General features: G+C 43.1%; 49 protein-coding genes and 1 rRNA gene (1 of these 50 running past the window's edge). 18 read left to right on the forward strand and 32 right to left on the reverse strand.

Annotated features, from left to right (window positions below; translation table 11 throughout):
- The 6 genes from G458_RS0109820 to rpmH all read right to left on the reverse strand — a co-directional run.
- Positions 1-189 (reverse strand): 16S ribosomal RNA (locus G458_RS0109820); the annotation flags it as partial.
- 353 nt (positions 190-542) lie between these two features.
- Positions 543-1,052: a DUF2480 family protein gene (locus G458_RS0109830; protein WP_026951755.1), complete on the reverse strand. Its 510-nt coding sequence runs from the start codon at positions 1,050-1,052 to the stop codon at positions 543-545.
- The gene (gene tsaB / locus G458_RS0109835; RefSeq protein WP_026951756.1) at positions 1,049-1,738 is read right to left on the reverse strand and encodes a tRNA (adenosine(37)-N6)-threonylcarbamoyltransferase complex dimerization subunit type 1 TsaB; all 690 of its coding nucleotides are present in this window, start codon (positions 1,736-1,738) and stop codon (positions 1,049-1,051) included. Before tsaB ends, G458_RS0109830 begins: the two co-directional genes overlap by 4 nt.
- On the reverse strand, positions 1,739-3,400 hold the full coding sequence (locus tag G458_RS0109840) for a S41 family peptidase (protein ID WP_026951757.1): 1,662 nt from the start codon (positions 3,398-3,400) through the stop codon (positions 1,739-1,741).
- On the reverse strand, positions 3,390-3,776 hold the full coding sequence (gene rnpA, locus G458_RS0109845) for a ribonuclease P protein component (protein ID WP_026951758.1): 387 nt from the start codon (positions 3,774-3,776) through the stop codon (positions 3,390-3,392). Before rnpA ends, G458_RS0109840 begins: the two co-directional genes overlap by 11 nt.
- A 48-nt stretch (positions 3,777-3,824) precedes the next feature.
- Entirely contained in the window at positions 3,825-3,983 is a 159-nt protein-coding gene (rpmH, locus tag G458_RS0109850; protein WP_026951759.1) for a 50S ribosomal protein L34, read from the reverse strand.
- A 140-nt stretch (positions 3,984-4,123) separates the two neighbouring features.
- On the opposite strand from rpmH, the gene G458_RS20530 reads away from it, so the two are divergent.
- On the forward strand, positions 4,124-5,767 hold the full coding sequence (locus G458_RS20530; protein ID WP_051287179.1) for a M61 family metallopeptidase: 1,644 nt from the start codon (positions 4,124-4,126) through the stop codon (positions 5,765-5,767).
- A 38-nt stretch (positions 5,768-5,805) separates the two neighbouring features.
- Here the strand turns inward: G458_RS20530 and G458_RS0109865 are convergent, their stop codons facing one another.
- The 7 genes from G458_RS0109865 to rimO all read right to left on the reverse strand — a co-directional run bounded on the left by G458_RS0109865 (position 5,806) and on the right by rimO (position 15,384).
- Positions 5,806-6,534: a hypothetical protein gene (locus tag G458_RS0109865; RefSeq protein WP_026951760.1), complete on the reverse strand. Its 729-nt coding sequence runs from the start codon at positions 6,532-6,534 to the stop codon at positions 5,806-5,808.
- A gap of 60 nt (positions 6,535-6,594) precedes the next feature.
- A complete protein-coding gene (locus G458_RS0109870) occupies positions 6,595-8,640 on the reverse strand; it encodes a M16 family metallopeptidase (protein ID WP_026951761.1) in 2,046 nt (681 codons plus the stop codon).
- Between the two features lie 27 nt (positions 8,641-8,667).
- Positions 8,668-9,999, reverse strand: coding sequence for a M16 family metallopeptidase (locus tag G458_RS0109875; protein WP_035468012.1), 1,332 nt, complete (start codon positions 9,997-9,999; stop codon positions 8,668-8,670).
- A 191-nt stretch (positions 10,000-10,190) separates the two neighbouring features.
- The gene (locus G458_RS0109885; protein ID WP_026951763.1) at positions 10,191-11,186 is read right to left on the reverse strand and encodes an adenosine kinase; all 996 of its coding nucleotides are present in this window, start codon (positions 11,184-11,186) and stop codon (positions 10,191-10,193) included.
- Positions 11,187-11,396: 210 nt separating this feature from the next.
- Positions 11,397-12,560, reverse strand: coding sequence for a hypothetical protein (locus G458_RS0109890; RefSeq protein WP_026951764.1), 1,164 nt, complete (start codon positions 12,558-12,560; stop codon positions 11,397-11,399).
- 241 nt (positions 12,561-12,801) lie between these two features.
- Complete coding sequence (locus G458_RS0109895) at positions 12,802-14,052, reverse strand: toxin-antitoxin system YwqK family antitoxin (RefSeq protein WP_026951765.1); 1,251 nt, start codon at positions 14,050-14,052, stop codon at positions 12,802-12,804.
- A gap of 18 nt (positions 14,053-14,070) precedes the next feature.
- Positions 14,071-15,384, reverse strand: coding sequence for a 30S ribosomal protein S12 methylthiotransferase RimO (gene rimO / locus G458_RS0109900; RefSeq protein WP_026951766.1), 1,314 nt, complete (start codon positions 15,382-15,384; stop codon positions 14,071-14,073).
- A gap of 519 nt (positions 15,385-15,903) precedes the next feature.
- Between rimO and G458_RS0109905 the strand changes: the two genes are divergently transcribed.
- Both G458_RS0109905 and G458_RS0109915 read left to right on the forward strand, forming a co-directional pair.
- Complete coding sequence (locus G458_RS0109905) at positions 15,904-17,907, forward strand: alpha-ketoacid dehydrogenase subunit alpha/beta (RefSeq protein WP_026951767.1); 2,004 nt, start codon at positions 15,904-15,906, stop codon at positions 17,905-17,907.
- Positions 17,908-18,090: 183 nt separating this feature from the next.
- Positions 18,091-18,585 carry a GNAT family N-acetyltransferase gene (locus G458_RS0109915; RefSeq protein WP_026951768.1) on the forward strand — a complete coding sequence of 165 codons (495 nt, stop codon included), beginning with the start codon at positions 18,091-18,093 and terminating at the stop codon, positions 18,583-18,585.
- Between the two features lie 112 nt (positions 18,586-18,697).
- Here the strand turns inward: G458_RS0109915 and G458_RS0109920 are convergent, their stop codons facing one another.
- Positions 18,698-20,257 (reverse strand): sulfatase family protein, encoded by a 1,560-nt coding sequence (locus tag G458_RS0109920; protein ID WP_035468015.1) that lies wholly within the window; start codon positions 20,255-20,257, stop codon positions 18,698-18,700.
- A gap of 133 nt (positions 20,258-20,390) precedes the next feature.
- Between G458_RS0109920 and G458_RS0109925 the strand changes: the two genes are divergently transcribed.
- Complete coding sequence (locus G458_RS0109925; protein ID WP_035468017.1) at positions 20,391-21,860, forward strand: sulfatase; 1,470 nt, start codon at positions 20,391-20,393, stop codon at positions 21,858-21,860.
- On the opposite strand, the gene G458_RS20535 is transcribed toward G458_RS0109925, so the two are convergent.
- On the reverse strand, positions 21,852-22,631 hold the full coding sequence (locus G458_RS20535) for a pseudouridine synthase family protein (protein WP_051287181.1): 780 nt from the start codon (positions 22,629-22,631) through the stop codon (positions 21,852-21,854). The two genes, G458_RS0109925 and G458_RS20535, sit on opposite strands and share 9 nt — an antisense overlap.
- Positions 22,632-22,724: 93 nt before the next feature.
- Between G458_RS20535 and G458_RS0109940 the strand changes: the two genes are divergently transcribed.
- Entirely contained in the window at positions 22,725-23,297 is a 573-nt protein-coding gene (locus G458_RS0109940; RefSeq protein WP_026951771.1) for a hypothetical protein, read from the forward strand.
- A 219-nt stretch (positions 23,298-23,516) separates the two neighbouring features.
- On the opposite strand, the gene leuB is transcribed toward G458_RS0109940, so the two are convergent.
- From leuB to ilvD, 9 genes are all read right to left on the reverse strand, one after another.
- Positions 23,517-24,584, reverse strand: coding sequence for a 3-isopropylmalate dehydrogenase (gene leuB / locus G458_RS0109945; RefSeq protein ID WP_026951772.1), 1,068 nt, complete (start codon positions 24,582-24,584; stop codon positions 23,517-23,519).
- Positions 24,553-26,139 (reverse strand): alpha-isopropylmalate synthase regulatory domain-containing protein, encoded by a 1,587-nt coding sequence (locus G458_RS0109950; RefSeq protein WP_026951773.1) that lies wholly within the window; start codon positions 26,137-26,139, stop codon positions 24,553-24,555. The genes leuB and G458_RS0109950 overlap by 32 nt, the downstream gene beginning before the upstream one ends.
- Before the next feature lie 10 nt (positions 26,140-26,149).
- Positions 26,150-26,740, reverse strand: a complete 591-nt coding sequence (leuD, locus tag G458_RS0109955) for a 3-isopropylmalate dehydratase small subunit (protein WP_026951774.1) — start codon at positions 26,738-26,740, stop codon at positions 26,150-26,152.
- Between the two features lie 138 nt (positions 26,741-26,878).
- On the reverse strand, positions 26,879-28,285 hold the full coding sequence (leuC, locus tag G458_RS0109960) for a 3-isopropylmalate dehydratase large subunit (protein ID WP_026951775.1): 1,407 nt from the start codon (positions 28,283-28,285) through the stop codon (positions 26,879-26,881).
- Between the two features lie 2 nt (positions 28,286-28,287).
- Positions 28,288-29,796 (reverse strand): 2-isopropylmalate synthase, encoded by a 1,509-nt coding sequence (locus G458_RS0109965; protein WP_026951776.1) that lies wholly within the window; start codon positions 29,794-29,796, stop codon positions 28,288-28,290.
- A gap of 20 nt (positions 29,797-29,816) precedes the next feature.
- Positions 29,817-30,860: a ketol-acid reductoisomerase gene (gene ilvC / locus G458_RS0109970; RefSeq protein ID WP_026951777.1), complete on the reverse strand. Its 1,044-nt coding sequence runs from the start codon at positions 30,858-30,860 to the stop codon at positions 29,817-29,819.
- 31 nt (positions 30,861-30,891) lie between these two features.
- Positions 30,892-31,392 (reverse strand): acetolactate synthase small subunit, encoded by a 501-nt coding sequence (gene ilvN / locus G458_RS0109975; protein ID WP_026951778.1) that lies wholly within the window; start codon positions 31,390-31,392, stop codon positions 30,892-30,894.
- A 9-nt stretch (positions 31,393-31,401) separates the two neighbouring features.
- Positions 31,402-33,084, reverse strand: a complete 1,683-nt coding sequence (gene ilvB / locus G458_RS0109980) for a biosynthetic-type acetolactate synthase large subunit (RefSeq protein ID WP_026951779.1) — start codon at positions 33,082-33,084, stop codon at positions 31,402-31,404.
- 13 nt (positions 33,085-33,097) lie between these two features.
- A complete protein-coding gene (ilvD, locus tag G458_RS0109985) occupies positions 33,098-34,786 on the reverse strand; it encodes a dihydroxy-acid dehydratase (RefSeq protein ID WP_035468018.1) in 1,689 nt (562 codons plus the stop codon).
- A 512-nt stretch (positions 34,787-35,298) separates the two neighbouring features.
- On the opposite strand from ilvD, the gene ispE reads away from it, so the two are divergent.
- The 3 genes from ispE (at position 35,299) to G458_RS0110005 (ending at position 36,736) form a co-directional block, all read left to right on the forward strand.
- Positions 35,299-36,105 (forward strand): 4-(cytidine 5'-diphospho)-2-C-methyl-D-erythritol kinase, encoded by an 807-nt coding sequence (gene ispE / locus G458_RS0109995; RefSeq protein ID WP_026951781.1) that lies wholly within the window; start codon positions 35,299-35,301, stop codon positions 36,103-36,105.
- Positions 36,106-36,174: 69 nt separating this feature from the next.
- Positions 36,175-36,417 (forward strand): ribbon-helix-helix domain-containing protein, encoded by a 243-nt coding sequence (locus G458_RS0110000; RefSeq protein ID WP_026951782.1) that lies wholly within the window; start codon positions 36,175-36,177, stop codon positions 36,415-36,417.
- The gene (locus tag G458_RS0110005) at positions 36,404-36,736 is read left to right on the forward strand and encodes a type II toxin-antitoxin system PemK/MazF family toxin (protein ID WP_026951783.1); all 333 of its coding nucleotides are present in this window, start codon (positions 36,404-36,406) and stop codon (positions 36,734-36,736) included. The genes G458_RS0110000 and G458_RS0110005 overlap by 14 nt, the downstream gene beginning before the upstream one ends.
- Before the next feature lies 1 nt (position 36,737).
- Here the strand turns inward: G458_RS0110005 and G458_RS0110010 are convergent, their stop codons facing one another.
- The 3 genes from G458_RS0110010 to tgt are packed head-to-tail and all read right to left on the reverse strand — an operon-like array spanning position 36,738 to position 39,859.
- Positions 36,738-37,652, reverse strand: coding sequence for a DMT family transporter (locus tag G458_RS0110010; RefSeq protein ID WP_026951784.1), 915 nt, complete (start codon positions 37,650-37,652; stop codon positions 36,738-36,740).
- Positions 37,653-38,726: an LptF/LptG family permease gene (locus tag G458_RS0110015; protein ID WP_026951785.1), complete on the reverse strand. Its 1,074-nt coding sequence runs from the start codon at positions 38,724-38,726 to the stop codon at positions 37,653-37,655.
- 2 nt (positions 38,727-38,728) lie between these two features.
- On the reverse strand, positions 38,729-39,859 hold the full coding sequence (gene tgt, locus G458_RS0110020) for a tRNA guanosine(34) transglycosylase Tgt (protein WP_026951786.1): 1,131 nt from the start codon (positions 39,857-39,859) through the stop codon (positions 38,729-38,731).
- 122 nt (positions 39,860-39,981) lie between these two features.
- Between tgt and G458_RS0110025 the strand changes: the two genes are divergently transcribed.
- The 10 genes from G458_RS0110025 to G458_RS0110075 all read left to right on the forward strand — a co-directional run bounded on the left by G458_RS0110025 (position 39,982) and on the right by G458_RS0110075 (position 54,795).
- Entirely contained in the window at positions 39,982-41,121 is a 1,140-nt protein-coding gene (locus G458_RS0110025) for a glycosyltransferase (protein WP_026951787.1), read from the forward strand.
- Positions 41,112-41,723, forward strand: coding sequence for a sigma-70 family RNA polymerase sigma factor (locus tag G458_RS0110030; RefSeq protein WP_026951788.1), 612 nt, complete (start codon positions 41,112-41,114; stop codon positions 41,721-41,723). Before G458_RS0110025 ends, G458_RS0110030 begins: the two co-directional genes overlap by 10 nt.
- Positions 41,723-42,367, forward strand: a complete 645-nt coding sequence (gene rsmG, locus G458_RS0110035; RefSeq protein ID WP_026951789.1) for a 16S rRNA (guanine(527)-N(7))-methyltransferase RsmG — start codon at positions 41,723-41,725, stop codon at positions 42,365-42,367. Before G458_RS0110030 ends, rsmG begins: the two co-directional genes overlap by 1 nt.
- A 670-nt stretch (positions 42,368-43,037) precedes the next feature.
- The gene (locus G458_RS0110045; RefSeq protein WP_026951790.1) at positions 43,038-45,851 is read left to right on the forward strand and encodes an outer membrane beta-barrel family protein; all 2,814 of its coding nucleotides are present in this window, start codon (positions 43,038-43,040) and stop codon (positions 45,849-45,851) included.
- 27 nt (positions 45,852-45,878) lie between these two features.
- Positions 45,879-46,622, forward strand: coding sequence for a GLPGLI family protein (locus G458_RS0110050; protein ID WP_035468021.1), 744 nt, complete (start codon positions 45,879-45,881; stop codon positions 46,620-46,622).
- Positions 46,623-46,953: 331 nt separating this feature from the next.
- Entirely contained in the window at positions 46,954-51,246 is a 4,293-nt protein-coding gene (dnaE, locus tag G458_RS0110055) for a DNA polymerase III subunit alpha (RefSeq protein WP_026951792.1), read from the forward strand.
- A gap of 138 nt (positions 51,247-51,384) precedes the next feature.
- Entirely contained in the window at positions 51,385-51,705 is a 321-nt protein-coding gene (trxA, locus tag G458_RS0110060) for a thioredoxin (RefSeq protein WP_026951793.1), read from the forward strand.
- Between the two features lie 67 nt (positions 51,706-51,772).
- The gene (gene mnmH / locus G458_RS0110065) at positions 51,773-52,810 is read left to right on the forward strand and encodes a tRNA 2-selenouridine(34) synthase MnmH (protein ID WP_026951794.1); all 1,038 of its coding nucleotides are present in this window, start codon (positions 51,773-51,775) and stop codon (positions 52,808-52,810) included.
- Positions 52,800-53,843 carry a selenide, water dikinase SelD gene (gene selD, locus G458_RS0110070; protein ID WP_026951795.1) on the forward strand — a complete coding sequence of 348 codons (1,044 nt, stop codon included), beginning with the start codon at positions 52,800-52,802 and terminating at the stop codon, positions 53,841-53,843. The genes mnmH and selD overlap by 11 nt, the downstream gene beginning before the upstream one ends.
- A 46-nt stretch (positions 53,844-53,889) precedes the next feature.
- The gene (locus tag G458_RS0110075) at positions 53,890-54,795 is read left to right on the forward strand and encodes a TolB family protein (RefSeq protein ID WP_026951796.1); all 906 of its coding nucleotides are present in this window, start codon (positions 53,890-53,892) and stop codon (positions 54,793-54,795) included.
- 55 nt (positions 54,796-54,850) lie between these two features.
- Here G458_RS0110075 and G458_RS0110080 read toward each other — a convergent pair whose 3' ends face one another.
- From G458_RS0110080 to nqrC, 5 genes are all read right to left on the reverse strand, one after another.
- Positions 54,851-55,408, reverse strand: a complete 558-nt coding sequence (locus tag G458_RS0110080; RefSeq protein WP_026951797.1) for a DUF502 domain-containing protein — start codon at positions 55,406-55,408, stop codon at positions 54,851-54,853.
- Positions 55,409-55,475: 67 nt separating this feature from the next.
- On the reverse strand, positions 55,476-56,102 hold the full coding sequence (locus G458_RS0110085; protein WP_026951798.1) for a 3-keto-disaccharide hydrolase: 627 nt from the start codon (positions 56,100-56,102) through the stop codon (positions 55,476-55,478).
- Positions 56,103-56,217: 115 nt separating this feature from the next.
- Complete coding sequence (gene nqrE, locus G458_RS0110090; RefSeq protein WP_026951799.1) at positions 56,218-56,829, reverse strand: NADH:ubiquinone reductase (Na(+)-transporting) subunit E; 612 nt, start codon at positions 56,827-56,829, stop codon at positions 56,218-56,220.
- A 13-nt stretch (positions 56,830-56,842) separates the two neighbouring features.
- Positions 56,843-57,523, reverse strand: a complete 681-nt coding sequence (locus G458_RS0110095; RefSeq protein ID WP_026951800.1) for an NADH:ubiquinone reductase (Na(+)-transporting) subunit D — start codon at positions 57,521-57,523, stop codon at positions 56,843-56,845.
- Between the two features lie 28 nt (positions 57,524-57,551).
- Positions 57,552-57,671 carry the end of an NADH:ubiquinone reductase (Na(+)-transporting) subunit C gene (gene nqrC / locus G458_RS0110100; protein WP_026951801.1) on the reverse strand. The gene runs 630 nt beyond the window's last position, so only the last 120 of its 750 coding nucleotides appear in the window; its start codon lies beyond the right edge, outside the window; the stop codon is at positions 57,552-57,554.

Consider the following 57,671-nt stretch of genomic DNA (forward strand, 5'->3'; position numbering starts at 1 on the left):
ATCAATAGTGCCATGGGGTATTAATCCAGATTTCTCCGGGCTATCCCCCTGTAAAGGGTAGGTTGCATACGCGTTACGCACCCGTGCGCCGCTCTCATTGAAGTATTACTACCCCAACTGCCGCTCGACTTGCATGTATTAGGCCTGCCGCTAGCGTTCATCCTGAGCCAGGATCAAACTCTCCATTGTATATTGTCTATTTGTTAGTACACAGGATAAAACACCTAAGTGTTATACCCGCGCCTTCCTCAGGTTTTTATTTTGCCTTACAACACTTCAAAGAACTTGTCTCTTGACATTTCAAGAGATTGTGAGACCCTCGTCCCAAAAGCGAGTGCAAAGATCGTTTTTTGTTTCTTTTTTACAAAAATCAAGAGAATTTTTTTTTACTTTTTTTTCTCCTCTTTGCCTGCCGTTTTTCAAATTTCCCAGAGACGTCTTCTCGAATGGGAGTGCAAACATAGAAGTCTGATTCGGATTACACAAGTCTTTTCCATACAAAAATTTCAAACTTTTTTTCCGGAAAATCTTCTGATTAAAAATCAGGACTTTACCTTTTTAAAAAGTGGAACCGTACTGCACGGCTCTCCATACATTAGACTCTTCGACACTTGCTGGAGGATAGAAATCAATCTCCCATATGCAAAAAGCGGGATTGGAAATTTTGAACAACCCTTGATAACTACCGGTCGATTTCGGAATTCTTCCGGGTCGATTTTACTCAGGGTAACTTCAGCTATATGCTGCTCCAGGCTAAACAAGTCTCCCACTACATACCCTTTGGACACTCCTTCCAAATAAGTACAGACCAACATGAATGCCCAAGTCGGCACAATCGCATCTGCAGAACAAGTAACGGCAACCCATTTATCTTTGAAAACTGACCAATCAAATTCCTTCAATTCCTTCCGAAAATCCTTTTCCTTCAAAATCAGCTCCTGAAACAGGAAATCCTTAAGGTCAAAAACCACTCTTTCTTCTTGAGGGTAAAATTCCTCCATATTCAAAGAAATAATGGAACTTGAAGCAACTCGATTGACAATCTCGCTCATAGACTTAATAATGGATTCTTTTTAGAATGCAGGGCCTTAAACTCTTTCAGATAATTGGGGACGAAGTAGGCAATATCTTCAAACTCTTTATTCTTAAATTTCCCGAAAGCCAACTCTCCCATATGCAACGCTGAGAAATTTATCCCATCACGAATTTCCAGCTGGGGTACAGCAATAACCTGCCGAATTTTATCCACCGCATCTCCAAGGAAAACAACCTTTCCTTTTGTCAAATAGTTCTCAAAAGAGTTCTCTTCAAGGATTTCAAAATCCAGTTTTGAAACTGGCTGATGCTGCTGGTCAAAAACTTGATAATAGACCTCCATCCTTCTGGCGTCTAATACTGGAATAATATACTTCGCCGGAGTACTCCCAATAGCCGTTGCCATCGCCTGCAAGGTGTTGATGCCTATCAATGGCTTATCCAAGCCAAAGGCCAGACCTTTTGCAGTGGAAACTCCGATTCTTAAACCCGTATAGGATCCTGGACCTTCTGAAACTGCAATCGCATCCAAATCCTTCATTTGGATTCCTGCTTTTTCCAGAGCTACCTCGATCAATCCCATGATCTTTTCTGCATGCGCACCTGATTCATTCAATTCAGCAAGGGACAATAGCTCACCTTTGGAATGAACAGCAATGGAACAAATAGCCGTAGAGGTCTCTATGGAAAGGATCAAAGCCATTTATTTGGTGGATGCAGTAAGAGTTTGAGTGATTTTTCCAGGGTTCTTAAAATATGAAATAGCAAGCTCTACTGCGGGATCTTCATCTAATCCAGCTTCCACCATTCCCTCTTGGAAATAGTAACGGGAAACAATCTCCTCACTCAGGATTTTTCGAATCTCCGCTTGGTGCGTATCCAAATCTTTCTCTTTGCTATGATTTACTTTTGCTTTGATGGCTTCTAATTGCGCCTTGATTTCATCAAAGTACGGTTCCTTCGCTACATATTTTTCCAAATCCTTTACTGACTTTTCAGTGTAGGTCGTGTAATCATATTCTTTTCCTACCAGGAACTTTTTGAAATCCTCATAATCCTGATCCGAAATTTTAAAAGTCATCGGGTTGGAGATTGATTTATGCTTATAGAAATATTGGGTAGCAAAATCAAAAACATGATTTCCCGCGACAAGAGTATAGGAAATCGGAGCATACGTGATCTCGCCCACTAGTTCATCGGGTTCAATCCCTGCCCCATCCAGCACTAGTCTTCCATTAGAAGTTTTGAATGCTTTTCTAAGAGAATCTGGCACGGTAGTGACTTCCCCATTTTCACGGGTCTGGGCATAATCGATAGCCTGAATACATCTTCCGCTAGGGATATAATATTTTGCGGTTGTGATTTTTACCTGGGCATTATAGGTCAGAGGAATAGTCGTCTGGACCAAACCTTTTCCGAATGATTTTCGACCCAGCAAAACTGCCCGATCGTAATCCTGAAGAGCACCAGCGACAATCTCAGCTGCAGAAGCACTACGTTCATTAATTAATACCACCAAAGGAATGCTTTTATCAACAGGAGTTTTGGTGGTTTTGTAGGTATAATTCACATTTTGAAGCTTCCCTATGGTTTTTACTACTTCTTTTCCTTTTGGAATAAATAGGTTCACAATTTCAACAGCCTCACTCACCAAACCACCAGGATTATCCCTGACGTCCAAAATCACTTGTTGAGCCCCCTGCGATTTCAGCGCCAACAAGGCATTCCTTACCTCCACGGAGGCATTTGTGGTGAAGTCGCTAAGCTTGATGTAACCGGTTTTTTCATCAAGCTTACCATAGAAAGGTACATTCTTCAGAGAAATCTTTTTTCTGACCAGGTCAAATGACAAAGTATCCTTATCCCGCTTGACCACCACTTTAACAGAGGTATTTGCCGGCCCTTTGAGGAGTTCCGAAACTTGAGAGGTTGGTTTACCCACCACATTGACGCTGTCGATTTTCAAAATATAATCGGCAATCTTCAATCCTGCATTTTGGGCAGGAAACCCGGTGTAAGGCATGAGGATCATATTTCCTTCGCCTCTATTCCCTATTAATGCCCCAATACCTGCATATTCTCCGGTAGTCATCAATCTGAATTCATCGGAGTTTTCTTCAGGAATATATTCCGTGTAAGGATCCAGCTCCTCCAGCATGGCATTAATTCCAATGGTCACCAATTCATCCGGATCGATCTCGTCCACATAATAGGAGTCCAATTCCCTGATAAGTGTGGCAAAAATGTCAATGTTCTTTGCGAGAGCGAATAGCTTATCATTTTTCACCTGAAAGGCAAAAACCCCGGAAAACAGGATAATGATCAAGGGAATCCAAACAACAGGTTTTTTGAAATTATGAATCATGAGAAAGTGGATTTTCGGATATTTCTTTGGAGAGCTTTGAAAGAGTCTGGGCCATTTTGGCTTGAATTTCAGAGAATGGCATTTCAGGGTTGCCGACAAATATAAAGCCTAAAATTACTCCGTCTTGTGGAAGCAAATGCTTGTTGAGTCTATAGGACTCACGAACCCTTCTTTTGATCAAATTCCTCCCCGTTGCTCTTTTGATTTTCTTTTTGGAAACGGAAATAAGCACTTGGTTGGTTTGACCGGAAAGCTCAATTTTTCTTAAAAAAAGAACTTTGAATGGGTACAAAAAAAAAGAGGAACCTTCGTGAAAAAGTTCCTTGATTAGTTTTTCGGCATGAAGCCGTTCAGATTTTGTAAGCCGATAATTCATCGCAAGGACTGGACTCGTACGTGAACATACGAAAAACAGCGCTAAGAATTACTTCTTCAATGTCTTTTCGTCTGACACAGTAAGTTTGTGTCTTCCTTTGGCTCTTCTGGCTCTCAATACTCTTCTACCGTTAGCAGAAGACATTCTTTCTCTGAAGCCATGCTTGTTTTTTCTTTTTCTGCGAGAAGGCTGGAATGTTCTTTTCATGATCGAATATCTTTATCTATTTGCTCCCTGAACTGTCCGATTTAGGATTGACCCCAAAAAGGACTGCAAAGATAGACACCATTTCCTGAAATACAAATCGGTGTCCTACATTTGTTTGTTTTAATTCCCAGAGGAAAACCATGATACACTATAGCATTTCCTGTTCCTATCCTGCCTCACAATTCGTTAACATCCGCCTGGATCTGAAAATCCCCGATTCCAACATGATTTTGCTCCAGCTACCGGCCTGGAGAGCCGGTCGATATCAGCTTGCAAACTACGCACAAAACATCCGAAAAATTGAAGCTTTTGACCCTTCTGGCTTAAAACTAGAAATCAAAAAATTAACCAAGGACCTTTGGGAAATCCAAAATAGCGAGCAGGTTTCCGTCCATTATGAATATTGGGCTGGAAAAATGGATGCCGGAAACTCTTGGGTGGATGAGGAGCAGGTTTACCTGAATTTGGTCAATTGCTGCTTTGAGGTCGTAGGACATTCTGAAGAGAAAATTAAACTCACATTGGATTTGCCTCTATATCCTGACCAGATTACCACTCTTCCTAAAATCTCTTCCGGCTTCTGGCAGGCCCAAAACTTCCAACAGTTGGCAGATTCCACTGTCCTGGCCTCCAAAGAATTGAAACATTGGGCCTATTCTTGCCTGAAGACCCAATTCCATATTTGGATTCAGGGGGAAGTTTGCTTTGAAAAAGAGGTTTTCCTCGAAAATTTCAGACAGTTTACTGAGAAGCTCATCTCTGATTTTGGAGAGTTTCCAGAGGAGGAATATCATTTCATTTTCCAGCTCTTGCCATACTCACATTATCACGGAGTAGAACATCGCAGAGGAACAGTCATTACGTTCGGCCCTGCAGAATCCTTGAATCAGGACCCTGTAATGGAAGAATTGCTTGGGGTGAGTTGCCATGAGCTATACCACGCGTGGAATGTCTGCAGAATCCGTCCCAAAGAATTGCTTCCTTACAATTTTTCTCAAGAAACTTACACTCAGGCAGGATTGATCCTCGAGGGTGTCACTACCTATATGGGGGATCTTTATTTGCTAAAATCGGGAGTTTACGACCTATCCACCTACCTGAAGCATTTGGAAAAAGTCATCCAAAGAGAGCTTGATTCTTTTGGCTGGAGAAATCAATCCATTGCCGAATCCTCTTTTGACTTGTGGCTAGACGGATATGTACCGGGAATCCCTGATAAAAAGGTTAGCATTTACACCAGAGGAGCCATTTTGGCAATGGGACTGGACGCCATGCTGATCGAGTCGGGAAGCTCACTTCCGAAAGTCATGAAGAAAATGTGGGATCGGTTTGGGAAACCCATTTTGGGCTATGCCATTTCTGATTTTCAGGAAATCATTTTAGAGGAACTCCAAGATCAGAAATTGATCAACCGCTTTTTCAGCAGCTATGTAAATGGACATCTTGATTATTTCCCTGATTTCAAAAAACACCTGAAGTACTTAGGCTTGAATTGGAAAGAGGAATTTGAAGACAATCCTTTACTTCATGAGTTCGGAATCAGGATAAATGACCAGCAACAAATTCTACAGATTCATCCCGAATCACCTTCCTTTAAAAGCCTGATGAAAGGTGATATTATTTTGGAATCAAACCTGGAAAATCTCAAAGAAGCCTATTTGGAAATCAACCGACAGGGGAGAGCACTCCTTATCCACCTTGAGCATTCAGATGAGCTTTATTTCCCAAAAGTCAAACTTTCTTGTCCGAAAATCCTGGAATCCACAAAAATCTGGATAGGCTAAAAAAAACCTCCAGGGTTCCCTGGAGGCTATTCTCTGTTTTATTGAAAATCCGAATCGGAAAGATTCTGATTAAATTTCAAAGAAGTGATTTTTGTCTGAAGAGCTACCGGGAGCATGGGATTTTTGATGGTCATCATCATCGGATAAAAAACCCCATCTACTTCCTGATACTCAGAATAAGTGATATCCCCTGAGGCATCGCTGCTGGTTTTGTATTTCAACCCGGTCTCTACGGAATAATATTCTTTAGTCACCATTCCATTGGGAAGGGTAATCTGAATTCCTTCAACTTCAACACCATCCATCATTTCAGATCCCAAAGAACTCAATTGGTAGCCAAGCTCCTGATAATAGGCTTCCGGGAAGACATACGTCTGAGCCTTTAGCATGGCTGCCATCTCCTCTGGGAGCTCCTGCACCTGGCCCATAGCCATCACTTGGGCTTTCCCTCCTACAAACAAAGTCTTTTGCATGACATTACCCGAAACCGAAGTGGATTGCATCATACGCTGATTTTCAGCGTCAGAAATAGACTTGATCTCAATGGACTGACCTTGAAAATTCGCCAAGGCTGTCATGGATACATTTTTTATTTTTTCCAGCTTCTCCTTTCCACCTACGGCAGCAAGATACTTTTCAATGATTTCGCTTGGATCATTTTCAATTTGACGGTACTCCATTGGAGTGCTGAAAACGGGAGAAATTTGGACACTGACCCCAGAAGAAAAAGCTAAAGAGGTCGCAAGGATTAAAGATGTGATTTTCATATGAAATAGATTTGGGAAAAGTAAAGGTGCCAGACAGGTCGGCCTGGCACCAGAATGATTTTATTTTACGTCCTCATCGGAAACTGGAACATTTAATTCCATAGTGGTAACCTTAGCCTCCAATGGCATCGGGATCATCGGAGATTTGATGGTCCAAGTCATCGGGAGAAGGACTCCATCTTTTTGCTGATAGTCGGAGTAGTAGGTATCCCCAGAAGCCGGATTTTCATATTTGATTTTCAACCCGGAATCTTGTGCATAATAATTGATCAATTTTGCTCCACTAGGCGCCGCAATGATCACTTTGTAAGCTGGAGTTCCTTCTACATCCTTCAATCCATCAAGGGTAAGGGTATAGCCATTTTTCTCATATACCGCCTCTGGGAATAGGTAAGAATTAAGTTTAGCTTCGGCAAGCTGTTCCTCATTCATTTCGATAGTCTGGCCTTGTACCACAATACTGCCTTTGCCGTCAATCAAAGCTGTTTTTTGCATGACATTTCCGCCAAAGGAAGTCTTTTGTCCATAGCGGTCATTTTCGGAGTCGTACACAAAAGCAATGGACATTTTATTTCCCATCACATTGGCATCCATGGAGATTTTGGCGGTTTTGATCGCACTTACTTTGTCTTTACCTCCCAAAGCATTCAGGTAATTTTCCAATACCTGCTCCGCAGTCATGTCAGCTTCAGCTTCGAGTTGTTTGGCTGGGAAACCCATGTTGTCAAATTCGATCACTTCACCAAACTGAGCCAGTTTTTCTTTGATTTCGGCTCCATTACCCACAGTAGTGATGATGAATTTATCCGGCTCAATCAATCTTTTTGCAGTAGCATTGATGTCCTCAACAGTATAGCTGTTCAGCTTTTGCAGGTAAGTAGCATAATAATCCTTTGGCAATTTGTATCGCTCAATGTTCAAAGCAAAATTTGCCACTGTGCCAGGCTGCTCCAAGGATCTTCCAAAACTTCCGGAAAGTTCGGCTTTAGCTTTATCCAATTCTTCCTGAGTCACTCCGTTTTCGACCAGATTCTTGATCTCATAAATAAATTCATAGACTGCAGAGTCCGTCACCTCAGTTCTTACTGAGGCAGTCGCAGAAATGGATGCTACCAATTTATCTGCACCGATGGAGGAATAAGCTCCATAGGTATAGCCTTTGTCCTCTCTTAGATTCATGAACAATCGAGAAGCTGATCCCCCACCCAAAATTTGGTTTAACAATCGGCTGGAAATATAATCCTGGTCTCCGATTTTCATTTCAACTGGCTGAGTCACATTGATTACAGACTGCACAGAAGAACTTCTATCCACCAAAGCCACCGCTCGTTTGGCTGCTCTAGTAGGCATTGGATAGCTGAATTTCGGAACTTCACCCTTTTTCCACTTTCCAAAATATTGATTCACCACTTTCTCAGCTTCCGCCTTGGTCATATCTCCGACGATGGCCAAATAGGCAATATTTGGCTTGAAGTAGGTTTGATAGTATTTCTTAATGTCCTCAACAGTGATGTTGTTGATCGTTTCTTCAGTTTCGATTTCCCCATAAGGGTGGTTCTTGCCATACAGCACCGCAGCAGCCAATCGAGACGAAATCGCCTGAGGATTGTCTTTGCTTTGTGCCAAACCTGTCAAAGATTGCTTTTTCAGCTTATCTAATTCCTCCTGAGGAAAAGTTGGGTTGTAAAGCACATCTGCCATTAATTCAAGAATCTTGGATTGATGCTTTTTCAAAGAGGAAGCAAAAAGAGAAGTAGAAGAAGCACTCAAACTTCCGCCTATGAAATCGATCTCCTGATCCAACTGATCTTTGCTTCGGTTGGTAGTACCTCCACGCATCATTTCTCCCACAAAGCCGGTCATTCCTGCCTTATCTTTTTCAAGAATCGGATCCCGCTCCAGCACTAGGGTAAAGGATACCCGAGGCAACTTGGTGTTGTTGACTACAAACACTTTCAGTCCATTAGGAAGCGTGAAAGTTTCAGCTTCCTTGATTTTTATTTCCGGAGCAGGCCCAGAAGCTGGCAACTTGCTTCTGTCCACTTGTGCCATCAGGCCCAATGCGACGAAAAGCGTCAATACAAAAGATATTGCTAGTTTTTTCATTTTTTTTCGATCTAAAAGGTCAAACAATTATTCAGTTGCTGGCTTAGCAGATTTTGGCAAATAATAAAGTACCACTCGCCCTTTCAAATCCAGGTATTCCTTTGCCACTCGCTGTATGTCTGCCTTCGTCACCTTGGAATAATAATCCATCACTTGATTGATGTAGTTAGTATCGCCGTAGATCACTTTAGCTTCTGCCAAGTTTTCAGCAATCCCCGCTACCGTGGAATTCCCACTTACAATGGCGTTTTCCATCTGATTTTTGAGTTTGGTGAATTCCAGATCAGAAATTCCCTGCTCCTGAACCTGCTGAATTAGCTTATCCACCTCGGTTTCGAGATCCTTGGGATCCACTCCCATGTTGGTAATTCCATACATGATGAATATCCCACCATCTTCCAGTTCCAAAGGAATCGCAGCGACCACCAATGCCTTTTGTTGCTTGTCTACCAATTCTTTGGTCATCAAAGATGAGCTTCCACCAGTCAGGTATGTGGAAAGCATAGAAAGCGCGTAGGTATCCGGATGGTTTCTTGGAGGCAAATTGTAAGCCTGGATTACCGCAGGAATTTGAATGTTGTCGTAGATGACATCTCGGATCTCTGCAGTCTTTTTAGGCTCAGTAATGTTAGGACGGTAGATTTCTCGTTTTCCCATCGGGATTTCAGAGAAATATTTTCTTACCATCGCCTCAGTGGCAGCGTAATCAATATCCCCTGCGATCGTCAGAGTGGCATTGTTTGGCACATAAAAATCTTTGTAAAACTGCTGAAACTCCTCGATAGTCGCTGCATTGAGGTGATCCATGGAGCCGATTGGCGCCCAACGATATGGGTGCTCAGCGTAAGCTCTTACCAAGGTTTCAGGTAGGATTGTCCCATAAGGTTGGTTTTCGTAACGCTGACGTCTTTCTTCTTTGACAACCTCCCGTTGAGTTTCTACTCCGGTTTGGTCCACTTTAGAATGAAGCATACGCTCGCTTTCCATGTAAAGGGCCAGTTCTAGCTCGTTGGAAGGCAATAGCTCATAGTAATAAGTGATGTCGTTTGAAGTGTAGGCATTCAAAGTACCTCCACGGCTTTGGATGATATTCATGTATTGCCCACGGTCAATATTCACTGAACCCTCAAACATCAGGTGCTCAAAGAAATGGGCAAAACCGGTTCTTTCAGGATTTTCGTTTTTCGAACCGACGTGATACAAGACAGATGTGACCACGATTGGCGTGGTATTATCCTGATGCATGATCACATGAAGGCCATTATCCAGGGTAAATTCCCGGAAATCAATTTTGTTTTGGGCAAATGAGGAAAGTGAAATCACTCCCATCAAGAGACCCAGTAGGGTAGTTTTCTTCATAAGAAAAAGATTGGATGGATACTAAAGTTTAATAATCGGGTTAAGCATGAATTTGTTTTCTGTTCAAATATGAACACAGCTAGATTTTTTTGGATTTCAAGGGGACTAAAATATGTTTTTGAGAGCAATAAATTCTTAGGAGATCTGATTTTATCAAAAAAAAACCGGGCTTTTACCCGGTTTAATAAATATTAAGGATTCAATCTGGCCAAAATTTCCTTGGCCTCATGCCATTTCAGACGGGGTCCAAACTGGCTCACAATCTTAGAACTGGCCATTGAGGCTAGTTTTCCACTAGAGGCATAAGAATGGCCATTCGTAATTCCGTACAAGAACGTTCCGGCAAACATATCTCCGGCTCCATTGCTGTCGATGGCTGTGGTTTTATAGGGCTCGATGTCGATAAAGGTATCTCCATCAAAAATCATTGCTCCGTTTTTGCCAAGTGTGATCACGAAATGCTTGGCTGCTTTTTTCATCTCTTCACGTGCTTCAGCCAAGTTATCCTTACCTGTATAAAGCATGGCCTCTTCTTCATTTGCAAAAAGCAAATCCACACTAGGACCGATCACATCATCAAAATTTGGCTTAAAATACTTCACCATGGCAGGATCAGAAAATGTCAGGGCCACTTTTGTCCCAGCATCTTCGGCTACTTTTTTCGCATGAAGCATGGCTTCTTTTCCGTTCGGAGAAGTCACTAGGTAACCTTCAATGAAAAGAAATTTGGAGTCCTTGATAGCCGAGTCATGGATATCCTTGACCGAGAAATTTTGGGTAATTCCCAAAAAGGTATTCATGGTCCGCTCGGAATCTTCGGTCACCATTACTAGGCATTTTCCGGTGACACCGTTCTCCAATCGCTCTGGAACCAGTGCAATATCCACCCCGGAATCAATCAGATCCTTAAGGTAAAAGTGGCCTAATTCATCATTGGCAACCCGAAAACAGTAAAAAGACTTACCACCAAACTGACTTACCGCAACCACTGAATTTGCCGCAGAACCACCAGCCTGTTTTTTGGCTTCGGCATGATTGATAGCTTTCATCAGTGAGTTTTGCCGCTCCTCGTCTACCAGCGTCATCAGGCCTTTTTCTACACCATTGTCTCCAAAAAACTGGTCAGTTACTTTGAATTCAATATCTACCAAGGCATTTCCGATGCCGGTTACGTCGTATTTTTTCATTTATATAGAATTGTAAAATTGAATGATAGCAAAATTGGAAAATAAAAGTTGCAAAGTGGTAAAGTTTTAAGGTTGCAAAGTTGGGGTGAGAGTTGAATCATTTCTTCATTCGATGTTCAGTGTTCGATTTTCAAAATTATACCAAAACCTCAGTTGTGAGAATTGGGATTGAAGTGCCTTAACATGTCGTAAATCGAAATTCGTAAATCGTCAATCAAAGATTGGGTGTCTTTCGAATGGTTTTTCCCTATCAAACAAGTAACGATACGTATGGTGCGTCTTGTAGATTTCAGCTAAAAGCTGCTCGCAAACCCGCATCATCTTGGGATTAAAGTCCCCAATCCAGTTCATTTCGATTGTCTTGTATGGGAAGTCTGATTTGCCACTCATCTTGTCATAACTGATGATCATGGCACTTTCTACTCCTTTTCCCTGATGCTCTGGTACTACCCCAAAGACCAAACCTAGCATTTTATTGGGAGGAGAAAAGGTCTTGTACCAAAGGAATTTCAGCTTTCCGATCAGATCCATTTTTCCATTGACATGTTTGAAAATCTGGTTGATTTCGGGAATCTGTATAAAAAATCCTACTGGCTCATTTTTGTAAAAGGCAAAATAGATTAACCTAGGATCGATGATTGGCTTCATTTTGCCAAACATCAACTGGGCTTCTTTCAAAGCAATAGATTTGCCCATATGCCTTGCCCAGGCCTTGTTATACACGGTCATAAAATACTCTGGGGCCTTTTCCTGCAATTCCTTTCCCTTGATGTAACGAAAGGAATAATCAGGATTATCGATCACTGCATTGGCCCTTTTGATCATTTTTTCGTCAAAGCCTAGGTTTTGAACGGGCCGCATATAGGTGTATTGCCTGAAATAGAGCTGAAAGCCATATTCCTCGAAAAACTTCTGATAGTAGTCAAAGTTCCAAGGCATGTTGTAGTTCGGTTCAGAGAACCCATCCACCAACAGGCCCCACCACTTGTCACGCTCACCAAAATTGATCGGGCCGTCCATGGCCTCCATCCCTTCGCTTTGGAGCCAATCTTTGGCAGTATCGAAAAGTAAAAAGGCCGCTTCCTGATTATTGATGCATTCGAAAAAACCTACTCCGCCAGTTGGCTGCTTTTCCTTCATTTTGGGATTGATAAAAGCTGCAATCCTGCCAATGGTTTGACCTTTATCATCCTGAAGCAACCAGCGCTTCGCTTTGGCCCCATTTCGGAAAAGTTTATTGGTTTCAGGATGAAAAAGACCTTCAATATCCTTATTTAGGGGACGGATCCAGTTTTTTTCATTCTTGTAAAGCCTCACCGCCATTTCGATAAACTCTTTTTGATGGGCAGGAGTGGTGACTTCAATCAGCTTCATTCGGGAGATTTTAGTCGGCTAAATTAGTCTAAGCCTCTGAAAACCCCAAAAATAAGGAAAGAACAAGAAATATGGTTTCCATCTCTACCTGTCTGTAATCGTCCTGCTTCTCCCGAAGCTGGACTATTTACAAATCCTTGAGCTGCTTTCGGAAAAGCAGCTCAGCAGTTAGTAAACCCGCTAAGAACTCGAAAAACAACCTGACAATTTTACCAATGCGCTGACTTAACACAATTTCAAATTAATACACATAGTGGGTTGTATTATTAACTAGGCCTTGCACATGTGAAAACCTATTATTGTCTAGTGAATAATTTCTAAATTCATTCATGTGGGTTCCTGTTTTTGAATATCCTTTAGACTTGTAGGTCTCTTTCTTCATTTGATATTGGACCTGTTCCTTGACTTCACCACTATAAGTATAATAATACCAAGTCCCAACACGATCTGAGCCTTGCAATTTCCCAGAGGCGGAGACCCTGTCTGATTCAGGAAAATAGAAATACCAAAGTCCATTTACTTTTCCTTTGACAATTTTTCCTCTGGCTAAAATATTCCCTTCTGCATCATAGAAATACCTTTGTCCATTGCCTTTTTTAATTTTTCCTTTATTCTGTATTGGATTGGGGGTTTTAAAATCCCCAATCGAAAGCAACTTGCCTTCCTGATAATATTCTGCTTGTAAGAATTCTCCTTCCAAATTGGTCAATTGCCATTCACCTACTTTAAAGCCATTTTGGTAGGCTCCTTTTCTATAAAATCCAGGTAAAATTTCCAATTTTTCCGTCCACTCCCCAACAGGAATACCATCAGCATATTGCCCTTTGAGTTTTAAAGTAGAATCCGGTAAATAATAGGCAAAGGACCCATCTAATTCTCCATTTTTAAAGTTTCCTTCCCATTGCAAACCTCCGTCAGGATGATAGCCTAGGCCTTTTCCATCTGCCAATCCTTGACGAAAGGTCATTAAGGAAATTAGTCTCCCAGACTCAGAGTACTCCTTCCAATCCCCCTCTTTTTTTCCATTTAAGACTTGGCCTGTCAATCTTAGCTCCCCAGTTTCATAAAACTCCCCGAATTCCCCTTCAAATTCTCCATCTTTTTGGTAGGCAATTACCTTTGGTTTCCCATTTGGGAAATTTTCCAAAAAAGGCCCATTGGGAATACCGTTTTCAAAGTGAAGAATAAACAGAGGGAATTGTTGATTAAATCCCTTGTAAAAAATTTTGGGATCAGCTTTTTGCAGGCTGTTTCTTGGATCCGGATCGGGATTGATTTTAGAGTATACTTTCCATTCGCCAGTTTTCTCTCCTTCTGAAAGCAATCCGACTCCAATGACATTGGTGTTCCCAAAATAGAAGTACCCGGAATCCAAAGCTTGAGTAGGAGAAAATACTGAAAGCAGTATGAAGACAAAGGTAAACATCGGAAAAACTGTTTGTTTAGCCACAAAATACAAAAGCCTGGGTAGAATTAAAACCCAGGCTTTCATCAGTTTATCGTTTTTTCATCAGTCTTCGACAGTCGCATACAAATCAAACTCCGTTGCATCGGTGATTTTTGCCTGGACGAAATCCCCTACTCTGCAATAATGCTTGGAGGCATCGATAAGCACTTCATTGTCTACTTCTACTGAGTCAAATTCGGTTCGGCCCACAAAATGCCCTCCTTCTTTTTTATCAATCAGCACTTTATAAGTCTTGCCAATTTTCTCCTGATTGAGGTCGTAGCTGATTTGCTCCTGCACTTCCATCAGGTGATTGGCTCGATCCTGCTTTTCTTCCTGAGAAAGTTTGTCTTCCATGGAGAATGCGTGGGTATTTTCCTCATGGGAATAGGTAAACACGCCCAATCGCTCAAATTTCATTCGCTCCACAAAATCCACCATCTCCTGAAATTCTTTTTCTCCCTCACCTGGATGTCCGGCGATCAGCGTGGTACGAATCGCAATCTCTGGAATCATATCCCGGATGCTGTGGATTAGCTCCTCTTGCTTCTCCCGGGTAGTTCCTCTTCGCATGGCCTTCAGCACATCCGTGGAACCATGCTGCAATGGAATATCCAGGTACTTGCAAATATTAGGACGATCTTTCATCACTTGGATCACGTCCATCGGAAAGCCAGTCGGATAGGCATAATGTAAGCGAATCCAATCGATCCCTTCCACATCCGCCAATCGATCCATCAATTCTGCAAGATTTCTCTTTTTGTATAAATCCAACCCGTAATAAGTCGAATCCTGAGCAATCAGAAGTAATTCTTTGGTCCCGTTCGCAGCTTTGTGTTGGGCTTCCTTCACCAATTCTTCAATAGGCCTTGAAATATGACCTCCACGCATCAAAGGAATGGCACAAAAAGAACAAGGTCGGTCGCAACCCTCGGAAATCTTCATGTAAGCATAATGTGCAGAATGTGTCAACAAACGCTCTCCGACTAACTCATGCTTGTAGTCTGCCTTGAATTTTTTCAATATCGCAGGCAAATCTCTTGTCCCAAAAAAAGCATCTACCTGTGGGATTTCCTTTTCCAAATCGTCCTTGTAACGTTGAGAAAGACAACCAGTCACATATACTTTATCCACCAAGCCTTGCTCTTTGGCATCCACATATTGGAGGATAGTATCGATCGACTCCTGCTTGGCATTGTCGATGAATCCGCAGGTATTGATGATGACAATATTGTTGTCATCGGAGTTGGACTCGTGGCTGGCATTGATTCCATTTCCTTTCAGTTGAGTTAAAAGGACTTCCGAATCCACCAAGTTTTTGGAGCAACCCATGGTGATGATATTGACTTTGTCTTTCTTTAATGTTCTCGCTTTCACAGAATTCGCTTCAATTTGGGTGGGCAAAGGTAGGCAAAAAACCGCTTCACGGTATTATTATTGAAAAATTGGAAGATTAGAAGATTGAAAAATTGCTTGTTCCCCAACCCTTTCTGTCAAAATTGAGCATTTGGCTTCTTGTAATTTTCAAATATTCCAATTTTCAAATCTTTCCATTTCTCCCACTTAACACTTTGATAAAACAAGCTTAACGCTGCGCTTTACATTAGGAAATTTCCTTTCTCTAATTTCGTGTCGTACAGCAAATACTTTTCTAACTCCTTGCATTTATTTTTTGCCCCCGATGGGAATCGGGGCGCATTGCAAGGGAGGTACAACTTTGGATTTCGGATTTCGGATTTCGGATTTTTCCCTCTGCTAAATGCTCATTCAATTATCAATAACCAGGAATCTTTTCTGTATTGATCTGGGGCAATCAATTATTCATTTACTATCCAATTCTAAATTTCTTTGCCGATTTGAGGGCTTCTCTTACCTTAGATTCCCAAATCTAACCGTATGGAATTCACTGCCCCAAACGCCCAAAAATTAACTTTTGACAAAAAAAACCATTCAGACCAGATCCTCCTCGATTTGTATGAAAGTCTGATTTTACCTAGAAGAATTGAAGAGAAAATGCTCATTCTTTTGCGTCAGGGAAGAATTTCCAAATGGTTCAGCGGATGGGGACAGGAAGCTATTTCCATTGGAGCAGTGAATGCCTTGGCAACAGATGAATTTATCCTGCCTATGCACCGGAATTTGGGAATCTTCACGGGGCGAAATATGCCTTTGGAAAGACTGTTTGCCCAATTTCAGGGAAAAGCCTCCGGTTTCACCAAAGGACGTGATCGTTCTTTTCACTTTGGCAGTATCGAACATCATATCGTAGGAATGATTTCCCACCTTGGCCCTCAGCTAGCCATTGCAGACGGAATAGCTTTGGCTCATAAACTCTCCGGAGAAAAGAAAGTTGCTTTAGTTTTTTCCGGTGATGGAGCAAGTTCAGAGGGTGATTTTCACGAAGGACTCAATGTGGCAGCTGTATGGAAATTGCCGGTCATTTTTGTGGTTGAACATAATGGCTATGGACTTTCCACTCCGAGTGAGGAGCAGTTTGCCTTCAAATATTTCACCGAAAAAGGTCCCGGCTACGGCATGGAAGCGGTGCGAGTTCAGGGAAACAATGTTCTGGATGTCTATGACACCATTTTGAGATTAGCTGAAGATATCCGGGAAAACCCAAGACCCATTTTGGTCGAGGCGATTACTTTCCGGATGCGAGGCCATGAAGAAGCCTCAGGCACCAAATACGTCCCTAAAATACTGATGGAAGAATGGGGGCAACTTGATCCGGTGGACAATTACGAAGCCTATTTGGAGTCCATCGGATTACTCGATGCAGCCACCAAGGAAAAACTCAACAAAAAAGTCAAGAAAGCAATTAACGATGCCTTGGAAATTGCTTTTGCACAGGAAGCGATTACGCCGAATTTGGAGGAAGAATTGGCAGATGTCTATGCTCCTTTTTCTCAAAAAGTCATTGCTCCGGAAGGAACAAGTACAGAAAAGCGGTTTATCGACGCAATCAGTGATGGACTTCGTCAGTCCATGGAAAAATTCCCCAACCTGATCCTGATGGGTCAGGATATTGGAGATTATGGAGGTGTATTTAAAATCACGGATGGCTTTAAGGTGCAGTTCGGAGGAGATCGGGTGCGGAATACCCCCCTCTGCGAAAGCGCCATCATCGGAGCTGGACTTGGACTTTCGGTCAAAGGTTATAAAGCCATGGTGGAGATGCAGTTCGCAGATTTTGTGAGTGTAGGCTTCAACCAAATCGTGAACAACCTGGCCAAAATCCATTACCGTTGGGGGCAAAATGCAGACGTAGTCGTACGGATGCCGACTGGTGCGGGAACTGCCGCTGGACCTTTTCATTCCCAGTCCAATGAAGCTTGGTTTTTTCATACACCGGGACTGAAAATCGTCTATCCCTCCAATCCTCACGATGCCAAAGGATTACTCAATGCGGCTTTGGAAGATCCCAACCCTTACCTCTATTTTGAGCACAAACTCCTCTATCGATCCATCTCAGGGCCTGTTCCAGACAGCTATTACACCGTGGAAGTGGGAAAGGCCGCTTTGGCACAGGAAGGCACCCAAGTTTCCATCATCACCTATGGCATGGGAGTTCACTGGGCGATCAAGGCAGTCGAGGAACTTGCAATTTCAGCAGATGTCCTAGATCTCCGAACGCTTCTTCCTTGGGATCAGGAAGCAGTGGCAGCGACAGTCAAAAAGACTGGAAAGGTAATTTTCCTCCACGAGGACACCCTGACCGGAGGAATCGGCGCAGAGATCTGCGCATGGATTTCAGAGCATTGCTTCAGAAACCTGGATGCGCCTGTGATGCGGGAGGGAAGCTTGGACACGCCGGTACCTTTTGCACCCAATCTGGAAAAGCAGTTTTTGCCTGTAGAAAGGTTTAAAATGAAATTGAAGGAGTTGGTTGAATTTTAATATTGAAAAATTGAAAGATTGAAAAATTGGTTTGGGAGGCAAGGAAGTTAGGATGATTGAAGCTTGCGCCTTGGTCACCCTGAGCGGAGTCGAAGGGTTTGTTACATTTATCCAAAAAGCATCCGGCCAAAGACCTTTCAAGGATTAATTCCCGGTGAGTAATTCTAAAATCGTAAATCGTAAATGAAAATCAGACAGCTAGCCAAAGAAGAACTCACCAAAGTTCAATCCATCGCACACCGCACCTGGCCATCGACTTTTGCGAATATTTTAAGCCCTAAGCAGATCGAGTACATGCTCAATTGGATGTATGACTTAAAAATGTTGGAATCTCAGGCCGAAAATGGTCATACTTTTATTTTGGCTGAAGAAAATGGTAAAGAGCTCGGGTTTGCTGGATTTGAACTCAATTATTCGGAGGGGCCTAAGGCTAAGCTTCATAAAATCTACCTTTTGCCGGAAGCCCAGGGAAAAGGTGTTGGAAAAACTCTGATACTTGAAGTAGCCGATAGAGCCAGAAAGGCAAATCAGAAAAGTCTACTGCTCAACGTCAATAAATACAACCAGAAAGCTATTGATTTTTACCTCAGAATAGGATTTCAGGAGATATATAAAGAAGTCATCGATATTGGAAATGGCTATGTGATGGATGATGTGGTGATGGAATTTAACCTTTGAGGCTTCCCAAACCTCAAAGGTTAAATTTCGAAACATTAAGCTCACAGTTCCCACGGATGTCCACAAAGATTTTTTAAACTGTAATAATCTGTGCCATTTGTGAGAAAAGTACTCACTTCAGCTCCAGCTGTTCTACTTTGTTTTCCCCACTTCGAATCTCCTGATAAATCTTTTTCAATTCCTCCAGTTTTTCGGGGTTTTCAGCCGCTAAATTTTTCTCTTGACCTGGATCTTCTTGAAGATTAAACAGCAAGTAATCCTTGGAATTGCCCAGTTCGATATTTACTTGGGTTTGAACTTCAGGACCGGGATAAGGAGGGATTATCACCCAATCTCCTGCCCGTAATGCAGTTCTGGAAGTAGCTTCCAAGACAAAGACTTCCCGTCCCTTTTGGCTTTCCCCTAAAAAAGTTTCCAGAAGGTTTTGACTATCCGGCCCCTGTTCCCCACTTCCCACCAAAGCCGCTAAGGAACTCAACAAATCTATTTGGGTAACCATCGCATCAGAAACCCCCGGTTGAATTTTCCCTTTCCAATAGGTAATCGTCGGAACTCGTGTTCCCGCTTCAAATAGCGAATATTTCCCACCTCGAAAAGGTCCAGCCGGGGTATGATCCCCCAATTTTTCCACCGCATCGTCATAGTACCCATCATTCAAAACCGGCCCATTGTCACTAGAAAGAATAATCAAAGTATTTTCCAAAAGCCCCTCTTCTTCCAAAGTTTTATAAAGCTCTCCAATTACCCAGTCTGCCTCCAAAATTGCATCTCCTCTCGGCCCCATTCCCGATTTTCCTTCAAATCTTGGATGAGGTGTACGCGGTACGTGAGGCTGCTGCATTGGAAAAAAGAGGAAGAAGGGATTTTCAGACTTGGCCTGCTCCTGGATATACTTTTTCCCTTTTTCCAAAAAGTGATCAGCCATGTCAATGTCACTCCATTTGGCACTTTGCCCGCCTTTCATAAAACCGATTCTCGGAATCCCGTTCACGATACTGTTATTATGTCCGTGATGCCACTTCATGCTGAGCAATTCTGGATTATCCAAACCCGTAGGTTCTCCTTCGAAATTTTTCTCATAATCCACCAGAATGGGGTCATTGGGGTCTAAATTGACAACCCTCCCATTTTCAATGTAAACAGTTGGTACCCTGTCTTGAGTTGCCGCTAAAATATGTGCATGATCAAAACCAACCTGATTAGGTCCTGGGCTGATCTCCTGATTCCAATCCACCTGGCCTGTGCCCAAACCCAGGTGCCACTTTCCAATCACTGCCGTTTGATATCCCTGCTCTTTTAGCATTTTGGGCAAAGTCATCTGGGCTGTATCGATGATCAAGGGAGCTGTTCCGGGAAGAATCTTCGCATTGCTGTTTCTCCAGGGATAGGTTCCAGTCAACAAAGCGTAGCGGCTGGGAGTGCAAGTGGCTGAAGAGGCATAGGCATTGGTAAACCGAATACCTTCATTCGCCAAACGATCCATATTGGGAGTCTGTAAAGTCCCCGACTGATAGGCGCTGACATCTCCATATCCCAAGTCATCCAGATAAATCAGGACAATATTGGGTTTCTTTTCAGCTAGCTCCTCAGAATTGGATTTGGAATCGCAGCTTAAAACAACCAAACTGATAAAAACAGTAAAGCAAACTATTTGAAAATCAGAAATCTTCATTTTGAATAGAATTTTATAAGTCTTTTAAAGTTCACTCAAAAAGTTTTGAAGATTGGAATTTTTGAAAAAAATAATTCAATTGAATATTGTCGTTATCCTATGTCTAAGTTTTTAAATTGTTTCAAAATCTATCATGAGACATTATCTGCTCCTATCCATCCTTTCCCTGTTTTTCAGCTTTTCTGCCAAAGCTCAGACCTTCCAGCAACCTAATGTGGTGTTTTTTTTAGTGGACGATCTCGGATGGACTGACTTAGGTGCTTTTGGAAGTAAGTTTTATGAAACTCCCAATCTGGACAGGTTAGCAAGATCAGGTATCAAATTCACTCAGGCTTACACGGCATCTCCGGTTTGCTCTCCTACTCGGGCAAGCATCATGACGGGAAAATATCCTTCCAAAATGTACAATACCGACTGGTTTGGGGCCCCTCAGCCTGATGAAATTGAGGGACATTGGACTAAAAACAAGCCTTTAAAGCCTGCACATTACGAACCCAATTTGGCCTTGGAAGAAATCACCTTGGGTGAAGCGTTCAAGCAAGCTGGATATGTGACCTTTTTCGCAGGCAAATGGCATTTGGGGGAGAAAGAAAGCCATTGGCCTGAGCATCAGGGATTCGACATCAATAAAGGCGGAAACAGCAAAGGAGCTCCTTCCACGGGCAACAAGTATTTTTCCCCTTATGAAAACCCTCGTCTTGAAAATGGTCCAGATGGAGAATATCTACCCGAGCGCTTGGCGATGGAAACATCCAATTTCATCCAAGAAAACCGTAAAAAGCCATTTTTCGCCATGCTTTCTTTCTATTCGGTCCACACTCCCTTGATGACTACCAAGGAACTGGAAGGAAAGTACCTTGCCAAACGAGCCTCAATGGGCCTAGAAGATAAATTTGAACCTGAGCATGCCAATCAAAACCGAATCACCCAAGCTCATGCAATCTATGCCGGAATGGTGGAAGCTATGGATCAGGCAGTGGGGAAAGTCCTGGACGAGCTGGAAAAACAAGGTTTGATGGAGAATACCATTATCCTCTTCTTCTCAGACAATGGAGGTCTTTCTACGGCTGAGGGAAGTCCGACTTCCAACCTGCCCTTGAGAGCCGGAAAAGGCTGGCTTTATGAAGGTGGAATCCGAGTCCCAATGATTATGTCCTGGAAAGGTCAAATACCCGAAGGAAAAGAAATCTCCACCCCGGTGATTTCCAATGACTTTTTGCCAACCCTTTTAGACCTAATCGGAAACCAAAACATCTTGGAGACAATTTCCAATTTGGATGGAAAAAGCCTGAAAAACTGGATTCTTAATCCGGAATCAGCCAAAGACCGGGAACCACTTTTCTGGCATTATCCTCATTATGGAAACCAAGGAGGAAATCCGGGTTCGGTAATTCGAGAAGGTGACTGGAAACTGATTTATTTCTATGAATCCGGGAAAAGTGAACTCTATAATCTCAAGAATGACTTGGGTGAGAGACAAAATCTGGCTAGCTCAGAGCCCGAACTTGTTCAAGCCCTTCGCAATAAATTATTTAACTGGCTGGTGAATTCCAAAGCTGCATTTCCTAGACCAAACCATCAGGCAAGCAATCCCTCAAAGTAATTCCGAATCCACGAAGGTTTCCCAAAGGACTAGGCCATGGGCAGGAGCTGTAGGTACTTGCTTTTGTTTGGCTCCTGGATATGCCAACCGCTCTTGGATCTCTTCAGGAGAAAAATACCACAAAGCAGACACCATTTTCCGAACTTGGTTGTATAAAAATCCAGTTCCGGAGACTTCAAAACAGTACACCTCCTTAGGGAAAAACTCACCTGGGAATTCTTCAGTCAGATACACCTTGGCGTCTAAAATCTCCCGGACGAAGTCAGTCTTATTCGGAGTGACTTTACAAAAATCTCGAAAATCATGTTTCCCGATAAAAATGGATGCGTTTTCCTGCATTTTCTCCAGACTATGAATTTTATGAACCTGAGTCATAAATGCAGAGGCAAAAGGATGAATGCCGGTCTCCTCTACGAAGAAATAGCGATAGGTCTTTTTGGAAACAGCTTGGATAAGATTTAAATCCCGAGGTACTTCCTGGACAGAATTAAGCTTAATCTCCCCGGATAGGTTTAGGTTTAGGCCGGGAAGTAGGGCCTCCAGATCTGTCTTTTCTCTTAAAAAAAGCTGCACAAAACCCTGTCGGCAATTCACTCCCGAATCAGTTCTACTGGAGCCGATCAACCGAAAATCTTCATGGCCTAGTACAAAGCGGAACACCCGTTCTAATTTCCCTTCAATTGTCGGTTGTCCTTTTTGTTTAGCCCACCCTTTATAGCGGGCACCATAATAAGAAATAGAAAAGAGATAAGCGAAAGGTCTGGAAAGCATGGCCAAATTTAGGAGTATTATGGAAAACCAGAGTGAAGCTTTGAATCCCCTTGAGAGATATGTAAATTCATCAAACCCCAAAATTCAACCCCTATGAAAGCTTTTTTAAGTATCTGCCTGATCTTGCTTACTGTCCAGAGTTGGGCTCAAACTCCTCCCGGTAAAGAAATTCAAATCAAAATGGCCGTATTGGCAGCACCGGAAGATCAGAGAGCCAATGCAACGGTCTACGCTTTTGACGGGACTTTACTCCGAAAAGGAAGCAACCAAACCGTATGCCTAGGAGACGATCCCAGTCGTGAGGGATTGAGTGTTTCCTGTTATCATATCAGTGCGCAGCCGTTTATGGAAAGAGGTTGGGCACTGAGAAAAGATGGAAAAAATGCCCAGCAGGTATTTGACATCCGGGAAGCTGAAGCTAAATCCGGCAAACTCAAGTTGCCTGATTCGGGAAGTTTACTCAATGCATTAGTGGCTGATGAAAAAGACATCAATTGGACCACTGGAGAGGTGAAAAATTCCTATACCCGCTCGGTGATTTACATTCCTTGGGCAACAGCTGAAAGTACAGGGCTCCCACTAAAGCCGGCCGGTCCCGGATTGCCTTGGATTATGGATCCAGGAACTCATCGAGCGCATATCATGATTAATCCGGCGAGGGATTAGTTAAAAGAGAATAGTTATTGAGTTATTTATGGAATATTAGGAATCGCCCTTGGACACAATGAGGTGGGAATAGTTTGCCAAAATCAACAGTAGACCTCATTCTTTCCAATCTGTGAAAATCTGCGTCTTTTTCTGTGATAATCTGCGGGAACCGGTAAAAATTCTAATAAAAAAACCACCCCATTCCTGAGGTGGTTTCTTCGTTTATAGTGGGAAAAATTATCCCAAAAGCTTCTCAGCCAGCCAATCTCCTACTTCGGAGGTTTTGTAGGCTTTTCCCCCATCGGCAATATCTTCAGTGACATAGCCTTCTGCAAGAGAAAGGTTCACTACATCGGAAATTGCCTGTGCTTCAGCTTTCAGGCCAAAGGCATAGTCAAACATCATTGCTGCAGAAAGAACCGTTGCCAATGGATTAGCAATGTCTTTTCCAGCAGCCTGTGGGTAGGATCCATGGATCGGTTCGAATAGCTTTACATTGGAACCCAAAGAAGCTGAAGGCATTAATCCCATAGAACCTGAGATTACTGAAGCCTCGTCTGTCAATATGTCGCCAAAAAGGTTTTCAGTGATCAAGACGTCATAAGCTTTTGGCCATTGAATCAGTCGCATGGCAACCGCATCTACGAATTCATATTCCACTTTCACATCAGGATATTCCGAAGCCAATTCCTGAACAGTTTCTCTCCACAATCTGGAAGTTGCCATTACGTTGGCTTTATCTACACAAGTGAGTAATTTCCTTCTTCCCTGAGCGGCTTCAAATCCCATTCTTGCCAAGCGTACGATTTCTTCCTTGCTATACACATTGGTATCGAAAGCTTTGGTTCCCTGCTCATTTCGACCTCTTGGTTCGCCGAAATATACCCCACCGGTCAGTTCCCGGAAGAAGACAAAGTCCACTCCGTCCACTCGGTCCAGTTTCAAAGGAGATTTGTGTACCAAAGAAGGGAAAGTGAATGTCGGTCTTACGTTGGCGAAAAGACCCAACTTTTGTCTCATTCTCAGAAGACCTTGCTCTGGGCGTACTTTTGCCTTAGGGTCATTGTCATACTTTGGATCACCAATAGCTCCAAACAATACGGCATCAGAGTTGGCACAAATCTCATGGGTCGCATCTGGATAAGGGTCTCCCGTCGCATCAATGGCACAAGCTCCTACTAGTCCCTCTTTGTAAGAGATTTTATGGCCGAATTTTTGGCCGATCGCATTGACAACTTTGACCGCTTGGGCCACTACTTCTGGGCCGATGCCGTCACCCGGCAATAGCGCGATATTCATTTCCATATTTGGTGGATTCTTCTTGTTCTGGATTATAATTCATGGATTCGATGATGTTGAGCATTTTTTCGGTAGCCATCATCGCCGCTACCGTTTGGTCTGGGTCCAGACCTTTGGTTTTGAAAATCTTTCCATATTCCCAGGTAATCACCGTCTCCACAAAGGCGTCGGTTTTTCCTCCCGGAGGAATGGAAACATGATAATCAGTTAACCGGGGAAGCTCTCTCCCCATTGTTTTATAGATTTTTTTCAGGGCCTTCATGAAGGAATCGTACTGTCCATCCCCTGTTGCACTTTCGTCATAAAACTTCCCGTGGATTTTCATCCTCAGCTGTACGGTAGGCTTTAATCCTTTGGAATGGGTCATATGATACCCTTCGATGCTGATATGCTTGGAGATGGAGTTGTTTTGCAGAACATCGGAAATGATGTAAGGCAAATCTTCCGTAGTCACGCGCTCTTTTTTATCGCCCAGTTCGATGATTCTCTGAGTCACTTTAGCAAGCTCTTCTTTCTCCAAAGAAATCCCGAGTTCTTCCAGGTTTTTGAGAATATTGGCTTTTCCGGAGGTTTTCCCCAAAGCATATTTCCGTTGACGTCCGAATCGCTCCGGCATCAAGTCGTTGAAATAAAGATTTTTCTTGTTGTCCCCATCGGCATGGATTCCTGCAGTCTGGGTAAAGACATTTTCTCCTACCACTGGTTTATTGGCAGGGATATGCTGACCTGAAAACTGCTCCACCAGCTTGGAAACGCGGAAAATTTTCTGCTCCTGAATGCCAATTTCCAACTCGGTAAAATCTTTGATCACTGCCACCACAGATTCAAGAGGTGCATTTCCTGCTCTCTCTCCCAAACCATTCACAGTAGTATGGATCCCTGAGGCCCCGTGCAAAACTGCCTCCATCACATTGGCGACAGAAAGGTCGTAATCGTTATGGGCATGAAAATCGAAATGAACTTCTGGGTAAATCCCAATAATCTCGTCGAAATAAGCTCTTACCTCTTCCGGATTCAGCAGTCCCAAGGTGTCGGGAAGCATAATTCTTTTGATAGGCTGCTTGGACAAAAATTCAATCAGGCTGAGCGTATACTCCTTGGAATTACGCATTCCATTGGACCAATCTTCCAAGTACACATTGACCTCTACACCTTTTTCCTTGGCGTAGGAAATGCTTCTCTGAATATCAGAGAAATGCTGTTCCGGGGTCTTTTTGAGCTGATGTACCAAGTGGTTCAGAGACCCTTTGGTCAGAAGATTCAGGACTTTTGCCCCAGCCTCCAAAATCCAGTCCACAGACACCGGAGTATCCACAAAACCCAAAACTTCCACTCGATCTAAATAACCTTTTTGCTTGGCCCACTGAGTAATTTTCTGAACACCTTCCAATTCTCCTTCGGAAACTCTTGCAGAAGCCACTTCAATCCGATCTACTTTTAGTTCTTCCAGCAGCAATTTGGCGATCTGGAGCTTTTCCGAAGGCAAAAAGGAGACTCCTGAGGTCTGTTCTCCATCCCTCAGGGTTGTATCCATTAGTTCTATTCTTCTTTTAGCCTCCATGAGCGCTGTTTTATCTGGATGCCGCAAATGCATCGATTTCAGAAGACATATTCAATAGGTAATCGATGTCATCGAAACCATTGGTCATGTTGTCTTTTTTGTATTCGTTGATTTCAAAGGATTCAGACTCTCCGGTAGCCAGCAACGTGATTTTTTGTTGAGGAAGGTTGACTTCTATTTCCGTTTTAGGATCAGCTGCTATCGCGGAGAAAAGCTTGTCTGCAAACTCCGGGGTAACTGTCACCGGAAGGACTCCGATATTCAGACAGTTATTTTTGAAGATATCCGCGAAAAAGCTGGAAACCACGCATCTGAAACCGTAATCATAGATCGCCCAAACCGCATGCTCCCGGCTGGATCCTGAACCGAAATTCTTACCTGCAACCAGGATTTTTCCGGAATAAGTAGTGTCATTAAGGACAAAATCCTTTTTGGGATTGCCTTCGACGTCATATCTCCAGTCTCGGAAAAGATTGTCCCCAAAGCCTTCTCTTTCTGTAGCCTTTAGAAATCGGGCTGGGATGATTTGGTCGGTGTCCACATTTTCTGTAGGTAATGGAACAGCTGTATCGCGGAGGACAGTGAATTTATCGTATGCCATGGTTTTTCAGATTGAAAGATTGAAAGATTGGAAAATTGAAAGATTAGCAAACTCCGACACCTAATTAAGATTTTGTTGGTTTTTGAATTGCTAAGAAATATTCAATCATCCCATTTCAGCCTTCTGATTTCAGATTTCTTAATTGTTAAATACTTCTCTAGGATCGGTAATACGGCCAGTCACAGCCACCGCAGCCACGGTCAAAGGAGATGCAAGCATAGTCCGGGCCCCAGGTCCTTGGCGACCTTCGAAGTTTCTATTGGAAGTCGAAACCGCATATTTCCCTGCCGGAATCTTATCATCATTCATGGCTAAGCAGGCAGAACATCCCGGTTGACGAAGTTCGAACCCGGCTTCTTCCAAGATTTTTACCAAGCCCTCTTCGTGTGCTTGTTTTTCAACTTCTCTGGATCCCGGTACAATCCAAGCAGTAATGTTGTCGGCTTTCTTTTTACCTTTTACAAAATGGGCTACGGATCGAATATCTTCAATCCGCCCATTGGTGCAAGATCCCACAAAGACATAATCCACCACTTTACCTTTCACGGGTTCGCCCGGTGCGAAGCCCATGTAATCCAAAGACTTGAGGAAAGAGGTTTTGTTCGACCCTTCCATACCCTCGGTGGTAGGAATGTTGTCCACCACTTTGATCCCCATACCAGGATTGGTTCCATAGGTAATCATCGGTTCGATATCCGCTGCATCGTAGTGGTATTCCTTATCGAAGACAGCTCCATCATCGGTTTTCAAGGTTTTCCAATAAGCAACAGCTTTATCCCACTCCTCCCCTGCAGGAGCATATTGCTTTCCTTTGAGGTAGTTGAAGGTGGTCTCATCTGGTGCGATCAAACCTCCGCGAGCACCCATTTCGATGGACATGTTGCAGATGGTCATTCTGGCTTCCATGGAGAGGTTTCGAATTGCTGAGCCTGCATATTCCACAAAATAGCCTGTAGCACCGGCTGCGGATATTTTGGAGATGATATACAAAATGATATCCTTAGAAGTCACACCTCTGCCTAATTCACCTTCCACAGAAATCCTCATCTTCTTGGGCTTGGACTGCATGATACACTGGGTGGCCAGTACCATTTCCACCTCAGAAGTACCAATTCCGAAGGCAATCGCTCCAAAAGCACCGTGAGTGGAAGTATGTGAATCTCCGCAGACAATAGTCATTCCCGGCTGGGTTACTCCTAATTCAGGTCCGATCACATGGACTATCCCATGGTGAGCGGTACCCAGGTCATGCAATTCAATGTTGTATTTCTTGCAGTTTTCCCGAAGCTTTTCTACCTGCATGCGGGAAAGCTTGTCCTTGATGGTTTGGTCCTGATCCACGGTAGGCACATTGTGATCAGGAGTCGCGATAGTTCGATGTGGGTATTTCACCCCAATTCCTCTTTTCTCAAGATTAAGAAAAGCGACGGGGGAAGTCACTTCATGGATAAAATGCTTATCGATGAAGAATACATCAGGACCCGCAGGTACGCTACGCACCACGTGTGAATCCCAGATTTTATCAAATAATGTTGTCTTTTCCATAATTAAGCAGTCGCGTATTCTTTGACTGGAATTTTGTTCAATGCATCCACAAAAGCCTGAGCAGAGGCAAGAACGATGTCTTGGTTAGAGGAAAAACCATAGTAAGGTTTTTCTGATTTGATCAATCTCATGTGAACTTTGGCCACATCATCACTTCCGTGCGTGATCGCCTGAATCAGGAATTCTTCCAGATCCACCTGAGGTTTCACTATTTTTTCAATGGCTTTCAAAACCGCATCTACCGGCCCAACCCCAGAAGAGGATGCCACATGGCTTTCATTGCCTATTTTTAGTCTTACCTCGGCACTGATGGCTCCATTGGAAGAGTAACTGATGCTTTCCAATTCAATGAAATTGGATTCATCCATGTATTTACCCACCAATTCCAGCAGGTCTTTTCTTCCAATATCACGTTTGGAGTCTGCCAATAGCAAAAAGGCCTCGTAAACTTCTCTCAGCTCCTCTCCTTCTAATTCCACTCCTAAAGCATCCAAGTGGTGCTTCAAGGCAGCTCTTCCGGAACGAGCAGTCAATACAATGGAAGACTCTTCCACACCAACTTCCTTAGGATCGATGATTTCGTAGTTTTCCCGATGCTTTAGCACCCCGTCTTGGTGAATACCTGAAGAGTGCGCAAATGCATTTCTTCCTACGATTGCCTTGTTAGGCTGAACCGGCATATTCATAAGCTTGGAAACCAAACGGCTGGTTTGGTAAATTCTTGGGGTAACGATATCGGTATAAACCGGAATAGATTTATGACACTTGATGGCCATCACTACTTCCTCCATGGAAGTGTTTCCAGCTCGCTCACCGATCCCATTGATAGTCACTTCTACCTGTCTGGCACCATTCTGAACACCGGCAACGGTATTCGCGGTGGCCATACCCAGATCGTTATGACAATGAGTTGCGATAATGGCTTTGTCAATGTTGGGAACATTGTTTTTTAAATTGGCGATGATCACTCCGTATTGCTCAGGAAGGCAATAGCCGGTAGTATCCGGAATATTGACTACCGTAGCTCCGGCTTTGATCACTTCCTCAATGATTTTGCAGAGAAAATCCGGCTCAGACCGGCCCGCATCTTCTGCATAAAATTCCACATCATCGACAAACTGCTTTGCAAATTTCACTGCAGCAACGCCCCTGCGGATGATATCCTCAGGAGTGCTGCGCAGCTTGAATTGAATATGGTATGGGGAAACCCCGATTCCTGTATGAATCCGGCCCTTTTTGGCATACTTGAGGGCCGCGGCTGCTACTTCGATATCTTTCTCTACTGCTCGGGACAGTGCGCAAATGATTGGATTGGAAACTGCCTTGGAAATTTCCTGCACAGAATTAAAGTCTCCTGGACTGGAAATCGGAAATCCAGCTTCGATGATATCCACACCGAGAGCCTCCAAAGCTTGCGCTACAATTATTTTCTCCTGGGTATTCAGCTGACACCCGGGCACTTGCTCCCCGTCTCGCAGGGTTGTATCAAAAATCCACAGCTTGTCACTCATTTTCTTAGGGGTTTGGGTTTTTAATTATTCTCAGGTCTCAACTGACGGACGACCGCTCCGGCCTGCCACATTTCAGACTCTCTCAATTCTTTTAATTCCGCCTCAAGCTTCTCTCTGTAGTCCGCCTTGGAGTTGGAATCAATTGATTTCTGAGCTTCCTTACCAGTCTTTACAGAGTCATAAAGGGCTTCGAAAACAGGCTTGGTAGCATCACGGAAAGGCTTCCACCAATCCAATGCACCTCGCTGAGCAGTGGTAGAACAGTTGGCATACATCCAGTCCATTCCATTCTCTGCCACCAAAGGCATCAAGGATTGTGTCAATTCTTCAACAGTCTCATTGAAAGCTTCGGATGGTGTATGTCCATTTGCTCTCAAGACCTCGTATTGTGCGGCAAAAATTCCCTGAATAGCGCCCATCAAAGTACCTCTCTCACCTGTAAGGTCAGAAGTCACTTCACGGTAGAAGTCCGTTTCAAACAAATAGCCTGATCCTACTCCGATACCCAAGGCCACTACACGGTCCTTAGCTTTGCCAGTAGCATCCTGATAAATAGCGTAAGAAGAGTTAAGTCCTCTTCCTTCAACAAACATTCTTCTCAAAGAGGTCCCTGATCCTTTAGGAGCCACCAAGATCACGTCCACATCAGCCGGAGGAATGATTCCGGTTTTCTCTTTGTAAGTCACCCCAAAACCATGAGAGAAGTACAATGCTTTGCCTGGAGTCAGGTGTTTTTTGACTGTAGGCCAAAGGGCAATCTGTCCAGCATCAGAAAGAAGGAATTGAATGATAGTTCCTTTTTGACAGGCTTCTTCAATTTCGAACAGGGTCTCACCTGGTACCCAGCCATCTGCGATCGCTTTGTCCCAGGTTTTGGAGCCGCTTCTTTGGCCCACAATTACGTTGAAGCCATTGTCCTTCAGATTTAGCGCCTGACCTGGACCTTGTACACCGTAGCCGATGACTGCGATTACTTCATCTTTCAGAACTTCTCTGGCTTTTTCCAAAGGGAATTCTTCTCTTGTCACTACGTTTTCCTCAACGTTTCCAAATTTCAATTTCATAAGTTTATAATTTGATTTTTATAGGTTTGATTTATTTGACATAGGAATCAATGGTCAGCATTCGCTTGGCGACTGCAACCCTTCCCGACCTTGCAAATTCCAAAAGGCCGTATCCTTTTAGGATTTCCAATAACTCTTGGGTCTTTTCCTTATGACCTGTAAGCTCAAGCACCACAAAATCAGGTTCTGCGGCGATGATTTTTGCGTTATGCTCTCGGATCACTTTTTCCAATCCTGAGTCCAACCGTGTAACCGGGATTTTATACAAGGCCAGTTCCTGATACACTACACCCGTGTCTTCATGATAGAAAGCCTTGATCACATCAATAATTTTTTCGATTTGATTGACGAGCTGGATCACCGTATCCTCGTTGACCGTGACCTCAATAGTCACCCGATGAATGCCTTGCAAGCGGCTTTCAGAAGCTGTAAGTGCATCGATATTGATACCTCTACGGGTAAAAATGATAGTGATGCGGTTGAGAATTCCGATGAAATTCTCCGTGATGACGAAAATAGTATATCGTTTCATAGGTCAGGATTAGCTAAGTCTTACCTCTTCTACCGAACAGCCGGTAGCAATCATTGGGAATACATTGTCTTCTTTTTCCACCACCACTTCCAAGAAGAATGGACCATCATGAATCATCATGTCTTCGACCGCTTCCTGAAGATCTCCCCGCTCTGATACTTTTTGGGATTTGATTCCATAAGCTTCGGCAAGCTTGACAAAATCAGGATTATCCAATTCGGTGAAGGAATAGCGTTTGTCAAAAAATAATTGCTGCCACTGCCTCACCATGCCTAAATAATTATTGTTCAGTAATACAATCTTTACAGGTGCTTTGGTCTGCATGATTGTGCCCAGTTCCTGGATAGTCATTTGAATCCCTCCGTCACCGGCAATGCAAATCACCTGTCTGGAATAATCAAACATCTGAGCTCCGAGGGCTGCCGGCAAGGCAAAACCCATCGTACCTAGTCCCCCGGAAGTAATCTGGGTTCTGGGCTTTTTGTAATTGAAATATCGCCATGCAATCATCTGGTGCTGACCTACATCGGTCACCAAAACTGCATCATCAGCCTTGTATTGATTGATTTGGTGTACCACCTCACCCATGGTCAATCCCACTTTGGTCGGAGTAATATCATGCTGTACGACCGATGATCTTTCCATCTCTTCGAGATCTCTGAATTTCCCCATCCATTCCGGATAGGATTTATTTTCGATCGCTTCTGTCAGCATAGAAAGGCTTTCCCGACAATCCCCTATCACCGCCACATGAGCTCTTACATTTTTGTTTACTTCTGCAGGATCCAATTCCAAATGGATAACCTTTGCCTGCTTGGCGTAGCGCTTCAAGTCTCCAGTTACTCGGTCGTCAAATCTCATCCCCACTGCGATCAGTACGTCGCACTGATTAGTCAACAGGTTGGGTGCATAATTTCCGTGCATTCCCAGCTTCCCTACATAATTTGGATGCTCTTGAGGCAATGCTCCTGAGCCCAATAGGGTGCAGGCTGCTGGAATCCCTGATTTGTCCAAGAAAAACTTCAACTCTGCTTCAGCCTTTCCCAAAACCACACCCTGTCCAAAAACCACGTAAGGTCTTTCAGCAGAATTGATCAATTCGGCAGCTTCTTGGATGGCTGTTTTTTCAATCGGAATGTGAGTCTTATAGGATCTGAATCCCAGGCATGGCACATAGTTAAAAGCACCAAAATCCACTTGGGCATTTTTAGTAATATCAATCAAAACTGGACCCGGACGACCGGATCTGGCGATATAAAAACCCTTGGCAATTGCCGGTGCAATATCCTCCACTTTTTGAACTTGAATATTCCATTTGGTGCCCGGCATAGACATCCCCACGACATCTGTCTCCTGAAAGGCATCCGTTCCCAAAAGATGGGCAGCCACCTGTCCAGTAATACATACCAATGGTGTACTGTCGATCAGGGCATCTGCTAGACCGGTAATTAGATTGGTTGCTCCCGGCCCGGAAGTAGCAAGACAGACACCGACTTTGCCAGAGACTCGCGCATAGCCCTGAGCAGCGTGGATCGCTCCCTGCTCGTGGCGGGTAAGCACATGCTTGATCTGCTCATGATAGTCATATAGCGCGTCATACACTGGCATAATGGCTCCTCCGGGGTACCCGAAGATCAGCTCAGCCTGCTCTGCGATCAGCGAGCGGACAACAATGTCGGCTCCTCTCATCATATCCTTCATAGGCTTAAAATTTATCTGTAACGCAACCTTCAGAAGCGGTCGCAACTAATTTGTTGTACTTTTTGAGGGTTCCCTGAAGACCCTCAATAGGCTTGGGTGACCAAGCTTTTTTTCTCTCCGCAAACTCTTCCTCCGAAACGTTTACTGATAGATTCAACTTGTCGGCATCAATGGTAATAATGTCCCCATCCTTCACCAATCCGATCGGTCCTCCACACCAAGCTTCTGGGGTCACATGACCTACCACAAACCCGTGCGTCCCCCCTGAAAATCTTCCATCCGTGATCAAGGCAACATCAGAACCCAATCCTGCTCCGATAATCATCGAAGTTGGCTTCAGCATTTCTGGCATTCCGGGAGCTCCCTTAGGACCCACGTTTCGGATCACCACCACATCCCCTGATTGTACTTTGTGATCTCGGATAGCATCATTTGCTTCTTGTTCAGAATCAAAAACTTTCGCAGGCCCAGTGAATGCTGTTCCTTCTTTTCCGGTAATTTTAGATACCCCACCTTCAGGAGCCAGATTTCCTTTCAGAATGCATAAGTGCCCTGTTTTCTTGATTGGGTCCTCCAATGGATGGATGCAATTCACTACCGAAGGGACAATTGGATCAATATTCTCCAGATTTTCTTCGAGAGTCTTACCTGTCACAGTCATACAGTCCCCATGTAGGATTCCTTTGTTTAAAAGGTATTTCATTACTGCTGGCAAGCCTCCCTGCTCATGCAAATCCTCCATTAGAAACTTTCCGGAAGGCTTGAAATCTCCAAGCATTGGAGTCACATCATTTAATGCCTTGAAATCATCCAAGGAAAAATCGACTCCTGCCGTTCTGGCAATTGCCAATAGGTGCAAAACTGCATTGGTACTGCCTCCGAGAATAATTGCCACCCGAACAGCATTTTCTATACTTTTCCGGGTTACGATGTCCTTAGGCTTGATGTCTTTTTCCAAAAGGATTCGCATATACTTATTGACTTCCTGGCATTCTCTCAGCTTTTCAGCAGAATTAGCAGGGTAGGTAGCTGAGTAAGGCAAGGACATCCCCATAGCTTCTATTGCCGAAGACATGGTGTTTGCAGTATACATTCCTCCACAGGCTCCTTTGCCCGGACAGGCATTGCGAATGATCCCGTCATAATCCTCATCCGATATGGTGCCTTGGACTCTTTTTCCGAAAGCTTCGAATGCAGAAACAATATTTAATTTTTCCCCTTTATAAAGTCCGGAGGCAATAGTCCCACCATATACCATGATGGCAGGTCTATTGATTCTGAGCATCCCGATGACAGCACCAGGCATATTTTTATCACAACCGGCCACGGCAATACATCCATCAAATGAATGTCCGAGGATAAAAGACTCTATAGAATCCGCAATGATTTCTCTGGACACCAAAGAGTAGCGCATCCCCAAAGTCCCCATGGAAGTGCCGTCAGATATCCCGATGGTATTAAAAACTAAACCGGTCAGATCATATTCCTGAGAGGAAGCTTTGATCAGACCGGCAAAGTCGTTCAGATGCATATTGCAGGGATTACTTTCATAGCCACAACTGGCTACCCCTACAAAAGGCTGTTTCATTTTTTTGTCTGACATACCCGTAGCATACAACATTGCCATGCCGGCCGGATGCTCGGGATTGTCACTGATTTCCCAGCTGTACTTTTTAAGTTTATTCAGGGTCATAGGTTTGAAAATAAAAAAGTGCCTCGGGTCAGTGAGGCACTTTAGATTTTATATACTGTTTTTCAATGGTCTAGTGCCTCACTTCGAAAACCCGATGAGAATAATAAAGCTTAGCAGGACGACCAATGGATACATTTTATTTTCAGATAGATACTGCACTTGCAGCGAATCGTAGGACAATATTAAAACCCAAATTTCAGACTTACAATATTTAATTTGTCTTTAGGATTTAAAAACAGATTTATTCATTCGACAAAATATTTTTTTACAAAATTAAATTCTTCCTTTTAGCAAATAGCAGAATTGAATATTCAGATTTAACAAGAATTTATGAGCCGTTCAAAATAATGTATTGAATTCAAGTTAATTTAAAATTTTGTAAAAATTATTTCCTTTTATTTAACAAAAAAATCCTTATGCTATCATTTTTCAAATAAATCAGAGAAGGATTAGAGAATTTGAAATCTCTCTCTTTCCAAGAATTCATTTATTTTGCCTCACATTTTACACTCATGATCAGCTTTCCAAACGCCAAAATAAACCTCGGCCTTCAGATCCTTTCCAAGCGCAAGGATGGCTACCACGAAATCCGTTCTTGCATGGTTCCGATTCCTTTGTGTGATGCTTTGGAAATGGTCCTGGAGAAAAAATCCTCCTGGACTACTTCTGGCCTGGCAGTTCCGGGAGATCCCAAAGACAATTTGATTCTCAAAGCCGAAAAACTGATCAAAAAAGACTTTTCTGGACTTCCTAATCTCCACATCCACCTCCATAAAAATATTCCTATGGGTGCAGGTCTAGGGGGAGGTTCTGCCGATGGAGCTTTCGCATTAGTGTTGATGAATAATCTTTTTGACCTGCATCTAGACGACTATTTCTTGGAGGAATATGCGGCTCAACTGGGAAGTGATTGTCCTTTTTTCATCAAAAACATCCCCCAGATTGCAGAAGGAAGAGGAGAAATATTGCAACCCGTGGATTTGTCTCTCCAAGGATCCTACTTGGTATTGGTCAATCCGGGCATCCATGTTGGCACAAAAGAGGCCTATGCCGGAGTAACTCCGAAAGCCGCTCCGGTTGAATTGGAGGAAGTCCTTTTAGACCGAAGCAGATGGAAAGAAGAATTGATCAATGATTTTGAACCAAGCATTTTCTCTAATTACCCAGAGATAGAGGCTATCAAATTGAAAATGTATTCTTCGGGAGCTTTCTATTCAGCGATGTCTGGTTCGGGATCAACCGTCTTTGGGTTATTTGATCAAAAGCCGGAAAGCCTGACTTTTTGGGAAAATTATTTTGTATTTGAAGCCAAATTATAAAAACATCAAAATCAATAGCTTATAAATTTATTTACTGTTTATATTTGTATTTCATAAATACAAAATAACATGAGTATTTTTACAAGCTCCCTTCCTGACGAACTACTTTCCCGGCTATCGGACTACTCCAAAAAATTGGGGCTTCCAAAAAATAAATTGCTGGAAAATGCCCTCAACATTTATCTGGACCATCTTAAAAGGTCAGAGTATATTAGTTCCTATCGAAATTCTAAGGAGGATAAAGACATCCTTTCTATGGCAGAAGAAGGTATGGAATCTTACCTAAATCAGCTTGAAGATGAAACAAGGTGAGATTTGGATTGCTGACTTGAACCCTGTTAAAGGGTCTGAGCAAGCTGGAAGAAGACCTGTGGTGATTTTAAGCGGAAATTTGATGAACCAATACCTACCTGTTGTAATCACTGCCCCACTTACATCCAAAATCAAAAATTATCAGGGAAATCCCATCCTAAATCCTACTTCCAAAAATGGTTTAAAAGTCCAATCAGAACTTATGGTTTTCCATGTTCGATCAATGGCAAAAGACCGATTAATCGAAAAATTGGGAGTAGTGGAGAATACTGAATTAAACCGGGCTCTTGAAACGCTTCAAGATCTAACTACCTTGTAACTCAACCTAAGGTCCGGACCGCTTTCCTGCGCTTGTTCCAGTAATTCAAAACCGGATAAATCAACACAGAAATCAAAATAATCAGGGTTCCCAAGTAAAATTGAGGCGTCATTTTTTCCTTTTCACCAAAAACCATCACCGCCAGGAGAATCCCGTACACCGGTTCCAAATTGATTGTCAAATTGATGGAAAACACCGGCAATCTTTTCATCAATTCTACGGAAGCTGAAAAGGCATAAACCGTACAAACACCACCCAAGAGGAAAAGCCAAAACCAATCCAGTCCTTTCCAAGCCCATTGGATGGATTCACCTTCGCTTAAGAATTGTGCATTGACAGGAAGAAAAAGCAAGGCAAAAAGACAGGCCGAAGCCATTTCCACCAGTGTAATCTGGTATGGAGTGTGTTTTTGAGTCAAGCGCCCATTGAGCACTGAAAATAAGGCTCCCAATAACGCAGAAATCAAGGCCATCGACAGCCCAAGCCAATATCCTCCTTCAAACTGAAAAATCACCAACAGACCAGAAATCACCAGCAAACCCAAGGCAACCTCATACCACTTTACTTTGGTACGATTGACTATGGGATCAATGAAAGCCGTCCAGAGGGAAGTGGTGGCCATTCCTGCCAGGCAAACTGAAGCTGTGGAGACCCGGGCAGACCAAAAAAAGAAAATCCAGTGCAAAGAAATCAACACCCCGACTCCCGCAATTTTAAGTAAGTCTGGAATTGCAAGGACCAAGTCCTTTTTTCGAAAATACGCAACCAGAGCTACTCCTATTGTCGCGATCAAGGTTCGATAAAAAACCAACTCCAAAGAGGGAAGACTGATTAGAAGACCCAAAATCGCCGTAAAACCCCAAATCAATACAATGAAGTGGAGATGCAGATAATCTTTGAATGTGCTGGTACTCATTTACCGCGGAACAGTTTTGTACAACACTAATCCCGTGAAGGCAAAAATCAAATTGGGAAGCCAAACTGCCAGTAAAGGATAAGAAGATCCGGACTCAGCAAAAGTCCTGGAAAGAATAAACAACAGGATGTAAACAAAGGCTAACAAAAATCCCATGGCGATCTGAAATCCCGAACCTCCTCTTGTTTTCCTTGCGGACATGATCACACCGATAAAGGTCAAAATAATCGCAGCAAAGGGAGACATAAACCTAACATAGCGCTCAATTCGATAATAAGCGACATTATCCGCACCCCTGTCTTCCAAAATCTTGATCTGCCTTGCCAATTCTGGCAACTTGAGCGTTTCATGGTGGTTTTCGGGTAAATCAAAATCAGAGGGAGAAATGGAAAGCATCGTATCCAGTTCTGTTCCTACAGAATAATCTTCCCCATCTTCCCTGAGCACCCTCAACTTCCAGTTTTCTAGCCTCCAGACATTTTTTGCCGTGTCCCAAAGAATTCTCTCAGAGGATAATTTGGCGATCAATTCTCCGTCACGGATTTCCTCCAAAGTAAAATAGTAACCGGTATTGCTGGTTCGGTAAAATCTGCTGAGATATGCCAAGGCATTAGGCCCGACTTGAATATGGATATTGGGATCCGTCGCAGACTGTCCTTTGTCCAAATATTTTATTTTGAACTCAGTCACTCCCGCCGTGGCTACGGGAAGCACCCAGCCATTCAGTAGAAAACTTATGGATCCGATTAAAACTGCCGCAAAAAGAAAGGGTCTTAATAGCCTGACAAAACTCACCCCAGAACTCAAAATGGCAATAATCTCAGTTCTCCCTGCCATTTTGGAAGTAATGAAGATGACTGCAATGAATACAGTTATGGGTGTAAGAAGGTTATTGAGGTACAAGCCATAATTCCCCATGTACCGAACAATGTCCCCAGTCGGAACTTGATTCCGGATATAAGTGTCATTTTTTTCCGTAAAGTCCAATACCAAAACGATAAGAATAAGCATGACCACTACAAAGAAGTAGGTCTTCAAAAACTCTTTTATGATCAGCTTATCGAGAATCTTCATGCTTACAGTCTAGTGCTTACTTTTTTCACCATTTGGTCTTTCCAAACGGCAAAATCACCTGCGAGGATATGCTCTCTGGCCTGCCCTACCAACCAAAGATAAAATGACAGGTTATGGATACTGGCTATTTGCGAAGCTAAAATCTCCTTGGAAATGGTCAAATGTCTTAGGTAGGCTTTCGTATAAAAAGTGCTGGCATAATTGCCAATCGCCGGATCAATCGGGGAAAAATCTTCCTTCCATTTTTCATTGCGGATGTTGATGATTCCATCTGAAGTAAAAAGCATCCCATTTCGGGCATTTCTGGTCGGCATGACGCAGTCAAACATATCTACGCCTAAAGCAATGCACTCTAAAATATTGGCTGGAGTCCCTACTCCCATAAGGTATCTCGGCTTGTCCGAAGGAAGGATTTCCGTTACCAGTTCAGTCATTTCATACATCATCTCAGCTGGCTCACCTACCGAAAGTCCGCCAATCGCATTCCCTTCCCGATTTCGGGAGGCGATAAATTCGGCACTTTGTCTTCGAAGATCTTTGTAAACTGATCCTTGAACAATCGGGAAAAGCGTCTGCGAATAACCGTACTTTCCCTCAGTGGCGTCAAATCGATCAATGCATCGATCCAGCCAGCGATGAGTCATCTCCATCGACCTTCTGGCATAGCCATATTCACATGGATAGGGAGTACATTCATCAAAAGCCATGATGATATCTGCTCCAATAGTTCTTTGAATGTCCATCACTCCTTCCGGAGAAAACACATGTTTTGAACCGTCGATATGGGACTTAAAGGTCACTCCTTCCTCATTGATCTTTCGGGTGCCGGCCAGTGAAAATACCTGATATCCTCCCGAATCAGTCAAAATAGGTCTATCCCATCCATTAAATCGATGAAGACCTCCCGCCTTTTCCAAAACCTCCAACCCTGGTCTCAAATACAGGTGATACGTGTTTCCCAAGATTATCTGGGCTTGAATATCCTCTTTTAATTCCCGCTGATGAACTGCTTTCACGGTTCCTGCCGTACCCACAGGCATAAATATCGGAGTTTGAATTTTCCCGTGGTCGGTTTCCAAAGTTCCGACCCGGGCTTTTGACTGACTATCCTTTTTCTCTAGAGTAAACTTCATGTCTTGCGCTGAGGGCTGTAGAATAGAATCTACAGGTTGACTTTAATGGCTTGCAAAAATATCCACTTATTCCTAAATGACTTGCTCAAATTGATTTTATATTTGCCCAGCAAAATCGACCTATGGGCCTATTTTTACTTTGGTTATTATTCGGAATCGGCATTCTCGTTCAGGGGGTTTACCTCATTGTAATATTTGGAAGAACTGCCTGGTTAAAATCTTCTTTTAAGTCAAAATCCACTGAACAAAACCCAGAGGGTGTCACGGTGTTGGTGGCTGCTCACAATGAGTTTCAGAACCTTAAGATCCTGATCCCTAAGCTTTTTGAGCAAGACTACCCCAAGTACGATGTAATGGTCGTCAACGACCGGAGCACCGACCGAACCAAAAGGCTTTTGGAGGAAATGATGGCAAAATATCCACGCCTCAGATCTGTGACGGTAAAATATACTCCAGGTCATGTCACCTCTAAAAAGTTTGCCCTGACTTTGGGGATCAAGGTTGCCAAAAACGATGTGATCTTGCTGACTGATGGAGATTGTATCCCATCTTCCGACCAATGGATCCGAAAAATGACCGCTCCAATTCGGGAAGAAGGGAAAACTTTTGCCCTTGGATTTTCAGGATATCAGGAGAAACCAGGAATGCTGAATCGGTGGATTCAGTTCGAAACGCTATTGACAGCCTTATTCTATTTTTCATTTGGTCTTTGGAGAGCTCCGTTTATGGGCGTAGGCAGAAACCTTTGCTACCGCAAAAGCTTTTTTATGGACGTGAAAGCTTTCAAAGGATTTTGGCATTTGGAAGGCGGCGATGACGATCTGTTTGTAAACACCTATGCTACGGGTAATAATACCGGAATAGTCATCGATCCGGAAGCACGAACCACTTCTATCCCTAAGGAAACCTGGAAGGAATACTTGGTTCAGAAAAAGCGGCATTTGCATGCCGGAAAATATTATCGGGGTGAAGACAAGCAAAAAATCGCCTTGTATTCCCTATCCCATGCTTTGTTTTGGATTGGGGGGACTGGATTACTGTTTTATTTCGGTTTAGGAAGGCAATGGGAACATTTTTTGGTTGTTTTGGGTATTATTCTTCTAAGGTCTACTTTGGTATGGAGCATTTTCCGCTCAGCATCCGTTAAGACCCAAGGAGCTCCGACTTCCTCAAATGCACCACTGAATGACTTGTTCTATTTGGTTTATTTCTGGGTTCTGGGGACCGTATCGCATCAGGCAAAAGACATCAAATGGAAATAAACGAAAGAGGATTCTCTAACAAAGCGCTCGAAGATTTTGATTTGATCGACAAGGCTGTCGAAGAAAAGGATCAAACAGCTTATGCTACGCTGATGAAGCGGTATAAGAAAGCGGTTTATTTCATGATTTTAAAAATGATCCGCGATGCAGACGATGCGGAGGATCTGACTATGGAGGCCTTTGCCAAAGCCTTTAGAAACCTTCATAGATTCAAAAAAGACTATACTTTTTCTACCTGGCTATTCCGGATTGCCACTAACAATACCATTGATTTCATTCGCAAGAAAAAGCTCAAAACCATGAGTTTGAATACCACGCTTTCGGATGACAGTGGCAACTCGGTCACCATTGACATTGAAGACGACGACAACAATCCCCAGGATGAGTTCATCAAGTCTCAGCGAATTGAGATGGTACGGATTTTTGTGGACAAGCTGCCCCCGAAATACAGAAAGCTCGTGCAGCTTCGCTACTTCGATGAGCTTTCCTATGAAGAAATAGCCCAAGCGCTCGAGAAACCACTGGGAACTGTGAAAGCCCAACTTCACCGATCCCGAGAACTCCTATATGAAATTGCCGCAGGCAAAGAAAAACACATCTGATGAATCCAGGCACTGAGCTGTTGCTTTCTTATTTTCCTGACCTATCCGAAAAGCAAGTCGAACAATTCGGCCGTTTGCAGGAACTTTATGAGGATTGGAATTCCAAGATCAATGTGATCAGTCGGAAGGATATGGAGCAATTTTATGTGCATCATGTTTTGCATTCCCTGGGTATTGCCAAAGTCATGCGCTTCCAGCCTGGCACCAAAGTATTGGATATTGGTACAGGAGGAGGATTTCCAGGAATCCCGATGGCGATTTTATTTCCGGATACGCATTTTCATTTGGTAGATTCCATTGGAAAAAAAATCACAGTCGTAAAGGAAGTTGCCAAAGCTCTTAAGCTTAGCAATGTGGAAGCCCAGCAAGCCCGCGCCGAAAGCCTGGTTCGCAAATATGACTTCGTGATCAGCCGTGCGGTGACCAGAATGATTAATTTTTATCCTTGGGTAAAAGGAAAAATCAAAAAAGAAGACTTCAACGAATTCCCCAATGGCATCCTTTACCTGAAAGGTGGAGAGGTGGACGAGGAAATGGAAGAAACCGGCAAGTCCTACGTCACCTACCACTTAAGTGACTATTTCAAGGAAGAATTTTTTGAGACCAAAAAGGTGGTCTATATGCCTTGGGAGGATAAAAGATGAGACTTTGTCTTTTTTAATTCTCATTTAAACCCCCAGGAAACAGTTCAAATACGCTGTTCATTTGATGGTGATTTGTTTTTAGTGGTTCAAAATACTTGCGACTTCCGACATGGTGAGTTGAAAATATTCACTCCCTTTCTTTTTTTCAGCCCGTTTCGCGACTTGTTTTTCCTTTTCCACTCTCCAAACCAAAGTTTTCATCCCTTTCAAAGTTGCATTATTTCCCCTGCTCTCCATTAAAATTTTTCATTAAACATTTTTTAACAAAATCTATCGTTTTATTATTGAAATATAATTACTAAACTTCCGGTATAAAATTCGTCAACAAGTTAAGAATTAGTAAGTGGCTGATTTTTATCGAATGACACTACTTTGATCAAAAGAATTTTTGATTTGATCAGAATCGGGATTTTGCTAGTTGGAAAGAGGTAAATGGGAACTTCTTTTTGATAGTGATAGCCTAGGGTTAATTGGTAATTATGGTTTATAAAGTGATTTAAAATAAAGTACTCTCTTTTTCAACCTACCGGATTTCGTAAAAAGCCCATTCTTTCCCTGAGTATCCTCTTATGCTTTGAATTTTACCCACGATGATGAACAGGGAATGAATTCGGAACAAGTTATTAGATTTTAGTATTTAATTTTATAGTTAAAAATGTAACGCTGAAAAATGAAACACCTCCTATTATTTCTTTTTTTGCTTGCCTTCACTTTTACTGCGCAAGCCCAATCCAAACTTACTATTCGGGGAACGGTCAAAGACACCACAAACGTCCCGCTTGATTACACCTCTGTACTTCTTCTTAGTCCCAAAGACTCTGCCTTGGTTGCTTACACCCTGACAAATAAGGCCGGTGAATACCAGTTCAAGAATGTGGACCGTCAACCCTTGCTTATCAAAGCCACTTACATGGGCTACATCCCTTTCCAAAAAGAACTGGTCCTGCCTGAAAAAGAGGAATTGAATGTGGAAGAAATTCACTTAACTCCCATCTTACAGGAACTTTACGAGGTGGTGGTAAAGGCTGCAAAGGCACCGCTGATGATGCGTGGAGACACGCTTGAGTATGATGCAAGCAAATTCAAAGTACCGCCAGGGGCGACCTTGGAAGACCTTCTCCGAAAGCTACCGGGAATCCAAATTGATGCGGATGGAAATATTGTAGCTCAAGGCCAACAGGTTCAGAAAGTAACTGTCGATGGAAGACGATTTTTCGGGGGAAATACAAAGATGGCTACCCAAAATTTGAATGCAGAGTCTATCAGCAAGCTTCAGCTATTTGACGACAAGTCAGAACAGGCAAAACTCACCGGCGTAGAAGATGGAGTGAAGGAAAAAACCTTGAATGTTGAGCTAAAGGAGGAAGCCAAAAAAGGTGGTTTTGGAAAAATTTCCGCGGCTGGGGGGACTGATCAAAGATGGGCTTCCAATGCCTCCTACAATAAGTTTGACAAAGTAAACCAGTTTTCAATCATTGGTTATGGCAATAATGTCAATCAAACAGGTTTGAGCTGGGATGACCTGCAGGAGTTTAGAGGAAGCGGTGCATTTCAATTTGGCGATACCGGAGATTTCGGATTTAACGGCAGTGGGTCAAATGTCATTTATTTTTCCGGAGGTGACCGGGAAGAATCCTTTGAAATTCCATTCAACAATCTCAGTTCAGGCTTTTCCAATAACCAAGCAATAGGAGTCAATTTTAACCGACTAAAAGACAAAAAGGATTTCAGTGGAAACTATTTCTACAGCCGAAGCGACCAAATCTTAGAGAGTTTTAATAGCCGAACCAACTTCCTTCAGAACAATTCTTCCTTCACTTCCACTGACCAAAGTTTACAAAACAACATTGCCGGTCACCATCGGGCAAACCTCAGATTTCAAAACGAACTGGACAGCGCCAATACCCTCACCATCAATGCAAAGGCTAGGTATAGTACACTTTCTACCGCATTGGCCAGCTTTCAGGAGCTGATTCGAAGTAATACCGAGCAAAGCCAAATGGAACGTGATAATCAATCAGATAAATGGTCTGGCGCTTTTCAGGGTACTGCAATCTTTAGACATAAATTCGAAAAAAAAGGAAGAAATTTTGCGGCGAGCCTCAGCAATACCTATAGCCATGCAGACCAGGATGGGATCCAAAAATCGATAGTGGACCTCGTCAACTCCACAGACCCCAATACTTATTTTAGAAATTTAGACCAAGTAAACCAGGCATTGAACAGTTCTAACGTGTTCAAGTCAAGCTTGCTTTTTGTCGAACCCATCAACAAAATCTTTTTTTGGGAATCGTTTTACAACTTCAGCCAATCAAGAAGCGAGACCGACCGAAAAGTATTCGATTTGGAAGCCAGTGATACCCGGGAGCTGAATCCTGATCTGAGTAGATTCTTTGATAATATAATTACCTACAACAGGATAGGGTCGAGTGTCCGATATGCCAACAAAGGCTCTAACCTAAGTGTGGGTGTAGCCGCCTCCAACTACAACTTAAACGGTCAGTTTTCAGTGATAAAAGAGAGTGAGATTCTTGGCAGAGTGAACAAAAACTACCTCAACTTCACCCCTAATCTTTCCTTTTGGAAATCGATGAAAGGCAACAAGCGTCTCAGCGCAGGCTATAACATGGGCGTCACTCCTCCAAATATTTCCGACCTACAACCTTTCAAGGACATTTCCAACCCATTGTATATCCGAGAAGGAAACCCCGATCTACAACCAGAAGTCACTCATTCGATCAATACTGGATACAACATGTACGATCCGGCAACTTTTATAAATCTTCAGTTTTCTTTGAACACCACATTTTACCAAAGCCAAGTCGTTCAAAACCAAACCATTGATCCCGAGACCTTAGTTACCACCTTTACTGCGGGAAATGTATCCGGTGGACGCCGTTATACTTCTTATATAGCCTTTGGATTCCCTATTGTTAAAACTAAATTCAATGCATACTTCTATGCCAATCCATCCTATACCAAAAGCCTTGCTTTAATCAACTCCTTAGAAACAGAGACCAATACCTTGAGCCAAAGCGGAGGTGTGAATTTTGATCTCAACCCGCTAGAATGGCTGAGTTTATACGCAGGATCATCGTTTCGTCTGAGTCAAACGAAATATGAACAGAATCCCTCCCAGAATCAGGACATTATCAACTGGAATGCTTACACGAATATGAATATCAAGCTTCCCAAGAATTTCTACTTTGACATGAAATTCAACTATAGCCGATTTGAAAATGAAAGTTTTGGATTTAATCAGGAAGTACCGATTCTAAATGCCTTTGTCTATAAACTTCTCGGGGAGGCCAAAAAATGGGAAGTCAGGCTCTCTGCCTATGATATTTTTAAACAAAATCAAACGATCAGCCAGTTTGCAGGTCAAAACTTCGTTTCCACAGGACGGATTGAAACTTTGTCAAGGTATTTCCTACTCGGAGTGACCTATAACATGCGGGGTATCGAGGTGAAAAAAAACAGGTAATTCAAACTAGCAGCCGACTTTATAAACATGAAATCCAGATTTCTAAAAACCATAGTGCTGATCCTGATTACGACAGGACTTAAAGCCCAAAACCTAGTGGGTGAAGTGGAATACCGTTATCGTATTTTCTACGATAAAATCTATTCCAGCTTACCCTATCTAACCCCGCAAGAGAGGGATAGAATTTTACTCACTTGGGGTAGTCCAGAAGGATACAGCACCCGGATGAAACTTCAATTCTGGCCAGAAAAAAGCCTCTACACCTACGGGGAACCTTATGAAGTACGCAGCTATTCTTGGCAAATAGAGGACTATTTCATCGAAAACAATCTTCAAGAACAAACCTACCTGAGATACATGGATCAGATGGGAAAAACTTATATCGTCCGGGACAGTCTAAATCCGCCTAAATGGAGGGTAATGAACGAAATCCGAGATATTCTTGGACATATGTGCATGAAGGCAGTAAGCGAAGATCCGATCAAAGGCCAAAAAATCACCGCCTGGTTTGCCTCCGACATCCCTGTCCCCGTTGGCCCAGAGGAGCTGTTCGGACTCCCGGGTTTAATTTTAGCCTATGATATCAATGACGGGATGCTCATCGTGGAAGCCGAGAAAATCACATTTGGAGAGCCCAACCAGCCTATTGCCTTACCCGGCAAAATGAAAGGAAGAGAAGTCTCGGGCCCAGAATATCAGGAACTGGTCAATAAGTTTATCCAGACATCCATCAAGAGTAAGCGTGCCTGGATGTGGGAAGTTAGATATTGAGAAATTAGGATAATATACATTTGAAAGTGTCGCATCCATTACAATTATGTCCCCACTTTCAAAAAACACCTTTAAATCCTTCATCAAAGCCCAAAATTAAATTAGGCTTAGGCTAAAACTCAGATTCCTTTCCTAAGATTTTATCCCGAACAAAGAGGTGAAAAATTTGTCTACTTATTAAATCAAAATCCCGCCACTAATTGATTATCAGTTATTTGCATATAATTAAAAGAAAACCAGATTCTTAGATTTTTATTTCGGACAATTCCCGCCAATCGATTTTTTGCTAGGGTATAATCCCCTAATTTGAAGCCTCATTTCCCGAAGAAGTATGTATATCATTTTTGACACCGAGACTACTGGTTTACCTCGCGATTACAATGCCCCCATGTCCGATGTGGACAACTGGCCCCGGCTGGTTCAAATCGCCTGGCAACTCCATGACGCTAAGGGCAAACTGATTTCCAATCACAATTACATCATCCGCCCGGAAGGATTTACCATTCCTTACAATGCGGAAAAGGTTCACGGGATCTCGACCAAGCGAGCCTTGGCAGAAGGACATGAGCTGAAGGAAATTCTTCAAATATTTAGGGAGGATGTGGTTCAGGCCAAATTTCTGGTAGGTCATAATATCGGTTTTGACATCAATGTGGTCGGCTCGGAATATTTGCGATCCGAGTTGGTCATGCCGATGGAAGGCAAGGCAGAGCTGGACACCAAGGACATTTCCACAGATTTCTGTGCGATACCCGGAGGAAAAGGAGGGAAATTCAAATGGCCTACCCTTACTGAGCTTCACAAGAAACTCTTCGGAGTGGGTTTTGAAGACGCTCACGATGCAGCTTATGACGTAGATGCTACTGCCCGTTGCTTTTTTGGATTGATTACCCAAAGAGTTCTTGCTCCCGAGCCGGGAATATTGGTGGAAGAGGTGATCTATGAAGCTCCAAAATTAGCCCAGGCCAACTTTGCCCAGGCCAAGGATGAACAGAAAGTCGCTGCCAAAGATGTCCTCAAACAAGCTGGTAAAGCAGACATTTCGGATTTGGAAGATGTGCCATTTTCCCACCTTCATGTCCATACTCAATACTCCGTACTCCAGGCCACTTCCGAAATCCCGAGCATCATTGCCAAAGCAAAAGCCTTAGGCATGCCCGCCATCGCCATGACCGACCATGGCAATATGATGGGTGCATTTCATTTTGTGAAAGAGGCCATGAGCAAAGAAATCAAGCCGATTTTGGGTTGTGAATTCAATCTTTGCCGGGACAGAAAAAACAAATCCAACAAGGATGACGGGTACCAAACGGTCCTCATTGCCAAAAATAAAGCGGGCTATCACAATCTTGCCAAACTGGCTTCCTATGCCAATATCGAAGGTTTTTATTACGTACCCCGGATTGACAAAGAACTTTTGGTTCAATATAAAGGAGACCTGATTGCTACTACCGGTGGCCTTTGGGGGGAAATTCCTTTTCTGATTTTGAACGTGGGAGAAACCCAGGCCGAGGAAGCTTTTTTGTGGTGGAAGGAGCAGTTCGGAGAGGACTTCTATGTCGAACTCAACCGGCATGGAATCCCAGAAGAGGAAAAAGTCAACGAGGTTCTCTTGGATTGGGCTCAAAAATATGGGGTAAAATATTTTGCTGCCAACAATACCTATTACAACGACAAGGGTGATGCTAGAGCTCACGACATTTTGCTTTGTGTAAAAGACGGGGAACTGGTAGAAAAGCCCAAAAAATACATTGGCAAGCGTGGCCGCGAGTTTCGCTATGGATTCCCCAACGATGAATTCTACCTCAAGAGTCCTGAGGAAATGAAGAAGCTTTTCGCTGACCTACCGGAGGCTATTGCTTGCACCCAGGAGATCGTGGACAAATGTGAAGCCTACAAGTTAGCTCGGGAAGTTTTGTTGCCAAAGTTTGACATACCTGATGAGTTCAAGCATCCGGAAGATGATGTGGATGGCGGAAAGCGGGGAGAAAATGCCTATCTGAGACATTTGACCTATGAGGGAGCGAAAAAGCGCTATGCGGAAATCACTCCGGAAATCCAGGAGCGGTTGGATTTCGAATTAGCGACCATCGAAAAAACAGGCTATCCTGGTTACTTTTTGATTGTTCAGGACTTCACCGGAGCGGCAAGGGATATGGGAGTTTCCGTTGGTCCGGGCCGTGGTTCAGCGGCAGGTTCAGCAGTTGCCTATTGCATCGGAATCACCAATGTGGATCCGATTGAGTACGACCTCCTTTTTGAGAGATTCCTGAATCCTGACCGGGTTTCACTTCCCGATATTGATATTGACTTTGATGACGAAGGTCGTCAGCGGGTCATCGATTATGTCATTAATAAATATGGATCCAATCAGGTAGCCCAGATCATCACTTACGGTACTATGGCCGCCAAGTCAGCCATTCGGGATACGGCAAGGGTACTGAACCTACCCCTTTCGGATGCGGGAAGACTTGCCGGTTTGGTTCCTGATATCAAATTGAAGGCTCTTTTTGAACTTGCCAAAAATAAACCTGCTCTTTATGACAAACTCAAAGGTCAGGGGGAATTGATTCAGAAAGCAGAAGAACTTCTTCGAATCGCTCAAGGACAGGACGATCTATCCAAAACCATCAACCAAGCAGCAGTCTTGGAAGGATCAGTTCGAAATACCGGGATTCACGCTTGCGGGGTCATCATCACGCCGGACGACATTACGAATTTTGTCCCAGTTGCTTTAGCCAAAGACTCCGACATGGTTTGTACGCAGTTTGACAACTCCGTGGTAGAATCAGCCGGCTTGCTCAAAATGGACTTCCTGGGTCTCAAAACCCTGACTTTGATCAAAGACGCCATAAAAATCGTCAAAGAAAGGCACGGAATCCAACTTGATGCAGACGTCTTTCCAATAGATGATGTTAAGACTTACGAACTTTTCCAGCGGGGTGAGACTGTCGGCATTTTCCAATACGAATCTGCCGGGATGCAGAAGTATATGCGGGAATTGAAGCCCACGGTATTTGCGGATTTGATTGCCATGAATGCACTTTACCGTCCAGGGCCTTTGGAATACATCCCTTCTTTTATCCGGAGAAAGCATGGGCAAGAACCCATTACCTACGATCTCGAGGACATGAAGGAGTATTTGGAGGAAACCTATGGGATTACGGTTTATCAGGAACAGGTAATGCTTTTGTCCCAAAAACTGGCCGGGTTCACTAAAGGTGAAGCGGACGTTTTGAGAAAGGCGATGGGTAAAAAGCAAAAAGACGTTTTGGATAAAATGAAACCCAAATTCGTCGAGCAAGCCTCTGCCAAAGGTCACGATGCCAAAAAGCTGGAGAAAATCTGGAAGGACTGGGAAGCTTTTGCATCCTATGCATTTAACAAATCCCACTCGACCTGCTATGCCTGGGTAGCTTATCAGACTGCTTATCTTAAAGCTCATTATCCTGCAGAATACCTGGCGTCTGTGTTGAGCAATAACATGAATGACATCACGCAGGTGACGTTTTTCATGGAAGAATGTAAGCGAATGGGGATTCCGGTATTAGGTCCGGATGTGAATGAATCCAAAAGTGGATTTACGGTAAATGCTGCGGGAGAAATCCGTTTTGGATTGGCAGCGATCAAAGGTGCAGGAGCTGCCGCGGTAGAAGAGATCATTAAGGAAAGAGAAAAAGGAGGTCCTTTCAAAAACATCTTCGACTTTGCGAAGCGGGTAAATTCCCGAGCCCTAAACAAAAAAACCATGGAAGCTTTGGCAATGGCGGGGGGATTTGATTGCTTCAAAGAGCATCACCGAAGACAATACCTTGAGGCTCCTGAGGGAGATATCACCCTCATCGAAAAAGCCACCAAGTATGCCCAAAAAGTACAGCAGGAAGAAGAAAGTGCTCAGGTAAGCCTTTTCGGAGGCGGAGGAGGCAATGCTGAAATTCCTCTGCCTTCTGTTCCTCCAATGGAGCCTTTTTCTCAGATTCAACAGCTCAATATCGAAAAGGAAGTGGTAGGGCTCTTTATCTCAGGTCATCCACTCGATCAATACAAACTGGAAATAGAATCCTTTACCAACACTCCTTTGACTGCTTTGGCAGATGTGGAAAGTTTGAGAGGGAGAAATGAACTGAAAATGGCGGGTTCGGTATCTGCATTTGCACACCGAACCACCAAAAACGGCAAGCCTTTCGGAACACTCACGTTGGAAGATTACCATGGGTCTCATACCTTTTTCCTTTTTGGAGAAGATTATGTGAAGTACAAGGAATACTTCATGACGGGCTGGTTTCTCTTTTTATCCGGAAAAGTGGAGCAGAAAAAATGGGGAAATGAAAATGAACTTGAGCTAAAGATCACCAGCATGATGCTGCTCAGTGAGGTTCGGGGCAAAATGGTCAAAGGGTTCCGAATCACCATAGACTTGGACGATCTGAATTATGACCTCATGGAAAAACTGGAGAAAATCACCGAGAAATATAAGGGGGATGCCAAACTCTACATCGATGTAATGGACAGGAAGGAAAATATCCGACTGGAGCTCTTTTCCAAAAAGTACACCATTGATCCAAGTGCAGATTTGATCCGGGAATTAAAAACCCTCCCGGAAATCATATATAAAGTGGTCTAAAAAAAGTCTAAAATTCAGTCTCATAGGGTTTTTCTATCTCAAATAGACAATTAATTTTAGGCCTCCGGAACTTATTAGGGACTATACCGCTTTAGCTGATATATTTGAAAAACAGAATTTAATTAATCCAAGAATACAATGGGAAAAGCAATCGAAATCACTGATGCCAATTTTGAAGAAATAATCTCAGGTGACAAGCCTGTTTTAGTAGACTTTTGGGCAGAATGGTGTGGACCTTGTAAAATGATCGGTCCAGTAGTGGAGCAATTGGCTTCGGAATATGATGGAAAAGCAGTCATCGGAAAAGTTGACGTAGATGCCAACCCGAGCGTAGCTCAGGCTTTTGGAATCAGATCCATCCCCACTCTTCTTTTCTTCAAAGGTGGAGAAATCGTAGACAAGCAAGTAGGGGCTGTTCCGAAAACTGTCCTTTCTCAAAAATTGGACGCACAACTTTAATTCTTAATTACACTGAGAATCGAGCCGTGGAGAATTCTTCACGGCTTTTTTTATCTTCACTGGCAAAATGGCAGAGACTCTGATATCCTTAAGTGAATTCTGGACCTTGCGAAAGCAGATGCCAATGTTAGACGCAAGAAGTGAAAATGAATTTGCCCAAAGCCATATCCCCGAATCCCAAAACCTTCCCATTCTCAATAACCAGGAGCGTATTGAAGTAGGGACACTTTACAAGCAAAAAGGCCCCGAAAAAGCTATTTTAAAAGGATTTGAACTGGTCGGCCCCCGATTTCATCAGATTCAAAAAGATGCCTTAGCCAAGTTTCCGGAGAAAAAAATCATCATTTACTGTTGGAGAGGAGGAATGCGAAGCCAGATACTTTCCTGGCTTTTGGAAATGGTTGGGTTTGAAGTTTTCCGGCTCAAAGGTGGCTATAAAACTTACCGTAACTTCACCTTTGCCGAAGTCAGAAAAGATCTTCGGCTCTTGGTATTGGGTGGAAAAACAGGAGTCGGTAAAACACAACTTCTCAAAACTCTTTCTGAGCAAGGAGAACAGGTCTTGGATCTGGAAGGATTCGCTCACCATCGAGGCTCTTCTTTTGGAGCCATTGGACTTCCTCCCCAACCTACCGTAGAGCAGTTTGAAAATCTCTTGGCAGAAAAAATAAAAACCCTTGATCCTGGCAAACCCATTTGGGTGGAAAACGAAAGCCGAAAAATTGGCCGGGTGATACTCCCCGATCGTTTTTTTGAGCAAATGCTAAAAAGCCCATTAATTGATCTTCAAAAGACAGAAGAAGAGCGCATTCATCATATTCAGGAAGAATATGCTCAGCTCCCCAAAACGGAGTTAATACAGGCCGTGAAAAGGCTGCAGAAGCGACTTGGGGGGTTAAGAACTCAGGAGGCAATCGCCGCAATCCAAGAGGACAACCATCCTTCTTGGATTCAAAATCTTTTGATCTATTATGACAAAACTTACGATTTTGACCTTCATCGCCATGAAACTGAGAAAACCCTGAGTTTGGATTTAAGTCACCTTTCTTTGCCAGACCAAGTGAATAGATTACTGAACGCTAAACAACAACTTTATGGAAACTAACCCTATCCGTCTGACTGCATGGAGTGAGGGATCAGGTTGTGGATGTAAGATAGCCCCAGCAATTTTGGAGCAAATCTTAGCTTCCAGCGGATCCTTTTCCCAAAAAGACCCCAAGCTTTTGGTGGGGAATTCCTCCAAAGACGATGCGGCAGTCTATCAGGTCAGCGATGATTTGGCAGTCATCAATACCGTGGATTTTTTCACTCCGATTGTTGATGATCCTTTCGATTTTGGTAGAATATCGGCAGCAAACGCCATTTCAGATATTTATGCCATGGGAGGAAAGCCCATTTTTGCCAATGCGATCCTTAGCTGGCCGGTGGAGAAAATTTCTCCTGAATTGGCCGCCAAAGTCATGGAAGGGGCCAAGGAGATCTGCCGTCAGGCAGGAATAGAATTGGCCGGTGGTCATTCCATTGCTGCAAAAGATCCAATTTTTGGACTTTCAGTCAACGGCATCATTCATCCACGAAAAATAAAAACCAATTCCGGAGCGAAGGCGGGAGATTTGATCTATTTGACCAAACCCATAGGAATTGGTGTACTAGCTACTGCCTTAAAAAGAGAGAAAATACAAGAAAAAGACTATTTAAACCTGCTGGATACAGCTTGTCGCTTGAATACTATCGGGGATTTATTGGGAAACCATGAAGAGGTTCATGCAATGACTGACGTGACTGGGTTCGGTCTTTTGGGCCATTTGATCGAAATGACGGAAGGTGCAGGGATAAGTGCAGAAGTCGAGCATTCTAAAATTCCGTTAATCGAAGGAATCCAAGAATATATCAACCAGTTTATTTTCCCGGACAACACCTACCGAAACTGGAATGCTTTCAGTCCCAAAGTCAGCGGAATCCAAGGAATGGATTTGGTCAAATTCTGCGATCCTCAGACTAGCGGAGGTCTACTGATCGCAGTAGCGCCTGAAAACAAGGATTGGTTTGAGGAAACGATGAAGCAGGAGAAGCAGATCGTCTGGAAGATTGGCTCTTTTGTAGAAAAAAGGAACTTAGCCGTAGAAGTAATACCCTAATTAAATTTTGGAGAGGTATATTAAGGTAACCTAACACTCTCCCAAAATGAACCTAAAACCTATTCTAATCTCTATCCTTGGGCTATCGATCAGCTTGGAAACTTTATCTCAAATCCCGGAAAATTTGAAAAGCGAACTGGTAATCCTCCAAGTGGAAACTTTGGAAGAAAAAACTATTCTTCTTGAATCCAGACATTTTGAAGCCCCCAACTGGTCAAGGGAAGGGGATTATTTACTGATCAATGCCGCGGGGAAACTGGAGAAAATCTCTTTGGACGGAACCCATCTCGGCGAAGTATTCCCTGACCTCATTTCTCGGGTTAATAATGACCATGGTTTAAGTTTTGACGGCAAAACTTTGGTGTTTAGCAGAAACGATGAGGGGCTAAGTTCAAGAATTTATACAATCCCCATAAAAGGGGGAAAACCCAAATTGATCACGGAAAACTATCCAAGCTATTGGCATGGAATCAGCCCGGACGGAAAGACCCTGGTTTATTGTGCTGAGCGAAATGGAGAATGGGACATTTGGGCTATCCCAACCAAAGGAGGTAAAGAAATCCGATTGACCGAAGAGCCGGGATTGGATGATGGACCGGAGTATTCTTACGATGGTAAATATATCTACTTTAATTCTCACCGAACTGGCCGAATGCAGGTATATCGAATGAAAGCCGACGGTTCTGAGCAGGAACAATTGACTTTTGATAATTTAGACAATTGGTTCCCGCATCCCTCTCCAGACAACAATTCAATTGTTTACATTTCCTATTTGGAAGATCAAAAAGGCGCTCATCCTTTTGGCAAGGATGTAAAACTCCGATTAATGGACTTGAATACCCGGAATATTAAGGATTTGACTCAGGTTTTTTACGGGGGACAAGGAACGATCAATGTACACAGCTGGTCTCCAGATGGAAAATGGATCGCTTTTGTCCGATACCACCGATAAAAGAAAAACCCGGAGAATTTTTCACATTCCCCGGGTCTTTTATTCCTTCAATAGCTTAATCTCCCAGGGATGAAACTCCACCGGAAACCATAAACTTCATCACATCTGAACTTTTCACTCCATGTAATGGCTTCACTTTTTCTCTTTTGATTAGGAAAACATTCCCTGATACGTTGTAGCTGTGCGGGAAATAAACGGCAACCATATCATCCCTACCCGTCACGCTCATATCATCTTGGGTAATAAAACCTAAGCGACACATCGAGTCGGAAATCTCAACGATTACAGGTGAGCTGAATTTCTTCTTTTCCCCAACAAACGCCCCCATCAAATCCTTGATTGAGGTGTAGAGGAGACTGACCAAAGGAATTTTAAATACTCCTCTTTCAAACCATTCAAAAAATGGCTTGGTAAAGAACAGACTCGCCAGATATCCGATAAAGGTTATCAACCCTAATACCATCAAAATCCCAATGCCTGGGATGGGAACAGGGATTAGATTATCGAGAAAAACAAAAATGGCATAGATCACATAAAGAGTCACTGCCAGAGGTGTCAAAAACAACAACCCTCTAAAGAAGTAGGATATAATTCGTCTGTAGGTAAAAGCCATAGCCCAATAGAGACAAAAAAAATGCCCAATCGTCAGAAAGGGCATTTTATTGTACGGATTCAGAAAATCAATCCAAAATTTTCACTTTCACACTTCTGTAATAGATTACACTTTCCGGGTCATGGGCTTGCAGTGCTATGGTTCCTGAACTCAATTTTTTGGTCCCTAAATCTGCTCCACGCTTATCGTCCTTAGACTCGTCATATTCATTGATGGTTTTGCCGTTGACTTTGACAGTGATCTTGCTCCCTTCTACGATCACGTGCTCGGTATACCATTCTCCATCTTCCACATATACTTCACGGACATCCTGAAAAGAATATACGCTGCCCGTTTTTCTCCAGTCTCCGTGGCTTTGATTGACTTGGATTTCATAGCCTACATTAGGCCAACCGTTTTCTTGGTATTGGGTATGGATAAAAATCCCGGAATTGGCCTTAGGCATAGTTTTCACCTCAACCATCAACTCGAAATTTTTGAAATCATGATTACCAACATGCCCCATATAAAAGGCATGACCTCTAGGCCCAGCCACTTTGATGACTCCGTCATCCACAGTAAAAGACCCGGGATTTTCGGATACTTTCCAACCTTCCAAATTCTTTCCATTAAAAAGCTCAATCCATTCTCCGTTTTGGGAATATCCTGAGAAGGAAAGCATTAAAAATCCGCAAAGTGCAATTAGTGTTTTCATAGGTTTTTTGGTTTGTCATCCTAAAATAAGTAGGATTTCAGCAGAATCCCTTACCACTAAAAACAAAAAAGCTCCGAAGTCAAACTCCGGAGCTTTTGAATTTATAATTTGAAAATTATAGATCAATACCCATGAAAGACATGAAGGCAATACCCATCAAGCCAGTCAAAAGCATGGTAATTCCCAAACCTTTCAAACCGTTTGGAACGGCTGAATATTTCAATTTCTCTCGGATAGCAGCCAAAGCTACAATGGCAAGCAAGAAGCCTGTACCTGAGCCAAAGCCATATACTGCAGATTCTGCGAATGTATAGTCACGCTGAGCCATGAACAAAGATCCACCCAAGATTGCGCAGTTTACCGCGATCAAAGGAAGGAAGATACCCAACTGACCATAAAGTGCTGGAGCAAATTTCTCCACGACCATCTCCACCAATTGTACCATGGCCGCGATAATTGCGATAAACATGATGAATCTCAAGAAAGACAGGTCAATGCTTGCCATATCTGCACCGATCCAAGTCAAAGCACCTTCTTTCAACACAAACTCATTCAAAAGCCAGTTGACAGGGGTAGTTACCGAAAGTACGAATACTACTGCGGCACCCAAACCAAGGGCAGTACTTACTTTCTTAGAAACGGCCAAAAAGGAACACATTCCCAGGAAGTAAGCGAAAATCATATTGTCGATAAATACCGACCGAATACCTAAGCTGATTAATTCCATTTTATTATTCCTTTTAGTGTTCTACGTAACCAGTTTTTGTTCTCTGCACCCAAACGATCAATCCGAGGATGATGAACGCTCCTACCGGAGAGACCATCAGACCGTTGGTGGCTAGCTTAAAGTCAGGACCGATCCATCCGGAGATAGTTTCGAATACAGGAATCCCGAAAACAGAACCTGAACCCCAAAGCTCTCTAAAGAAAGCTACAGTCAAGATGATCCAAGAATAACCCATAGCTGAACCCAAACCATCCAATACGGAATCGTAAGGCTTATTGCCCAAGGCGAAAGCTTCCAATCGGCCCATTACGATACAGTTGGTAATGATCAAACCGATGAATACGGAAAGTTCTTTATACATATCATAAGCAAAGGCTTTCAAAACCTCACTTACCAAAGTAACCAAGGTCGCTACTACCGCTAGCTGTACGATAATTCGAACTCGGCCAGGAATTGTATTTCTCATCACAGAAATCACGAAGTTGGACATCGCAATTACGAAGATTACAGAAATCGCCATGACCAAGGTCGGCTTCATCTGGGTAGTTACCGCAAGAGCGGAACAAATCCCCAAAACCTGAATGGTGATCGGGTTGTCATCCACCAATGGGTCAGTAACCAGTTTTTTTCTACGCTTGGAAAAAAGTGCCTCTGCAGGCTTTTTCTCAATCGCTTTTGCTGTTTCAGTACTCATTTTATTAATACTTTGAGTTGAAAATTAATTAAAGACCGGCAACTGCCTGGCTGGATGATTTTGACTTGATATAGGTCTCATAGTGACCCAAATATGCTTTCAGCATATTATTCACACCTGTTCCGGTGATGGTAGCACCAGACATTCC

Source organism: Algoriphagus mannitolivorans DSM 15301 (genome assembly GCF_000429425.1).
GTDB lineage: Bacteria > Bacteroidota > Bacteroidia > Cytophagales > Cyclobacteriaceae > Algoriphagus > Algoriphagus mannitolivorans.

Coding starts and splice junctions, on each gene's coding strand:
- G458_RS0109830 (WP_026951755.1), bottom strand. CDS start 1,052: ATGAGCGAGATTGTCAATCGAGTTGCTTCAAGTTCCATTATTTCTTTG.
- tsaB (WP_026951756.1), bottom strand. CDS start 1,738: ATGGCTTTGATCCTTTCCATAGAGACCTCTACGGCTATTTGTTCCATT.
- G458_RS0109840 (WP_026951757.1), bottom strand. CDS start 3,400: ATGATTCATAATTTCAAAAAACCTGTTGTTTGGATTCCCTTGATCATT.
- rnpA (WP_026951758.1), bottom strand. CDS start 3,776: ATGAATTATCGGCTTACAAAATCTGAACGGCTTCATGCCGAAAAACTA.
- rpmH (WP_026951759.1), bottom strand. CDS start 3,983: ATGAAAAGAACATTCCAGCCTTCTCGCAGAAAAAGAAAAAACAAGCAT.
- G458_RS20530 (WP_051287179.1), top strand. CDS start 4,124: ATGATACACTATAGCATTTCCTGTTCCTATCCTGCCTCACAATTCGTT.
- G458_RS0109865 (WP_026951760.1), bottom strand. CDS start 6,534: ATGAAAATCACATCTTTAATCCTTGCGACCTCTTTAGCTTTTTCTTCT.
- G458_RS0109870 (WP_026951761.1), bottom strand. CDS start 8,640: ATGAAAAAACTAGCAATATCTTTTGTATTGACGCTTTTCGTCGCATTG.
- G458_RS0109875 (WP_035468012.1), bottom strand. CDS start 9,999: ATGAAGAAAACTACCCTACTGGGTCTCTTGATGGGAGTGATTTCACTT.
- G458_RS0109885 (WP_026951763.1), bottom strand. CDS start 11,186: ATGAAAAAATACGACGTAACCGGCATCGGAAATGCCTTGGTAGATATT.
- G458_RS0109890 (WP_026951764.1), bottom strand. CDS start 12,560: ATGAAGCTGATTGAAGTCACCACTCCTGCCCATCAAAAAGAGTTTATC.
- G458_RS0109895 (WP_026951765.1), bottom strand. CDS start 14,052: ATGAAAGCCTGGGTTTTAATTCTACCCAGGCTTTTGTATTTTGTGGCT.
- G458_RS0109905 (WP_026951767.1), top strand. CDS start 15,904: ATGGAATTCACTGCCCCAAACGCCCAAAAATTAACTTTTGACAAAAAA.
- G458_RS0109915 (WP_026951768.1), top strand. CDS start 18,091: ATGAAAATCAGACAGCTAGCCAAAGAAGAACTCACCAAAGTTCAATCC.
- G458_RS0109920 (WP_035468015.1), bottom strand. CDS start 20,257: ATGAAGATTTCTGATTTTCAAATAGTTTGCTTTACTGTTTTTATCAGT.
- G458_RS0109925 (WP_035468017.1), top strand. CDS start 20,391: ATGAGACATTATCTGCTCCTATCCATCCTTTCCCTGTTTTTCAGCTTT.
- G458_RS20535 (WP_051287181.1), bottom strand. CDS start 22,631: ATGCTTTCCAGACCTTTCGCTTATCTCTTTTCTATTTCTTATTATGGT.
- G458_RS0109940 (WP_026951771.1), top strand. CDS start 22,725: ATGAAAGCTTTTTTAAGTATCTGCCTGATCTTGCTTACTGTCCAGAGT.
- leuB (WP_026951772.1), bottom strand. CDS start 24,584: ATGGAAATGAATATCGCGCTATTGCCGGGTGACGGCATCGGCCCAGAA.
- G458_RS0109950 (WP_026951773.1), bottom strand. CDS start 26,139: ATGGAGGCTAAAAGAAGAATAGAACTAATGGATACAACCCTGAGGGAT.
- leuD (WP_026951774.1), bottom strand. CDS start 26,740: ATGGCATACGATAAATTCACTGTCCTCCGCGATACAGCTGTTCCATTA.
- leuC (WP_026951775.1), bottom strand. CDS start 28,285: ATGGAAAAGACAACATTATTTGATAAAATCTGGGATTCACACGTGGTG.
- G458_RS0109965 (WP_026951776.1), bottom strand. CDS start 29,796: ATGAGTGACAAGCTGTGGATTTTTGATACAACCCTGCGAGACGGGGAG.
- ilvC (WP_026951777.1), bottom strand. CDS start 30,860: ATGAAATTGAAATTTGGAAACGTTGAGGAAAACGTAGTGACAAGAGAA.
- ilvN (WP_026951778.1), bottom strand. CDS start 31,392: ATGAAACGATATACTATTTTCGTCATCACGGAGAATTTCATCGGAATT.
- ilvB (WP_026951779.1), bottom strand. CDS start 33,084: ATGATGAGAGGAGCCGACATTGTTGTCCGCTCGCTGATCGCAGAGCAG.
- ilvD (WP_035468018.1), bottom strand. CDS start 34,786: ATGACCCTGAATAAACTTAAAAAGTACAGCTGGGAAATCAGTGACAAT.
- ispE (WP_026951781.1), top strand. CDS start 35,299: ATGATCAGCTTTCCAAACGCCAAAATAAACCTCGGCCTTCAGATCCTT.
- G458_RS0110000 (WP_026951782.1), top strand. CDS start 36,175: ATGAGTATTTTTACAAGCTCCCTTCCTGACGAACTACTTTCCCGGCTA.
- G458_RS0110005 (WP_026951783.1), top strand. CDS start 36,404: ATGAAACAAGGTGAGATTTGGATTGCTGACTTGAACCCTGTTAAAGGG.
- G458_RS0110010 (WP_026951784.1), bottom strand. CDS start 37,652: ATGAGTACCAGCACATTCAAAGATTATCTGCATCTCCACTTCATTGTA.
- G458_RS0110015 (WP_026951785.1), bottom strand. CDS start 38,726: ATGAAGATTCTCGATAAGCTGATCATAAAAGAGTTTTTGAAGACCTAC.
- tgt (WP_026951786.1), bottom strand. CDS start 39,859: ATGAAGTTTACTCTAGAGAAAAAGGATAGTCAGTCAAAAGCCCGGGTC.
- G458_RS0110025 (WP_026951787.1), top strand. CDS start 39,982: ATGGGCCTATTTTTACTTTGGTTATTATTCGGAATCGGCATTCTCGTT.
- G458_RS0110030 (WP_026951788.1), top strand. CDS start 41,112: ATGGAAATAAACGAAAGAGGATTCTCTAACAAAGCGCTCGAAGATTTT.
- rsmG (WP_026951789.1), top strand. CDS start 41,723: ATGAATCCAGGCACTGAGCTGTTGCTTTCTTATTTTCCTGACCTATCC.
- G458_RS0110045 (WP_026951790.1), top strand. CDS start 43,038: ATGAAACACCTCCTATTATTTCTTTTTTTGCTTGCCTTCACTTTTACT.
- G458_RS0110050 (WP_035468021.1), top strand. CDS start 45,879: ATGAAATCCAGATTTCTAAAAACCATAGTGCTGATCCTGATTACGACA.
- dnaE (WP_026951792.1), top strand. CDS start 46,954: ATGTATATCATTTTTGACACCGAGACTACTGGTTTACCTCGCGATTAC.
- trxA (WP_026951793.1), top strand. CDS start 51,385: ATGGGAAAAGCAATCGAAATCACTGATGCCAATTTTGAAGAAATAATC.
- mnmH (WP_026951794.1), top strand. CDS start 51,773: ATGGCAGAGACTCTGATATCCTTAAGTGAATTCTGGACCTTGCGAAAG.
- selD (WP_026951795.1), top strand. CDS start 52,800: ATGGAAACTAACCCTATCCGTCTGACTGCATGGAGTGAGGGATCAGGT.
- G458_RS0110075 (WP_026951796.1), top strand. CDS start 53,890: ATGAACCTAAAACCTATTCTAATCTCTATCCTTGGGCTATCGATCAGC.
- G458_RS0110080 (WP_026951797.1), bottom strand. CDS start 55,408: ATGGCTTTTACCTACAGACGAATTATATCCTACTTCTTTAGAGGGTTG.
- G458_RS0110085 (WP_026951798.1), bottom strand. CDS start 56,102: ATGAAAACACTAATTGCACTTTGCGGATTTTTAATGCTTTCCTTCTCA.
- nqrE (WP_026951799.1), bottom strand. CDS start 56,829: ATGGAATTAATCAGCTTAGGTATTCGGTCGGTATTTATCGACAATATG.
- G458_RS0110095 (WP_026951800.1), bottom strand. CDS start 57,523: ATGAGTACTGAAACAGCAAAAGCGATTGAGAAAAAGCCTGCAGAGGCA.